The organism is Bradyrhizobium sp. in8p8, from assembly GCF_000426845.1.
GTDB lineage: Bacteria > Pseudomonadota > Alphaproteobacteria > Rhizobiales > Xanthobacteraceae > Bradyrhizobium > Bradyrhizobium japonicum_C.
Genome location: NZ_AUGD01000005.1, coordinates 168864 through 222247, shown reverse-complemented (window position 1 = coordinate 222247; position 53384 = coordinate 168864). Strand labels below are relative to the sequence as shown.

Below are 53384 nucleotides of genomic sequence, written 5' to 3'. Positions count from 1 at the left end.
CGAACAGCCGCTTCGGCGCGATGCGGTCCGAGGCGGGATGCGCTATCACGGCAGATGAAGCGGTGGCGGCGTCGGCCATCGTCCGATCTCGCAGGCTCGGGTCGGCTACTGCGGATGAACCGTGGGATCGTCGAGATCGACCTCACTGTCGGCGTCGGCGGCGCCCTTGTTGGTGTCGACGATCGCATACACCGACATGCCGGCGCGGAGCAGGTTCTGCTTCGCCACCGATTTCGGCACACGGATGCGGACCGGCACGCGCTGCACTATCTTGGTGAAGTTGCCGGTGGCGTTATCGGGCGGCAGCAGCGTGAACACCGAGCCCGCGCCCGCGGCGATGCTGTCGACGACGCCGGAGAACTTGCGCATGCCGTAGGCATCGACCTTGATCGTCACCGGTTGACCGGGCCGGATGCGCTTGAGCTGCGTCTCCTTGAAGTTGGCGTCGATGTAAACGTCGTCGAGCGGCACGATGTTGCCGAGGCGCTGGCCGACCGCGACGAAATCGCCCGTGTTGACGAGGCGATTGGAGAACGTGCCGTTGACCGGCGCGCGCACCGCGGTGAAGCCGAGGTCGCGCTCGGCCTTGGCGAGCGTGGTCTTGAGCTCGGCGAGCTGAGCCTGGGCTTCGGCCTGCTGCGCCTTGGCGACATCGACATTGCTGACGGCGACGTCGTAGGCAGCCTGCGCGGCCTTGACAGCGGCGGCGCCCTGATCGCGTCCGGCTTCCGAGCTCTCGAAGGTGGCGCGCGAGGCGAAGCCCTTGCTGCTCAGCGCTTGCTGGCGCTCGTAGTCGAGGTCGGCGCGCTTGAGGCCTGCCTGCGCCGAGACGAGCTGGGCCTTCGCCTGCGCAACCTGGCTGTCGAGCGCGGCGACCTGGCGGCCGATGCGATCGATGGTGGCTTGCTGAGTGGCGATCTTGCTCGCGGCGGCTTCGACCGCGATCTTGTAGTCGCCGTCGTCGATGCGGAAGACGATGTCGCCGGCGCGGACCGACGTGTTGTCGCCGGGGAGGATCGAGGCAATGTGGCCGGAAACGCGCGCGCCAAGCATGGTGTTGTTGGCGCGGACATAGGCATCGTCGGTGGAGATATAGAAACGTCCGACCAGCGTGTAATAGCCGGCATAGCCCGCAACAGCGAGCGCAAGGAGGAGGCCGACGCCCATCAGGACGAATTTGCGCTTGCCGGATCTCGGAGCGCCGGCGGCGGGCGCATCTGGCGCGGATGCAGCCGGCTTGTCGGTCACGGGCTTTTCCGGCGTCTCCGGAGGCGGCCGTCTCGCGTCCTCGGCGACATGAGTGCGCAACTGCTCGGCAGGGGGTGCGGATGCCTCCGACGCGACATCACCGCTCGACTGCTCCTCCGCCACTTCCTGGCGAAGGACGCGCGCCGTCTGGTCTCTCGATACGGCCATAACGGCCTCCCCCAAAATATACGCAACCGAGGTCGACCGTGCTTGCGGCCGGTTCCTCGCTCATTCCAAATATCATTGACCGAACGGTTCGGTCAATATACATATCAAACTCGGACTGGACCCTAGTGGGTCGACCTTTCGTTGGCGCTTCACAGTTCAACATCCCGGCCAGAAATCTTCCGAGACCCTAAACCAATGGTTGTAGCCAGCGACGAACATCTGCACGTCGTCCAAGATGAGGACAATTCCAAGCGCCGCCAGATCCTGGACGGTGCCCGCAAGGTGTTCATGGACCTGGGTTTCGACGGCGCCAGCATGGGCGAGATCGCCCGTGCCGCGCAGGTCTCCAAGGGCACGCTTTACGTCTACTTCGCCGACAAATCCGCGCTGTTCGAAGCCATCCTCGAACAGGAGGCACTCCGGCACGGCCAGGTCGTGTTCAATTTCGATCCTGCGCGAGATGCCGAGACGACGCTGAAGGAGTTCGGCCTCGCCTACCTTCAGCTGGTCTGCCGGCCCGGCGGCGGATCGGCGATCCGCACCGTGATGGCGATCGCCGAGCGCATGCCCGATGTCGGCCGCCGCTATTATGCGCGCGTGCTGGACAAGTCCATCAACCGCCTCTCCGGTTATCTCAAGGCCCGCGTCGCCGCCGGCGAGCTTGAGATCGGCGAATGCGATCTCGCCGCCTCGCAGTTCATGGAGCTGTCCAAGGCTTCGCTCTTCCTGCCCTTCGTGTTCCAGGCCGCACCCGCGCCGTCGGAACAGCGCATGACCGAGGTGGTCGAGAGCGCGACGCGGATGTTCCTGGCCGCATACCGGGCCAGATAGCACCGACGAGCCACGCGTTGCACGGGCCGGCCGCGCGACACTATATTGCGGTCATGTCTCGTGATCTTCGCCCGCCGGTCGATATCCTCCACTACGAGATCGTCCAGGAACAGGCCTCCGCGCTTGGACGGATGGGCCGCACACTCGAACAGGCGCTGACGCGTTTGCGTGAGTTCGACGCCGTGCACGCAGCCACCGAGTTGCCGCCCTCAATGCAATCGGCCAGGCGCAAGCTGGTGGTGGAAGCTGGCCAGGCCCTGTGGATGTTCGTGGTGCAACGCGAGGCGTCCGGCCTGCGCGACAGCCGCCATATCATGCGCACCTACAACGTCCCAAGCGAAGTGCAGCGGTGCATGGGGCTGGCGCCCACGCCATCGAAGCCGGCCTCGACGTGACGCCGGCTGCGGCCCTCAGTCGGTGATCTGCTTCCTCAACGCCGCGAGATCGTTGACCACCATCTTGGTCGGACCGGTCGAGATGATTCCGTCGTCCTGCAGACGGTTGAGAATCAGGCTGATCGACTGCCGCGTTGCCCCGATCATGCGCGCGAGATTGGCCTGCGTGATGCGGCCGAGCGAAATGGGGCCACTCTCGTCCTGCGCGGCATTCTCGCACATCTTCACCAGCAGGAGCACCAGTCGTTCCGCGGCTTTCTGCCCCGCCAGCGTCTGGGCCAGCATGGAATAGGTCTCGCCCTTGAAGCCGAGACACTCGATCAACGCCACGGCGAACGATGGCGACTGCGCGATCAGCCGACGGATCGCATCCTGGTCGAGATGCAACGCTTCGACCCGGCCGAGCGCGCGCGCCGACCAGCTATGGCGGTGATCGCCAAGGATGTAGGGTGCGCCCACGAAATCGCCGGCCTCCCAGGTCGACAGCATCAATTCGCGGCCCTGCGTCCCGGAATGGGTGCTTTCGACGATGCCGCTCAGGATGATGTGGATGCCGCTCGCGGGCTCCCCCTCTCGCAGCAGGTATTGGCGGTTCTGGTAGCTGGCCAACCTGCCGGTCCGCATCACCAGATCCAGATCGGGCTTATCCAGCGTATTCAGCACATATCGTCCGGTCCCGGCCCTTCGCTGTTCGGCACACGGCTCACCTGGATCGGCCACCTCATGGGCATGACTGCGCCCCACGCTCGGTCTCCCTTCGAGTGACGGCTCGAAGGCTAGGAGGTCTCCGGTCGGATTGCAACGCGGCGCAAATGCTCAAGCCTGGGCTGCCGCTCCCATGAACGCGCAGGCGAGGTCGGTGAGCAGACGCTCCCTCCCCGCCGGCGCCAGAAACGTCACGCCGTAGGGCACGCCGGCCCCGGTCACCGCGTGCGGGACCGCGACTGCCGCGAGCCCGAGCGGATTGGCGTAGTTGGTGTAGTAGCCATTGTTGAAGTTGGCCGTCAGCGGATCACGCGCGACATCATCGATGCTGAGCACGGTTCCGACCGTTGGCACGATCAGCGCATCGTGGTCTTGCCAGAAGTCCCTCAACGCGTGTTGGACCTCCTTGACCTTGTAGAGAGCGCGGTAGGCATCGGCTGCGGACAACGTCCGGCTGCCGAGGACGAGATCGCGCACGATCTTGACGCCCACACCGGGATTTGCGTCGAGGAACGCGCCGACCGAGACATCCCGCTCGGCCAGGAACGGCCCGAAGAACATCAGATCGTTGATCGAGGTGAACGGCGAGAAATCAACCGGTGCGGCCGGCATGTCGATCTGCCGCAACCGGCGAAGTCCATCGCCGAACAGACTTTCGGTCTCGGGATTGCCAAAGAATCTGAGCTGATCGAGGCGCGGCATCGCGATGCGAAACCGCCGCGCGGGCGGCCGCTGCTCCGCCCAGCCTGGAAAGTCGAGCGGCGAGAAGCAGTCGTCGGCATCGCGCCGCGCCAGAACGCGATAGATCTCGTAGCCGTCGCGCGGCTCGCGCGTGTAAAGCGAGATCGTGTCGAAGCTTCGGCAAGCATAGACCATCCCGCGCTGGCTGAAGGCTCCGGGCGCCGGCTTGAAGCCCGTAACGCCGCAATAAGACGCCGGCACCCTGCCCGATCCGCCGGTGTCGGTGCCGAAGGCAAAGGACGATGTGCCGGTTGCGACCGACACCGCCGCCCCCGAGCTGGAGCCGCCCGGAATGTAATCCGGATTGTGCGGGTTGCGGGCGATACCGTAGGGCGAGCGCACGCCGACGAGGCCGGTCGCGAACTGGTCCATGTTGGTCTTTCCGACATAGATCGCCCCGGCGGCAATCGCGTCAGCGACGACAGGACTCGTATCCTTCGCGAGGTAGGCAAACTCCGGACACGCCGAAGTCGTCTGCTCGCCTGCGACATCGATGCAGTCCTTCACCGAGAAGATGAGTCCGTAGAGAGGCAGCCTGTCGATCTCGTCGATACGCGCATCGAGCGCGCGCGCCGCGGTCATGACATTGTCGGGATGGGCGGTCGATATCCATACCCCGCTCTGATCGGCGCCGCTCAGGCGCGACAGCACATGCGCCGCGACATCGGAAGGCTTGAGCGCGCCGCTTCGATAGGCGGCGCGGAGTGAGCCTGGCGAGACATCCATGTCAGCGGCCGATCACCTTCTCGAGATAGGCCGGCTGGATGAAGGCCTCGAAGCCGGCGCGCGGCAACAGCTTGGGCAGGCGCTCCTGCTTGACCAGGAAATCCGCGGTCGCGACCAGGGTATCGACGAACTCGCCTTTCTTCGCGGATGTACCGAGATACTGCTCCGTAAGCTGCTTGTCGCAGGGCACCATTCCGGTGCCCTTCATCATGCGGGTTGCGTCCTCGAGCGGCAGCGAGAGCTCCTCCGCAATGATCTCGGCCGTTTTCTCCGGATTCTTCAGCCAGAAATCGATGCCTTCGCATTCAGCCTTGACGAACTTCTCGACGTAGGACGGATACTTCTCCGCGAACGCGTTCATGACGACCCCGATGTCCCAGGTCGGGTAGCCGCGCCTCGCCATGTCGCCCGAGGTGACGAGGATCTTGCCGCCGTTCTTCACGGCCTTGTCCAGGTTCGGCTCCCAGAACCATGCGGCGTCGATGTCGCCGCGAAGCCAGGCGGCGGCAATGTCGGACGGGGCAAGGTCGATGATCTTCATCGAGGCAGGGTCGACGCCTTCGTTCTTCAGCGCCTGGAGCAGCAGGTAATGTGTGGTCGAACCGAAGGGGGCAGCCACGGTCTTGCCCTTCAGGTCCTTGAGCGAAGTGATGTTCTTGTCTGCGCGAACCACCATCGACTCGACATAGTCGAGCATGTTGATCACCAGGATGCCCTTGATCGGGAGCCCGCGGGTCGCGCCGATAGCGGTCGGCGGATTGCCGAGACCACCGAAGTCGACGTCGTTGCCCGCGATTGCGCGCAGCATGTCGCCGCCGCCGCCGACCTTGACGTATTTGATGTCGACGCCGGGCATCTCCTTGGCGAGCAGGCCGAGATGCTTGGTGACAAGCTGCGCATTCACCAAATTCAGGTAGCCGACCGTCACCTTGGGCGGCTTGTCCTCGGCGCGAGCCGTGGCCGTGAAAGTCAACGTAGCAAGTGCAAGCGCGGCAACAAGTCTCTTCATGTCGATCTCTCCTAGATCAGGATCAGGTTCGGGCCCACGGCATCAGTAATTTGGCGATCGCGCGCATCATCAGGTCGAGCACGACACCGGTCAGGCCAAGCACGATCAGGCCCATGATCACGACGTCGGACAGCAGGAATTTTGCGGCATCCCAGATCATCCAGCCGATACCGGCCGAGGCCGCGACGATCTCGGCGGCGACGAGGACGGTGTAGGTGAAGCCGAGTGAGATGCGCATGCCGGCCAGGATCAGTGGCCCCGCTGCCGGTAGATAGACGTGGAAGAGCAGATGGCGGCGTGTGGCGCCGAGCGATTGCGCGGCACGCACGTAGACCGGATCGACGCTGGTGACGGCCTGGATCGTCGAGATCACGATGCCCGGCAAACCGGCAAGGAACAGCAGCGACAGCTTGGAGCTTTCGCCGATGCCGAGCCACATCACAAGGAGCGTGTAGAGCCCTAGTGGCGGCAACGGGCGATAGAACTCGATCAACGGACTGAGCAGCCCACGTGCATTCCTCGAGACCCCCATGAGAACGCCGAGCGGAATGCCGACCAGACAGGCCAATGCGAAGGCCACGAGGATGCGATAGAGGCTGGCGCCGAGATGCTGGAGCAGCGTGGTCCCCTGATAGCCCTTCGTCATGGTCTTGACGAACGCGGCCCATACCGCCTGCGGCTTCGGCAGGAAAAGCTCGTTGGCCCAGCCGATCTCTGTGACGATGATCCATGTGGTCAGCAGCACGGCGACGGTGAGCGTCGAGAGCAGCACCGACCGCGAGACGTTCGGCATCCTCAGGCTGCCTCGCCGCGTGCGATCGGCCGAGATCGGCATGGCCATGGGAGCTGCCTCGACGCTCATGCGCGCACTCCCAGGATCTGCATGATGGTCAGCGCGTAGATCCGGGTCGCCATCACCGACTTGGTAACCGAGATGTTCTCGTTGTCGACGGCCCAACCATCCTCGCCGGGACCAAAGGTCACCGCGTTGATCCCGGCTTCGCGGAAGCGGATGGTGTCGTTGAAGGCGTTCTTGCGATTGACACCGGGCTCACGCCCCATCAGGCGCCGGTAGACCGCGCGAAGAGAGCGGCAAGGCTCCTCTTCGACGGGCACCGGTTCGGTCGCGTTGACGAACAGCGAGCCGGGCACTTGGCGGACCTCGACCTCGACGTCGTTGACACCAGCAAACGTCTGTTGCCCCAGGCGCTCGATGTCGGAAATGACGCTGCCGAGGGTCATGCCCGGCACAATGCCGACCACCGCGAGCGTGATCGTGCAGGCATCGGGGGAGAATTGCATCTCTCCGGGAAGACCACCACGGATGCGCACCACGGAGCAACATGGCGGCGTGTGCCCCATGAACTTGCTCGGCACATGCGTGAAGGCCATCTCCTTCAGCCTCGGCAGCAGCTTCCCCGCTTCCATGATGGCGTTGACGCTGATGTCGGGCCGCCAGATATGCGACTTGATCCCTCGGACCGTCACCTCGACCAGGCAATGGCCGGAGTTGGCCACCGAGAGGTTCATGCCCCAGTCCTTGCCGACATCACCCCAAGCCGTCGGCTCTGCGGTGATCTCGTAGTCGGCGGTGAGGCCGACCTTCTCCAGCATATAAATCGAGCCCTCGGTGCCGTTGCGTTCCTCGTCGACGGTGTAGCAGCACATCAGCGTGCCATCGAACTTCACGCCTTCTTCGATCAGGGCCTGCACCGCGAGCAGTGATGCCGCAAGATTGCCGCGGGTATCGGAGGTGCCGCGCGCATAGAGCCGGTCGCCATGCCGCGTCGCCTTGAACGGATCGAAATCCGTCATGTGCCATTTCTCCGGCTCGACGACGGGATAAGTATCGAGATGATCGTTCAAGATCAGCGAGGGCGCGCCCTCCCGCCCCTTCAGCACGCCGAGCACGTTCGGCCGGTGCGGCTGCGCGCTGTGCTTGGTGACGACCATGCCGAGGGCTTCGAGCTTGCCCGCAACCAGCATTGAGACCGCCTCTTCCTCGGCGGGCGGCAGATCGGGATCGAGCGGATTTCCCGAGCGCGGCTGCCCGGTGCGGATCAACTCCGATGCGAGTTCGAGCCAGCGCTCCTCCGTGATGCGCGACAGCACACGCTGCTCGAGATCGGAGTAAGGCGGTGTGACAGGCATCTGCATGACGGGTTCCGTTGGCTCACGGCGCCGGCCGCGCCGCTTCGTTGCAGCACCCTCATTGCAGCGAATGTGCCAACCGTCAGAAACCCCATTCGGGCAACGAATAGCAGTTTTAGTTCAATGCCTTGGATGAAAATTGCGACTGTGCAAATTTTTGCGCGGCAGCCGCGCTTTGCCAAAGACACAGCGCCGGCTGAGCAGACCAGCCGCATCCGGGCGGTTGGTCTCCGCTGACGCCGCGCGTCGCCTATTCGTCGATGTAGTCGTCGTCCTCGCGCTTTCGCGCGGTGCTCTTACGCGCACCCAGCGAGCCAGTGACTGACGGTTCGCGCGCATTGGCATAAGGGCTGCGCGATTGCGCCCGCGCGGCAACCTGTTCGCCGGAGACGGCGGCGGGCTGGCAGATCAGGCGACGGCTGGGGCGGCGCATCAGATCGACGTGGATGTGATCGTAGTGGAAGACGTTGGAACCCGGCGCGAGCACGGTGGTGAAATGCGCGCAGGCGCCTGCCTGCACGTCGCGCAAGAAGCCCTGCTCTTCCGGCACGCCGCGCCAGCCGTCCTTCACGGTCACGCGGCGTCCGTCGGCGAGCACGAAGGCCGAGATGTCGAGCGCATTGCCGAAGGCGTGCTCGGAGATGTGGGCGCGCGAGTTGCCGTTCATGCCGCGGCAGGAATAGGCCGAGATCTGCTTGATCTCGGCGACGCGCACGCCGAACCAGCGCATGGCCGAGGGCTGCACGGTGTCGGCGAGCCAGCGGTCGAGCTCGGACACGATCGGACAGGCCAGCGTCGCCGTCGGCTTGATCGCCACGGGACCAACGGCGGTGACGGGATTGCCCTGCGCCGGACCAAGACGCGGCAGCGGCTGCTGCGCGGGGGCCTGCGAATAAGGCGCCGGCCGCGCCGGATAGCTCGGCGCATTCATGTAGCGCGAGGCACCCGCGGCATCGATGCCCTCGGGCGGCAGATCGATCTCGTCTTCCTGCGGCGCCACGCCGGGCGCGTTCAGCGAGATCGGTCCGGTCGAGCCGCCATAGCCGGAGGGCTGGCGCACCTCGCTGTCGGGATAGTTCGGGCGCGGCGGATAGGAGGAGGCTGGATAGTTCTGGCTCTGCGGATAGTTCGATCGCGGCTGCGCCACGGGCCAGCGCGGCTGGCTGCCGATGTTCCCCGGCGGACGCAGTTGCTCGTCGGCGAAGCCGTAGGTGCCGGAGGTTTCTCCGATGGCTGCGACCTTGAGTGGAAATTCGGCGCCGCACTGGCCGGGGCCGGAGATCGGCTCGATGCGGACGATGTCCGCACTCTCCTTGACCGCCCCCGATTTCAGGCATGCGGCCTCCGCCTCGGCCCGCCATGGTTCACGTTCGGCCTGAAAGAAGCCGCGTCCGCAACCCGCTAGCGAAACAAGGACGATGGAGCCGACGAGATACAAACGAACTCCGCGCGTCATGCACGCACGTTCGGTGAATTTACTTAAAGACTCTTCAACGTGTTGATTTCACCTTCCTTAACCATGGCGCCCACGTGGCCCGGCACGCTGCGCCCCCCTTGAGCGACAGCAAGGCTGACTTTTCCGTTGAGAGACTCTCTGTTAACCATGACGGCCGCGGCAAAGCGCGCGACCAGCGGGAGCGACCTCATGACGTTCACCGGCAAACTGAGCGTTATCACCGCCTACTTCGCCATAGCCTTCGTCGGCGCCATCGTGCTCGGGATGATCTAGAAGGCAGCCGTCGACCATGCAGGCAGCTTGCTTGCCCTCCCCCGGACGGTGACAAGAACGCTTGTCATCACGACCGTGCACTCCATTGCCGCGACGTCGTGATCATTTGCTCGCGCGGCGCATCGACGCGCGTCCAGTCGTTGCCGGAGCACCAGAAGCGGCCGAGCGCGCAGGCTTCGACGTGGAGCTTGCCCGAGCCCTTCAGCGTCATCGTCGCACGATAGGTGTTGCCGCTGGCCCGGCTGTAGATGCTGCCGGTCCAGACGTCGTGCTTCTTCGGCTTCATGTTGACGAGCACGCTCTCGCCCCTGCGCGAGGACTCCGTCAGGGCGTAGCCGCACAGTGCAGGCCCACAGCGCTCGATGCGGACCGTCCCCTTGGCACCCGCGCTCTCCCACTCGCCAAGCGGCGTGTAAGCCCGGTCTTCAATCGGCGGTGCAACCGTTGCGGTGTGCATGATCTCGGAGTTTGGAGCGGTGACCGGCGGCTCGCTGCGCTCCAGTTCAATCCGCGGCGGGTTGGAGCTCAGCGCCTCCGATCTTGGCGTCGTCTCCAGTTTTGGCGTCTCCAATCTTGAAGCCGCCGGCGGCACAACGGACTGCGACGCCGTCGCGGCAAGGGCGGGAGGCGCCGGCGGCGATGGCACGACCTCGCTTGCTTGTGGCGGTCCGACCGGCACCGTCGGACAAGCAGGCTGCGGCGCTTGGACGACCGGCGCGGGCGCCTGCGGCAAGGCCCGTGCTGGGCCGGCATCTTCGGTCGGCCGCAAGCTGCGATTCGACACTGTGACATAGGACGCGGACCGGCAACGGCGCGGCGCCTCGACATGGAATCGGTGGCCGCCAATCGAGAAGGTGTAGGAGCCGGCCTCGGCTGCGGGCGCGACCGCCAACAGTGCGATCGATGTGCCAAGCGAAATCGCAAGCCGCTGCATCGGCGTCTCCCTCAATGTCGCGACCACTTTACGCAGAGCAAGTGCGGCTGAATGTGCGCCGCCTCACCCAGGCGGCATGCGGCCGTTGTGATGCCCATCACAGAACGCCCGGTCACCCCGGCGTAGGGTCAAACCACGCTTCATTCACCAGCGACATCAATCCATGTCGGGACCACGCATTCGGGAGGTTGTCATGAACAGGCTTACCATCGCTGCCGCCGCCCTCTTCCTCGCCTCGACTGCTGCCGCGCATGCGGGCAATTCGATCTCGTTCCAGATCGAGGGGCAGCGCATCCGCATCGAGACGCCGCGCAATTGCGCCTCGCTCGATTGCGTGACTATCGTGGCGCCGGGCCTTTCGGACAAGCCGATCAAGCTGAACAACATCAACCTCAAGGGCCTCGGCGGCTCCAAGGACGATGACGTCGACACCACGCCCGCGCCGGCGCCCACCACGGCGCAGCCCGCCCCGGCTCCGGTGCAGCAGCAGCCGGTGCAGTCGACCGCGCCCGCCGCACCGGCCGTAACCACGCCCGCTGCCCCGGCCGGAGCCGTCGCCGCCGCTCCCCCAGCCGCCGTCGTCAACACGCAGCCTGCGCCCGTTGCTGCGCCTGCCCCCGTCGCCGCGCCCGCTCCCGTGGCCGCGGCTCCCGCTCCGGCCCCGGTGGCCGCCGCGCCCGTGGCAGCAGCGAACTCCCCGGTCGGCCTGTGGGCGACCGAAGAGAACAAGGGCAACGTCCGCGTCGAACAGTGCGGCCCCAATCTCTGCGGTTACGCCGAGAAGACCAATGAGCGCATCCTGATCAACATGAGGCCTGCGGGCTCGAAGTGGAGCGGCCGCATTCGCGATCCCAATTCCGGCCGCAACTACGACTCGACGATCTCGATGAAGGGCCCGAACGCGATGCGCGTGCAGGGCTGCGCCTTCGGCGGCATGTTCTGCGGCGGCCAGACCTGGAAGCGCGTGAGCTGACGCGCGGAGCGCGTCGAGCCGGGCGACACAATGGTTCGCTCACGCCTCGCCGCGCAACCACGCCTTCACCTTTTGAAGCAGACCGTGTCGTAGCTGATCGACCGACGCGACTTCAGCCGGCGTCAGCGTCTGCAAGGCCGTACCAATGTCGTCGGCCGCTTGCGCCGCGTCGGGGAGCGGCGATGCCAGCCCCGCCGCCGCGAGCGCGATCGGGCCAACCTGGTAGAGGAACGCGCGTTCGTATTCCCGCGACAGCCGCGCGATCGCATCGTCCAATCCCAGCCAGTCGACCGCCTTGATGTCGTTCATCAGCTTGCGGACCGGCCCATCGCCAGCCTCCATCCGCCAGAAATGCACGACCTTGGAGCGCCCGCCGGATTGATAGGCGAGCGTGCCCAGAAATTCGTGCACGGCAACGTCGTGGCCCGTTTCCTCCAGCACCTCGCGGTGCGCGGCTTCCTTCGGCGTCTCGCCGTCGTCGAGCTTGCCCTTGGGCAGGACCCATTCGTTGCGCTTGCGCTGGCGCACGATCGCGATCAGCGGCTGAGGGCCCCGCCGCAACACAATACCGCCCGCCGCCATGACCGGCGCCCGTGCCATCGCTCATATCCAGTATGGTCGTCCCCGCGGGATGATATAGGCCGCGGGGACGACGGATTGAAGGCTACTTTCTTCTGAGCAGCGCCTGGCCTGCGCGGATGCGCGTTCCTTCTGCGATCCCGTCGCAGAAGGCGAAATCGCCGGGCGCCAGGATGATGATGGTCGAGCCGTGCTCGAACCAGCCGAGCTCCTCGCCTTTGGTCACGTTCACGTCGCAGGGAAAATTGACCGGGCCGCGCGTCTGCGCGTTCAGCACCACGTCGAGAAAATGCAGGCGGATGCTCGCGACCAGGATCGCCGCGACCGGCACCAGCGTCACGGCTTCGCCGGTCGACAGACGCGTGCGGATCACCGCGCGCTCGTTCTTGCAGAACAGCCGCTCGACGCGCTTGAGCGCGATCGGATTGACGTTCCAGACGTCGCCATGAATCAGCGTGACGCGTTCGATGTGCGCGTCATAGGGCGCATGGAAACGATGATACATGCTGGAGGTCAGCCGCAGCGTGACGAACGAGCCGTTGCGGTGCTGGTCGACCAGAGCGGAATCGCCGAGCAGATCCAGCAGCGAATACGGCGCGCCCTTGACCTGGAACAGCTCGGCATCCGCGATCCTCCCGTGAGCGCCGACGATGCCGTCCGAGGGGCTGGCAACAACGGCAGGATCCGGATCGAACGGGCGCAGGCCCGGCTTGAGCTCCCGGGTGAAGCAGTCGTGCAGACTCCTGAAATGCGTCTTGCGCGCCTCCGACAGATCGAGGTCGGAGAACAGCTTCCACAGCGCGATCGAGAAATCCCTCACCAGGGGATTCTCGATCTTGGAGAACCAGCCCATGAAGCGGGTCAGGGCCGCGCGCGGGATGCGGTTGGTCAACAGGAAGTTGAGGTCTTCCTGCTGGGTGAAAGAGGCGATGAGGGCTTTGACTGTCATGAATCTGTCAGCTCACAGGGTTAGCGCTTGTTGTCATGGAAACGACACTCCCGATTCTCTCGATGTCCGTGGCCGCAGCAGCGTCCGCTGCCGCCGTCCTCCCGAAGCTCAAGGCGCGGGTCGAATTGTCCCGCGCCAAGCACCGCTCGCTTGCCGGGCATTCCAAGATGTCGCGCCGGGTGGCGCGGCTGCTTCCATTCTACGAGTTCGCGGATGCCGACTATTTCTCCTGCGACGGCGCGCCGGCGAACATCGCCGCGCAGCGCAAGGACGGCTTCTTCCGTCTCGCCGCCCTCTACGCCGAGCGCTACCCGAAGGGCCGCGCGATGACGAGGGAGGCCGCGGAAAAAATCTCCGATCTGAACTTCACCGAGAGCTACCGCGTGCCGTTCCAGTTCTCGCGCCTCGTCCGCGAGCATCTGGGCACCTCGACCTTCGTGGAATCGTCGAGCGGCGTCACCGTCACCGATGTCGACGGCAACAGCTTCTACGACCTCACCGGCTCCTACGGCGTCAACATCTTCGGAAACGACTTCTACAAGGAGTGCATCGAGGGTGCCGAGAAGCGCGCGCACGCGCTCGGTCCTGTGCTCGGCCCCTACCACCCCGTCATCCTCGACAACGTGTCCCGGCTCTGCCGGATCTCGGGCCTCGACGAAGTCTCGTTCCACATGTCCGGCACCGAGGCCGTGATGCAGGCGGTACGGCTCGCGCGCTACCACACCAGACGGACGCATCTGGTACGCTTTGCCGGCGCCTATCACGGCTGGTGGGGCGACGTGCAGCCCGGCGTCGGAAATCCGATTCCCGCACACGAGACCTACACCCTCGCCGAGATGTCGGAGAAGACGCTGCACGTCCTGTGCACACGCAAGGATATCGCCTGCGTGCTGGTCAATCCGCTGCAGGGGCTGCATCCGAACGCCAACGCACCCGGCGATTCCTCGCTGGTCGATTCCTCCCGCGGCGGCCACTTCGATCGTGCCGCCTACACCGAGTGGCTCAAGAAGCTGCGCGAGGTCTGCACCGAACGCGGCATCGTGCTGATCTTCGACGAGGTCTTCGTCGGCTTCCGCCTCGCCGCCGGCGGCGCCCAGGACTATTTCGGCGTGCGCGCCGACATGGTGACCTACGGCAAGAGCCTTGCCGGCGGCCTGCCGGTCGGCGTGGTCTGCGGCAAGCGCGAGCTGATGCGCCGCTTCCGCGACGATCGGCCCGCCGACATCTGCTTCGCCCGCGGCACCTTCAACTCGCACCCCTATGTCATGACGGCGATGGACGAGTTCCTGAGCCGTCTCGCCAGCCCGAACTTCCGCGCCGTCTACGACGGGCTTGACGAAACCTGGAACGGCCGAGTCCAGAAGCTGAACCGGATGATGGAGAGCGCCGGCCTGCCGGTGCGCTTCGCCAACCTCTCGTCGATCTGGACGGTGAAGTACACCACGCCGTCCCGCTACAACTGGATGCTGCAGTACTATCTGCGCGCCGAGGGCTTGGCGCTGAGCTGGGTCGGCACCGGACGGCTGATCTTCAGCCTCAACTACACCGACGCGGACTTCAACGAGGTGGCCGAACGGTTCGTGCGCGCCGCCGAGAAGATGAAGGCCGACGGCTTCTGGTGGCACGACGGTGTGCTCACCAACAAGAACATCAAGCGGCAGATTCTGAAAGAGATGCTGGCCAAACGCTTCGGGCGCTGAGGCCAATTGCTCCAGGGGCGTCGTGGCCGGGCTTGCCCCGGCCATCCGCGCGTCTCCGCGCGCTAGCTCCAAGACGTGGATGCCCGGGACGAGCCCGGGCATGACGTAACCATGAGACATCGAATTGCTTGGTGAGGCCGGCGCGCTCAGGCGTGCTGCTCTTCGAGCACCGGCTCGCCAGCGAGGCCCAGCGTGTGCTCGGGGTTGAGGTGCAGTCCGGGGTCCATCAGCTCGCCCCGCAACAGCGCGAGCGGGGCCTTGTGATAGAGCATCAGGTCGTGGAACGGGTCGGTCAGGATCTTGGTCATCCAGACGAGACCGGTCTCGACGTCGCGAATGAAGAACAGGTGCACCGTGCGGAACAACAGGCCGCCGCCGCCGACCACCAGCCAGATCTTGGCCACCTGGCGCATGAAGTCGGTCGCACTCGCCCACGGGGTGAACAGGCCGAACAGCGTCGGATCAACCACCAGCACCAGGGGCGAGAGCGCCCAGATCGCCATCAGCACCACCTTGCGCTGCAAGTTGTAGCCGACCTTGATCTCTTCCTTGTACTCGTGTGTCGCCTGGTTGACGTGGTCGTAGGTGTGCGGCTCGAAGAAGAAGTGACCGGCCTGGCGTGAGGTCATCGAGACCAGCCAGCCGACCAGCGCCGACACCACGGGATCGATGAACAGCCAGACATAGGCGAAGAGAAAGCTCAAGGCGCTGATGAAGTGCAGGCTCTGATTGATGCGGCTGTGGTGATAGTAGCGATGGTCGTCCCAGCGCTGGATTCGCAGCTGCTCGAGATAATTCTTGATCATGCTCTCCCCCAAAATGCTTTCGGGTCCGGAATTACAGGGATTCGATGTAGGCCGTGTGACATCATCATCTTATCATGTGACGATGCGCAGCGGCGCGGTGACGCACGCGACGCGTAAGCTCACGCCGCCTTGGCGACGTCGATCTTGCGGAAGCGCACCAGCGAGAAATGACCGAGCGGCGGAATCAGGCGGCGCTCGGCGAGCTCGATGCCCTTCGCACCGGCGAGCCATTTGGCATAGCGCGACCAGGCGAATTCGGCGGTGCGGAAGCCGAGCGGACGCACCACCGGCTGCAGCTTCTGCTCGATGAAGCGGCGCATGCCGGTGTCCGCGCTGACGCGCGTGAGGATGATCAGCTCGCCGCCAGGGCGCAGCACGCGGGCGAATTCGTCCAGCGCCTTCTCCGGGTTCGGCACGGCGGTGACGACATATTGCGCCATCACGACGTCGAAGGAATTGTCCGGGAATTCGAGCTTCTCGGCGTCCATCACCGCGAGACCCTCGACGTTCTTCAGCTTCTGCTCCTTCACGCGGCGGCGCGCCTTGTCCAGCATCGCTTCCGAAATGTCGGTGCCGAAGATGCGCAGGTTCTGCGCGTAGAGCGGCAGCGAGATGCCGGTGCCGACGCCGACCTCGAGCACGCGGCCGCCGATCTTGTTGGTGGCCGCGATTGCCGCCTGCCGGCCCTTGGCGAACACGCCGCCGAACACGAGATCATAGACGGGCGCCCAGCGGTCGTAGGCCTGCTCGACCGTGCCGCGGGTGAGGTCGAGCTGCTGCGTGCCGTCAAGGTTCATGATCTTAGCCATCGATGGGTTCTCGCTGTGGTTCAAATGGACGATCAACCGCGCACCGGCCGCCTCGCCATGCGGGGCAAGGCGCGCAAGGCGCGGCTGGGCTGAAGTGAGGTGAGATTGCCGACGAACTGGCGCGCGCTGTTCTCCCACGAGCGCTCCAGCGCGAAATTGCGGCAGGTCTCGCGGGACATGGTGAGCGCGCGCAGGCACGCGGCGCGCAGATCATGGTCGATCGCCCCGATCGGATAAGCGGCGATGACGTCCTTCGGACCTGTGACCGGAAACGCCGCAACCGGCGTGCCGCAGGCCAGCGCCTCCAGCTGCACAACGCCGAACGTGTCGGTCAGGCTGGGGAACACGAACACGTCGGCCGCGGCGAGATGGGCGGTGAGATCCGCTCCTTTCTTCTCGCCGAGGAAGACGGCATCAGGGTGCTTCTTTTCCAGCGCAGCTTTCTGCGGGCCATCGCCGACGACCACCTTGGTGCCGGGCAGGTCGAGCGATAGGAACGCTTCCAGATTCTTCTCCACCGCCACGCGCCCCATCGTCATGAAGATCGGACGCGGAAGGTCGAGCGGAGCCGGAGCGTCGGGATGAAACAGCTCGGTGTCGACGCCGCGCGTCCAGAAGCCGAGCCGCTTGAAGCCGCGATCGGACAGCTCCTGCCGCAGCGAAGGCGTCGCCACCATCGTCATGGCGGCGGCGTCGTGGAAGTGACGCAGCACGGCATAGCCGACCGCGGCCGGGATGCCGGTCCGCACCGCGACGTATTCCGGAAAGCGCGTCGTATAGGAGGTGGTGAAGGCGAGCCGGTTGCGCCGGCAATAGGCCCGCGCCGCCCAGCCGATCGGGCCCTCGGTCGCGATGTGCAGCGCGTCCGGCGCGGCCTTCTCGATCCGCCGCGCGATCTCCTTTCCGCCCGGCAGCGCGAAGCGCAGGCCGGGATAGGTCGGCAGCGGCCAGGACGGAAAGCCGTCCGGGGTGAGGAAGTCGATCTCGACGTCGAGGCCCTTGGCCGCATTCGCCAGCGAGGTCAGCGTCCGCACCACGCCGTTGACCTGCGGATGCCAGGCGTCGGTCGCGATTAATACCCGCATCGGAAAATCCCGAGAGGTTGATGATTCTCAGGCATCGACCATCAACGAAGGATATTTCACGCGTGTGACGTCATCGAAATGTCGGCGGGCTGTTTTGTTCGTTAACGGGCCGTCAAGGCCACGAAACTGTCATGAAACAATCCTTGCGGCCACGAAACCAATTTCGGTTTTCCGCGCAAATGTCCCGAAACGCTTTTCCGTTAGTGATTTAGGCAACGGAGCACCGAAACGGTGCCGCGGTGAGCAACGACACCGAGCAAACAGGGGCGATCAAATGTTCAATCTGGACACCTTCAAGACCTATTCGCGCGCCGTCGCGCTCGGTGCAGCCACGATCTCCGCAATCGCGTTCGCAGGCGCGGCCAACGCCGCGCCAATGCAAATCTTCCCGTTCTTCCAGCCGCTGCCGCAGCTGGCCGCGCCGCAGCCGTTCGAACCCTATCAGCCTCACCAGGCAACGCCTTACCAGGCCGCGCCGTCCGAGGATCAGGACGCAGTCGAACTGCCGGCCCGTTTCCGCCGCCAAACCGTTGCCTACGCAACGCGCGAAGCGCCGGGCACCATCATCATCGATACGCCCAACACCTATCTCTATTATGTGCTCGGCAACGGGCAGGCGCTGCGCTACGGCATTGGCGTCGGGCGCGAAGGCTTCACCTGGTCCGGCATCCAGTCGGTCAGCCGCAAGGCCGAATGGCCGGCCTGGACCCCGCCGCCGGAAATGATTGCTCGCCAGCCGTATCTGCCGCGTCACATGGCAGGCGGCCCCGGCAATCCGCTCGGCGCACGCGCCATGTATCTCGGCGGCACCATCTACCGTATCCACGGCACGAACGCCCCCGAGACCATCGGCAAGCGTGTCTCCTCCGGCTGCATCCGCATGACCAACGAAGACGTCACCGACCTCTATTCCCGCGTCAACGTCGGCACCAAGGTGATCGTGCTTCCGATGACGGAGCGCCGCGCAGACCTCGGCACCGCAACGCGGTAAAGCGACAGGACATCGTGACGCAAACGGCCCCGGAACCCGCCGGGGCCGTATTCGTTTGCCCTCGGCATCCCCGACGCGCGCTTGCTGCGGCGCAGGTCCCGATGGAGGCGCAAATGCAATCACGCCTGCAATCCTCGCCGAACCCGTGGCTGCACGTCCTCGTCGGTGCTGGAGCCCTGATGCTGCTGCTGTCCGCGCCGTCCTCGCTCGCGCAGCAATCCGCCAATGACGACGCAGGCAAGCAGGCCTTCAACAATTCCTGCCGCACCTGCCATTCCATAAGGGAGGGCGACAATCGCCTCGGTCCCAATCTCAACAAGATCGTCGGACGCAAGGCCGGCTCGCTGCCGGACTACAATTACTCCTCGTCCATGAAAGAAGCCGGCTTCGTCTGGGACCAGGACAGGCTCACCCGCTTCATGGTCAAGCCGGACGAGGTCGTGTCCGGCCACAAGATGCAGCCCTATGGCGGTATCTCGGCCGATGAGGCGGCGAAGGTGGTGGCGTATTTGCAGGAGGCGGGCTCGCAATAATAGCCCGCCCGACGTCGGCGATTCGGAAGTCGCTGCGCATCCTTCGAAATGCCCGCCTTTGGCGGGCCCCCAGGATGAGGGCTGAGCAAGTGGCCGCCAGTCCTTCCACGATGCTCGCGCCAAGGCACGGCCAACAGTTAGCCTCATCCTGAGGAGACCGCCAAGCGGTCGTCTCGAAACGACGAGGCGTTCACGACGGCCGAAGCCTCCGCTCCGCAATCAGCTTCAGCCACGCCCCTGAATGAAACGCGCTCATCAAGAGATACATCGGCACCATCCCGCCGAGCACGGAGCCCTGCCCGGCGCACAGCATGTCCGCCGCTCCGTCGCCAAGCACAGCCGTCGACGCGGCCATGATCGCGAAGGTCGGGGTGGCCGCCAGCCCGAGCCACCTGGCGAGGTGGCGCGCGGCCCGCATGCCGTCGGGGCCGGTGCCGGCGGCCGCGCTGACCGAACCGGTCATTTCCTTTCCCCCGCGGCCTCCTCGCGAAAGGCCTTCTCGCCGGCGTCCGAGATCTCCACCCATCTCTTGTCGGGCGCCGCGCCCTCCGTGTAGCTGTCGTGCCAGTTCCACCATTTATAGGTCGGCGTCTGCGGATAGCCCTTCGGCGAATCCTCCCACACCTCCTGGCGGCCGAGCGGCGTGATGTCGAGATAGTTCCAGGTGCCGCCCATCTGCTCGTCGCCCCGGCTCTTGACGAAATAGGTGCGGAAGATGCGCGTCCCGTCACGGTAGAACACGTTGGTGCCGTGCCATTCGCCGACGCCGAAATCGGCATCGAAATTGTCGGTGATCGTGACCCACGGCATGGTCCAGCCCATCCGCTGCTTCAGCCTGGTGATCGCGGCCTGCGGCGCGCGCGAGGCGAACACCAGCGTGGTGTCGCGGGCGTTCAGATGCGCGACATGCGCGACCTGATCCGCCACCATGGAGCAGCCGCGGCAGGCATGATCGGGCCAGCCGAACACACCGGGCTCGAAGAAGGCGCGGTAGACGATCAGCTGCCGCCGCCCCTGGAACAGGTCGAGCAGACTGAGCTTGCCGCCGGGCCCCTCGAACGCATAGGTTTTGTCCACTGCCATCCACGGCATGCGCCGGCGCTCGGCCGCCAGGGCATCGCGGGCACGAGTATGCGCCTTTTCCTTCACGAGCAGCTGCAGACGAGCCGCCTCCCAGTCCTGCGGCGACACCACAGGCGGGGTCTGCATGGTGGTCCCTCCGTTGGTCCCTGCGTTTTCAACTGATGTCATGATCACTCTCCAAATCTCTTGCCTCGGCCATCGTTGCACACCCCGCCGTGCCGGAAGCGGAACCTGCCGCCCCTTCTTGGCCGTCTGCGATTTCTGCCACCGGACAGCTGCGTGGTGGGAGTAACAAGTGTGGCGGGATTGACATGGAGTCGCTGATCACCGCCGCGGCGCGCGCGCTGGAGGCCGGCGATCCGCTCGGCGCGCTCAACCGCGTTGCATTGCGCAACGATGCGCCGTCGCTTGCGCTGCGCGGCATCGCGATGGCGCAACTCGGCGATCTCGCCAGGGCCAAGGCGCTGCTGCGAAGCGCAGCGCGGGCCTTCGGTCCGCGCGAGGCGGTCGCGCGCGCAAGATGCGTCGTGGCCGAAGCCGAGATCGCGCTGGTCTCGCGCAATCTGAGCTGGCCCGTGAAGGCCCTCCGGGCAGCACGCGCGACGCTCGAAATGCACGGCGATCTCGCCAATGCCGCCCATGCGGGTCACGTCGAAGCGCGCCGCTTGCTTCTGGTTGGGCACCTTGATGAGGCCGAGCGCACGCTGGCCGAAATCCGACCCACGCCGCTCCCGCCGGCATCACAAGTCACCCGCGAGCTTGTGGTCGCAGGCATTGCAATCAGGCGCCTCAGGACGAAAGAGGCGCGCACGGCACTCAGCCGCGCAGCTCACGCAGCACGGCTGGCGAGAATCCCGGCGCTCGCGGCCGAGGTCGACGGCGCGAAGCTCGTCCTCGATGCGCCCGCAGCTCGCCTGATCTGTCGCGGCAGCGAACATCCGCTGTTGCTCGGCGAGGTCGAACGACTGACGACCTCGGCCGCGCTCCTCGTGGACACCTTTCATCACGTCGTGCGCAGGCAAGGCGTCGTCGTGTCGCTCGGAACGCGCCCGGTGCTGTTCGCGCTCGCTCGTCTGCTGGCGCAGGCATGGCCCGCGGATGTCTCGCGCGAGATGCTGATATCGGGCGCTTTTCGAGCCAGGCACGCCGACGAGTCGCACCGCGCGCGATTGCGCGTCGAAATCGGACGGCTTCGCACCAAGCTCAAACCTCTGGCCGACATCAGCGCGACCAGGAAGGGCTTCGTGCTTGCGCCGCGGAAGACGCGCGACGTCCTCGTGTTGGCGCGGCCCGTCGAGGAGAAGCACGCCGCCGTTCTTGCCTTTCTTGCCGATGGCGAACCATGGTCGAGCTCGGCGCTCGCGCTTGCGCTCGGGATCAGTCCGCGCACCGTGCAGCGCGCCCTCGAGGAGCTGGCGCGATCCGGCAAGGTGCAGTCATTCGGACACGGCCGGGCGCGCCGCTGGATGACGCCGCCCATTCCAGGTTTCCCGACAGGCTTGTTACTCCCCGGACCGTTTCTGAAAACGTAGGATGAGATCAGGTCACATCCAACAGGGATCGCGCACATGAAACGTTCAGCCGCCGAGATCGTCACGGAGTATGGGCCTTTTCCAGGCGTCGAGACCGTGCATGGCGTCACCTATGACGGCAGGCATGTCTGGTTCGCATCCGGCGACAAGTTGAACGCGGTCGATCCGGCCGACGGCAGCATCGCGCGGTCCATCGACGTCGCCGCGCATGCGGGAACGGCGTTCGACGGCCGGCACCTGTTCCAGATCGCCGAGGATCGCATCCAGAAAATCGATGCAGCCTCAGGCAGGGTGCTCGGTACCATCCCGGCGCCCGGCGGCGGCGGCGATTCCGGTCTTGCCTGGGCCGAGGGCTCGCTCTGGGTCGGACAATATCGCGAGCGCAAGATCCATCAGGTCGATCCCGAAACTGGAGAGGTCCTCCGCACCATCGAGAGCAAGCGCTTCGTGACCGGCGTGACCTGGGTCGACGGCGAGCTCTGGCATGGCACCTGGGAGAACGAGCAGAGCGACTTGCGGCGCATCGACCCCGAAACCGGCAAGGTGATGGAGCAGCTAGATCTGCCCGCCGGAACGGTCGTGTCGGGGCTGGAGTCTGATGGCGGCGATCGCTTCTTCTGCGGCGGCGGCGATCGCGGCAACGTGAGAGCCATCCGCCGTCCGAAGCGCAGCTAGCTACCAGTGGCGGCCTGAATACGTATCGAGGGGCGCGTTCGCAGCCGTTAACCTGTTCGCCCCAATTCTACCCCACCGGTGCGCTCTAGCGCCCTCCTCGCCTGCCCTGTAGAATCCCCGATGGGGCGGCTTGGGGGATTGATGCGACCGACATTGAATCTGAAGACTATCCTGGTCGGCGTCGCTGTGCTCGCGGCGTCGTTCTTCATCAGCCTGAAGGCAATGGATTTGCTGTCGCCGCGGGCGACGAATTCGGCACCCCCGGTCGCGCAACTGCCGCCGCTTCCGCCCGCCTCGAAGAGCTCTATCGTGATCGCGCCGGTGGCTATCGCGCTGTCTGCGATCCGCGAGCAGGCCGAGAAGGCCGCGCCGCGCAATTTTGCCGGCAAGGCCGACAACCCGATCTCGCAGATCCTGGAGAACGCCGATATCGGCTGGTCCGCCGTGCGCGGGCCAATGGCGACCAGCGGCGACAAGGACGTGCTGACGATCTCGACGCCGCTCACCGGCAGGCTGAACGTCACGGGCTCGCTATCGTCGAAAGCCACCGGCGCACTCGGCGACGCGCTCGGCAGCGTGCTTGGCGGTGACGCAGCAAAACGGATCGGCGCGGTCAACATCAAGAACCTGAACGCCAACGCCGAGATCAAGGGCAACGTGGTCGTCACCTCGCGTCCCAAGCTCGCGGCCGCCTGGCATCTGGAGCCCAATCTCGGCGCCCAGGTCAATCTCGGCGACACCAACCTCAACGTCGCCGGCGCCAGGGTCAACGTGCCGGCGCAGGTGAAGCCGCTGATCGACAAGACCGTCGGCGAGCAGATCAACGCGGTCTCCGAGCGCATCCGCAACGATCCCTCGCTGCGCGACAATGCAAGGGCACAATGGGTCAAGGCGTGCCGCTCGATTCCGCTGCAAGGCTCGGGCTCGTCAGCCGCACTGCCGCCGCTCTGGCTCGAGATGAAGCCGGTCCGCGCCATCGCAGCGCAGCCGCGCGTCGACGCGCAGGCCGTGACGCTGCTGCTCGGCCTCGAAGCCGAGACACGCGTGACCTCGACACCGACCAAACCCGACTGCCCCTTCCCCGACAAGATCTCGATCGTGCCGCCGACCGGCACGGGCGTGAACATCGGCGTGCCGATCGACGTGCCCTTCACCGAGATCAACAAGCTGATCGCAGCCCAGATGGTGGGCCGGACCTATCCCGAGGACGGCTCCGGCCCGGTCGACGTCACCGTCAGGAGCGCCAACGTGACACCCTCGGGTGACCGGCTGCTGATCTCGCTTTTGGTGCAAGCGAAGGAGAAGAAGAGCTGGCTCGGCCTCGGCGCCGAGGCGACGGTGCACATCTGGGGCCGGCCCGTGCTCGACCAGGCGCGGCAAACGCTGCGCCTGACGGACATCGAGCTCGCGGTGGAATCCGAGGCGGCGTTCGGTCTGCTCGGCGCCGCCGCGCGCGCGGTGGTGCCGCAGATGCAGCAGGCGCTGCTGCAGAGAGCAACGCTCGATCTGAAGCCGATCGCCGCCAATGCGCGCGAGAAGATCGCCGCCGTGATCGCGGACTATCAGAAGATCGAGGATGGCCTTAGGGTCGAGGCCAAGATCGACAGCCTGACTCTCGCCGACATCGCCTTCGATTCGAAGACGCTTCGCGTGGTCGCGGAAGCCGGCGGCACGCTGAACGTTTTCGTGACGAAGCTGTCGGGGATGTAGGCCACCAGATGGCGCTCCACAAAGAAGCGATAACGCGCCCGGTGAAAACCGGGCGCGCTTCGTTGGAGCGTCGGAGCTACATTATTCCGAGAACTTGAACTCCGGCATGTTCTTCAGCTCGTCCTTGCTCGCATTGAAAACGGCGTGGTCCGGATACCATTTCGACGTGGACGACGTCGTCGCGGTCGCCGCGGGCCTGTCGGTGCCGGTCGCAGCGCCGGTCGTAGTACCGGCGGTCCCGGCGGGCTTGGTGCCCATGTTCGCCGTGGTCGAGGCAACGGGCTCGTTGACGAACTTCAGCTTCTCATAGGGCACGGCCACGAGATGCTCGCCCAGGCCGAGGAAGCCGCCGACGCCGATCACCGCGATCTTGATGTCACCGTTCTTGTCCATCAAGAGATCATTGATCGTGCCGATGTTCTCGTTGGCCTCGTTGTAGACCTTCAGGCCGTCCATCTTGGACGTGCGCCACTGGCCGGACGCCGTGGTCGACGCCGTCGTGGATGTGGAGGTCGTCGGGGCCGTGGCCGAAGGCGCAGCCTTGTCGCCGGTGGCGGTCGGCGATTGCGCAAACGCGACGGTGGTGAGCAGTGCAGTACCGGCGAGGCCGGCAACGATCGACTTCATCATGTTGTCCTCTCCTTCACAGAAAACTCGTGCGGAGAAAACAGCTCTGATCTCGCCCGGTTCCGTGCGCGCCACAATTTCGTCGCGCGATGCGAGCAGGCGAGGCTTGTTCCTGCGTCACTCAGGAACATTCTGCGATGCACGGTTCCCGCCGACGATCATACGTCCTGGGCGACGCATGACCGCGGCGAGGACCGCGCCGACCTCGCTTGGCTCGGGTCAGCTCGTGAAGTCGATCAGCAGCGCGGAGAAATTCGAGCTGCTCGATGAATTGCCGTTGGCGCCGTAGGACGATGCCGACGATTGCGACTGTTGCAGCGCCTGCAGGAACTGCTGGAGGATCTCGGCCGTGGTCTGCTCGGTCGAGCTGCTGCTCGTCGAATCCGTCGTCGCCGAATCCGAAGAGCTGTCGTCCGGCGGCGGTCCGGGCGGCGGGCCACCTGCGCCACCGGGTCCACCCGCGCTGGCGGGACCGCTCGCGAAGGCGGATTGAAACACGCTTTTCAGCTCCTCCGCCTGATCGGAGGTCAGCGTCCCGTTCGACACTTCGTTCGAGATGAGATCGTCGATCTTCGACTGCATCGCCTCCTTCGACGGACGCGTACCGCTCGACTGGCCGCTCGATCGGCTCTGCTGCAGCGCCGTGTCGATATCCGTCAGGGCCGTCGAGAGCGCGGACTGGTCCGTCGACGAGATCGTGCCGGCGGAGACTTGCGATTGCAGTTCCTGCTGAAGCCGCTGGAGCGGCGATTGATAGCTGCCGGCGGAAGCCGCCGAGATCGAGGTCATGATGGCTCCGTGGATCTTGCGGGGTTTCGTTGCTTGACGACTCCACGCTATGGTTAGCGGCCTTAACGAGATCTTGCCGCTCCACACCACCTCGATTGCCGCCCGTTGCGGACAGGCGGACAGAAACAATCTGAAACAAAAATCTTCGCCATTTGGCCCGAATTTTGGACAAACAGAACGCATGGCCATTTCCAATCCCAACATCCTGGTCGTCGAGGACGACCGCGAAACGCGGACGCTGATCGCGAAGTACCTGCGCAACAACGCGTGCAACGTCACCGCCGTGAGCGACGGCCGCGAGATGTCCCGCGCCATGACCGATCACCGCGTCGACCTCATCATTCTCGATGTCATGCTGCCCGGCGAGGACGGCCTCAGCCTTTGCCGCAAGGTCCGCGCCGAATCGCAGACGCCGATCATCATGCTGACCGCACGCGGCGAGGACGTCGATCGCATCGTCGGCCTCGAGATGGGCGCGGACGACTATCTGCCGAAGCCGTTCAACCCGCGCGAGCTGCTCGCCCGCATCAACGCGGTGCTGCGCCGCCAGGCTGCCGCGCAGGCGGCGAGCGCGATCGAGGGCGCCTCGACGCTCGCCTTCGACGGCTGGCGCATCGATCTTCGCCTGCGCGAGTTGCGCAATCCGGAAGGCGCACGCGTGGCGGTGACCAGCGCCGAGTTCGATCTCCTGCGCACCTTTTGCGAACGGCCGGGCCGCGTGCTGTCGCGCGACAGCCTGCTCGACCTCACGCAGGGCCGCAACACCGGCGCGTTCGAGCGCTCCATCGACGTGCTGGTCAGCCGCATCCGCCGCAAGATCGAGCCGAACCCGGCCGATCCCACCATGATCAAGACGGTACGCTCAGGCGGCTATCTGTTCACGCCGAGGACTGAAGCGGTCACGGTTTCCCTGAGCAGCTGAGCGGGGATGCCGACGATGAAGCCGTTCGGATTCTTCCACCTCAAGGGGATCGGCGGGCAGATCGCCGCACTGGTGCTGGCCTCGACCGTCGCGCTCCATCTCGTCGTCACGACCGCATTCTTGATCAACCGGTCGGACCGCCACGACGCGCCGCCGGACGGGGCGCATCAACTCGCCGATGCAGCGCTGCTGCTCGGCGCGGCCGAGCCCGGCGAGCGGCCGCGCCTGCTTGCGGATCTGGCGCGCGCCTTTCCGAGGCTCGGCATCGAGATGCTGGCACCCGGCACCGCGACCGTCGAGACCAGCGACAGTCCGCACCTGCACGGGATGCGCCGCCATCTCGGCCCGGGCTTCAAGGCAATGCAGCTTGCCCCGAACGGGACTCCGGAGCGCGTGGGCGTCGAACTGCCCGACGGCACCATGATCGTAGCTCGTGTCGATGGCGGCCCCCGGCCGTGGTTCTGGGGGGCGCCCTGGCTGATGGCGCTGATGACCGCCTTCATCTGCGTCACCGTGCTCGGCCTTTGGGCGGCGCGCGCGCTGACTAGGCCGCTGTCCTCCTTTGCCGAGGCCGCCGAGAATTTCAGTCTCGACGGCACCGCCGAGCCGCTGCCCGAGCGCGGCCCCGAGGAGATCCGCTCGGTGGCGCGCGCGCTCAACCGCATGCACGAGCGCATTGCGCGGCTGATGTCGGATCGCACGCGGATGCTGGCCGCGATCAGCCACGATCTGCGCACGCCGATCACGCGGCTGCGCCTGCGCGCCGAGTTCATCGAGGACGAGGGCAACCGCAAGCGCATGCTGGTCGATCTCGATCAGATGCGCGCGATGCTGGAATCGGTGCTGTCGCTGCTGCGAAACGACCGCAAGATCGAGGCCGTGACGCTGGTCGACATCGCCAGCACGCTGCAGCTCATCGCCGACCAGTTCGGCGACATGGGCCACGTGGTGCGTTACGAAGGCCCGGCGTCGGCGACCGCCGCCGCGCGGCCCGACGACCTGCATCGCGGCATCACCAATCTCGTCGAGAACGCGGCGCGCTTCGGCGCCGAGGTGACGATCCGGCTCGCCGTCTCGGACACGGCGCTCGTCGTCGACGTCGAGGACGACGGCCCCGGCATTTCGGATGCGCGCAAGCAGGAGATGCTGGAGCCGTTCGTGCGCGGCGACGACGCGCGCACCATGGACGATTCCACCGGCTTCGGGCTCGGCCTCTCGATCGCGCGCGCGATCGCACTCGCCCATGGCGGCGAGCTGTCGCTGCATGACCGCAAGCCGCACGGGCTCATCGTGCGGATGCAATTGCCGCGATCGCAGGCGACCCGGCTGGCGGCTTGATGTCAGGCCGCCAGCGGCGGATGCTCGGCGGCAACCTCCCCGAAGATCGCCACCGCCTCGAAACGATAATTGCAGGCGTGGCAGGTCCAGAGGTAGGAGACGCGCCCCTCGCCCGGCTCGATCCAATCGGGTGCGGGGATCGGCGTGCCGCATTGGGCGCAGGGATTGTGTCTGGGGATGACGGCGGCGTGTGCAGTGACGAGACCGGCTTTTGTCATGGCACCTCTCCCGATTTGCAGCGCTTGCATACTCGCTTTCACACGCCGGCGCGAATAGACAGGCGTGCTGCCGCGAGCGCGGGTTCCATCCCGATCAGGCTACGCCAGCTTTGGGTCGTAACGGCGGCACGGCACCGCAAAAACGCCATCGGCGGCGTTTGGTCACATCATCGCCGCGTTCTCGTCGCTTAACCGCAGCGGGCGCAGGCTGCTCAAGGAATAACTGATGAAAATTTTACGCGTTGTCGCGCTGCTCGCGGCCGGATTGACGTTGCCCCAGGCCGCCTTCGCCGGCGAAGCCGAATATGCCGAGATGGTCGCAGCCCATGCCCGCGCCAATGGCGTGCCGGAAGCGCTGGTGCACCGCGTGATCATGCGCGAGAGCCGCTACCAGCCCCACCTCGTCGGCCGTGGCGGCACCATCGGGCTGATGCAGATCAAGCTCGCGACCGCCCGCGGCGTCGGCTACACCGGCGATGCCGCCGGCCTGCGCGATCCCAACACCAACCTCACCTATGCGGTGAAGTACCTCGCCGGCGCCTATCGCGCCGCCAATGGCGACCACGCCCGAGCCGTGCGTTATTTCGCGGGCGGCTATTACTACGCTGCAAAGCGCCAGCGTCAGCAGTCCGTGCAGCTCGCCGGCATGGGCGAAGGCAATTTTGGCCAGCCCTGGCTCGAGCCGAACGGCAATCCGCAGCCGATGTTCGGCACGGCGCCGCCTCGCAAGCTGGCTCAGCGCGTCCGCAACGCGCGGGCGCAGGTTCCGCACTAACCACCGTCATTCCGGGGCGATGCGAAGCATCGAACCCCGGTGCGCAATTGCGCACCCGAGAATCTCGAGACTCCGGGCCCGGTCCTGCGGTCCGCCCCGGAATGACTCGTCCGCGGCAACACGCGTTGACACCGCCCGCCACTGGCATACATTAGACCCGTTCCGAGGGGTGCTCCGAGGAGGAGCTGAGATACCGCTAAATGGGCAATCCGCCAACACCGGCTGCCCAAGACCGCGGTGACCCTTTGAACCTGATCCGGGTCATGCCGGCGAAGGGACAGGGATGTTGCAGACCACCAAGCGACCGGATTCCCCGGTATCCATCATCGGCGCAGGCATTGCAGGCGCATGGCAGGCGCTGCTGTTCGCGCAGGCCGGCCACGCCGTCACCTTGCACGAGCGCGGCGACGAGGCGATGACGGAGGCCACCAGCCATTGGGCCGGCGGCATGCTCGCGCCCTATTGCGAAGCCGAGGTCGCAGAACCCATCATCAGCCGCCTGGGCTTGCGCTCGCTCGATCTATGGCGGCGCGAGCTGCCCGACACGCCCTTCAACGGCTCGCTCGTCGTCGCTCATCCGCGCGAGCGCAACGACTTCGAGCGCTTCGCGCACATGACCGAGGACCACCGCCGGCTCGATGCCGCGGGCCTCGCCGAGCTCGAGCCCTCGCTGGAGGGCCGCTTCCGCGACGCGCTGTTCTTCCCGGCCGAGGGCCATGTCGAGCCGCGCCGCGTGCTGCCGAAGCTGCACGCGCGCATCCGCGCCGCCGGCGGCACCATCAAGTTCTGCAGCGACGTCACCGCAAGCGATCTCGCCAACTCGGATCCCGACGGCATCGTGATCGACTGCCGCGGTCTCGGTGCCCGCGACGAGCACAGCGAGCTTCGCGGCGTCAAGGGCGAGATGATCCTGATCGAGACCGACGAGGTGCAGCTAGCGCGCCCGGTGCGGCTGATCCATCCGCGCTGGCCGCTCTACGTGATCCCGCGCGAGGCCGGCCTGTTCATGCTGGGCGCGACCTCGATCGAAGCGGAAGACACTGGCGTGAGCGTCCGCTCGGCGCTGGAGCTCTTGGGCGCGGCCTACACCGTGCATCCGGCCTTCGGCGAGGCCCGCATCGTCGAATTCGGCTCGGGCCTGCGCCCCGCTTACCCCGACAATTTGCCGCGCATCGGCATCCGCGGCGGCAGGATCAGCGTCAACGGTCTCTACCGCCACGGCTTCCTGATCGCGCCCGCGCTCGCCGAGCTGACCCTCGCCTATGTCGAGCGCGGCCAGATCGACAACGAGGTGATGCAATGCGCGTGATCGTCAACGGCGAGCAGCGCGAGGTGAACGCGGCCAGCGTCGACGCGCTGCTCACCGAGCTCGACTACGAGGGCACCCATTTCGCCATCGCGCTGAACTACGACGTCGTGCCGAAAAGCCGCTGGGCCGAAACGCGGCTGAAGGCCGGCGACGAGATCGAGATCATCACGCCGCGGCAGGGAGGGTGAGCGGGATGGCGCACTCTCTTCGCGGCGACGGCTCTTTTTGGCCCGTCATTCCGGGGCACGCGAAGCGTGAACCCGGAATCTCGCGCCACAACTTCGAGATTCCGGATCGGCCCGCGTACCGCGGCCCGTCCGGAATGACGGGGACTTCAACATGGTGACCTTCTACGGCAAGACCTTCGCCTCGCGCCTCCTGATCGGCAGCGCGCTCTATCCCTCGCCCGCGATCATGCAGGACGCGATCCGCGCGTCCGGCGCCAACATCGTCACGGTGTCGCTGCGGCGCGAATCCGCCGGCGGCAAGACCGGCGACGCCTTCTGGAAGCTGATCCGCGAGCTCGACGTGTCAGTGCTGCCGAACACCGCCGGCTGCCGCACCGTGCGCGAGGCGGTGACCACGGCAAAGCTCGCGCGCGAATTGTTCGGCACGGCCTGGATCAAGCTGGAGGTCATCGCCGACAACGACACGCTGCAGCCCGACGTCGTCGGCCTGGTCGAGGCCGCGACCATCCTGACCAAGGACGGCTTCGAGGTGTTCCCCTATTGCACCGAGGATCTCTCGGTCGCGAACCGCCTGGTCGATGCCGGCTGCAGGGTGGTGATGCCATGGGCCGCGCCGATCGGCAGCGCCAAGGGCATCACCAACCGCGATGCGCTGATGCTGTTGCGCGAGCGGCTGCCCGACATCACGCTGGTGGTCGACGCCGGTCTCGGCGCGCCCTCCCACGCCGCGCAGGCGCTGGAGCTCGGCTACGATGCCGTGCTGCTCAACACCGCGATCGCCAAGGCCGCCGATCCCGTCGCGATGGCGACCGCCTTCCGCCTCGGCTGCGAGGCCGGGCGCACCGCCTACGAGGCCGGGCTGATGAACGCCCGCGACTTCGCCTCTCCTTCAACCCCTGTCGTTGGGACCCCGTTCTGGCATGCCGTATCCTGATCGCTTCTATCCCGTCGTCGACAGCCTCCAATGGGTCGAACGCCTGACCAGGCTCGGCGTCGGCACCATCCAGCTGCGCGCGAAGGAGCTGAACGACGCCGCCGCTCTGCAGATCGTCACCGACGCGCTGGCGATCACCAAGGGCACGGAGACGAAGCTCGTCGTCAACGACTATTGGCGCGCGGCGATCGTCGCCGGCGCGCAATATCTGCATCTCGGCCAGGAGGACCTCGCCGAGGCCGACCTCGGGGCCATCCGCGAGGCCGGCCTCAAGCTCGGCATCTCCACCCATGACGACGCCGAGCTCGCGACCGCGCTCGAAGCCAGGCCCGATTACGTCGCGCTCGGTCCGATCTTCTTCACCACGCTCAAATCGATGCGCTTCGAGCCGCAGGGCATTCCCAAAATCACGGAATGGAAGAAGCGCATCGGCGATATCCCGCTGGTCGCCATCGGCGGCATCAAGTTCGAGCACGCCGCGGAGATCTTTGCCGCGGGCGCGGATTCGATCGCCGTCGTCTCGGACGTCACCCAGAACCCCGATCCGGATGCCCGCGTGCGGCAGTGGCTCGGCGTGACCAAGGAGACGGCATGACCGAAACTCTCTCCGCTCGTCATTGCGAGCGCAGCGAAGCAATCCAGAATCCTCCGCGGAGACAGTCTGGATTGCTTCGTCGCACCAGCGCAAAATTGCTATGCAATTTTGTCGCGGGCTCCTCGCAATGACGGAGCGAGAATTCAACGCCGTCGCTCCAACGCACGCACACCAGAATTAACCCGGAGGATTCCCCATGAACATCCGCTCCAACCCTGACAAGACCGTGCCGGCCGTCACCACCGGTCCCCTGCCCTCCTCCCGAAAAATCTTCGCCACGCCGGACGCCGCGCCGGACCTGCGCGTGCCGCTGCGGGAGATCATCCTGTCCGAAGGCGCGGGCGAACCAAACCTGCCGGTCTACGACACCTCCGGTCCCTACACCGACCCGAGCGTGACAATCGACGTCAACGCCGGCCTGCCGCGCAATCGCAAGGCCTGGGTGCTGGAGCGCGGCGGCGTCGAGGAATATGAGGGCCGCCAGATCAAGCCGGAGGACAATGGCAGCGTCTCCACGGACAACGCCGCGCGTGCCTTCTCGGCCTATCACAAGCCGCTGCGCGGCCTCGACGGCCACAAGATCACCCAGCTCGAATTCGCCCGCGCCGGCATCATCACCAAGGAGATGATCTACGTCGCCGAGCGCGAGAACCTCGGTCGCAAGAAGCAGCTCGAACGTGCGGAGGCTGCGCTTGCCGACGGCGAGAGCTTCGGCGCCTCGGTGCCCGCCTTCATCACCCCGGAGTTCGTGCGTTCGGAGATCGCGCGCGGCCGCGCCATCATCCCCTGCAACATCAACCACAGCGAACTCGAGCCGATGATCATCGGCCGCAACTTCCTGACCAAGATCAACGCCAATATCGGCAACTCCGCCGTGACCTCGTCGGTCGAGGAAGAGGTCGAGAAAATGGTGTGGGCGATCCGCTGGGGCGCCGACACCGTGATGGACCTCTCCACGGGCCGCAACATCCACACCACCCGCGAATGGATTTTGCGCAATTCGCCCGTGCCGATCGGCACGGTGCCGATCTACCAGGCGCTGGAGAAGTGCAACGGCGATCCGGTCAAGCTGACCTGGGAGCTCTACAAGGACACCTTGATCGAGCAGTGCGAGCAGGGCGTCGACTATTTCACCATCCACGCCGGCGTGCGCCTGCAATACATACACCTCACCGCCAGCCGCGTCACCGGCATCGTCTCGCGCGGCGGCTCGATCATGGCGAAGTGGTGCCTGGCGCATCACAAGGAGAGCTTCCTCTATACGCATTTCGACGAGATCTGCGACCTCATGCGCAAGTATGACGTCTCGTTCTCGCTCGGCGACGGCCTGCGCCCCGGCTCGATCGCCGACGCCAACGATCGCGCCCAGTTTGCCGAGCTGGAGACGCTCGGCGAACTGACCAAGATCGCGTGGGACAAGGGCTGCCAGGTCATGATCGAAGGCCCCGGCCACGTGCCGATGCACAAGATCAAGATCAACATGGACAAGCAGCTCAAGGAATGCGGCGAGGCGCCGTTCTATACGCTCGGGCCGCTGACCACCGACATCGCGCCGGGCTATGACCACATCACGTCGGGCATCGGCGCCGCCATGATCGGCTGGTTCGGCTGCGCCATGCTCTGCTACGTCACGCCGAAGGAGCATCTCGGCCTGCCCGACCGCAACGACGTCAAGACCGGCGTCATCACCTACAAGATCGCCGCCCACGCCGCCGACCTCGCCAAGGGCCACCCCGCCGCGCAACTGCGCGACGACGCCCTCTCCCGCGCGCGGTTCGAATTCCGCTGGACCGACCAGTTCAACCTCGGCCTCGATCCCGACACCGCCAAGAGCTTCCACGACGAGACCCTGCCGAAGGAAGCCCACAAGGTCGCCCATTTCTGCTCGATGTGCGGCCCCAAATTCTGCTCGATGAAGATCACGCAGGACGTCCGCGACTACGCGGCGACGCTGAACGATCCGAACAGCGTGGGGATGTCGATCAGCGGCACCGCCGAGGATGGCATGGCGAAGATGAGCGCGAAGTTCAAGGAGATGGGCAGCAGCGTTTATCTGGATGCGGAGAAGGTGAAGGAGAGCAATCGGGTGTTGTGAGCACCAAGCAAGATAGCTAACCTTGGAGAACCAAGCATGTTTATTGAACTCGCAACGACCGCTCTGCTTGAGCAAGCGTGGAAAGAGCGATCTATTGTTGCTCAATTCAGCAAAGATTTGCTCGAAGCGGCCAAGGGCGGAAAGTTCAAACTCTTCATTTTCGGAGAGGGCGGCGTCGGAAAGTCCATCCTCGGCAAATTGTTGGCCGGCGAGCTGTCTCTGGAAACGGTCCCGCCCGACTACGATCTTTCCCTTGAGAAGGAGGTAGGAGCAATCGAGGGTAGATTTTTTGTAGCCTCTTACGTACCTCCAGGCCAAAAAAACAAGCGAGGCTATGCGTGGGACGAGCTATATAAGGAAATACAAACCGCCGAACGCTACGCGATCATAAATGTCTGCGCTTGGGGATACCACTCATTAGCCAAGCTCGAATTCAAACATCACAAACTTTATAGAGCCGGCATTAGTAGCGACGAATTTCTGAAACTATACCTTGAAGAGCAGAGGTTTGCAGAATTGAGGGCACTCGAAGAGTTAGTTCCTCACCTGAAGACTTCGCCGGGAAAGCTTAGAATGCTAACGCTGGTGACCAAGCAAGATCTCTGGTGGACCGATCGCTCGCAAGTAAAGAATCACTATGAAATTGGTCGCTACAGCGAACTCGTTCGATCCATAGAAGACCACAAGGGAAAGGCCAATTTTTCTCATGATTACATCTCAGCTTCACTAAATCTTTTGAATTTCAAAACTGAAGACAATGTAGTTCTTACCCAAACCGTCGGCGGCTACGACAACGGCCTTCGGATTGTGAACTTTAACAACGCCATTCGTGCGATACGCGGTTTGATTCAATAGCCATGCCGGAGCTGGATAGCACCACCAAAGGGTTTTCGGGGCAGAGCTTCGTAAGCGCGCTTGAAGAATACACAAAGCGCATCGAGACTTCAGCAACCGAAATTGAGCAAGAGTCTGAGAAAACCCTCCTCAGACTTTTTGGATATTTTATTTTCGTTGCAATGCTTGGCGTCACCGTCGGCCCACTCATTGGGAGGGTGGCGGATGAAATTGGAGGCAATTTTCGTAGTCTGGTTCAGGCTACGATGCTTGGGGGACTTTTTGCGTTATTTGCGCTGGGCGCCTTTACCATTTACGCGCGCTTGATGCGGACGCGTCGACTGCGTCGAAACCTAGAAACACTCTTATGGCCGTACGAGAAGCTTCTACAAAAGCTCAGTCAGATTCTAGAGCATGGAGATTTGGACGAAGGAGCATCGACCCTAATCCAATTGAAGATTCTCGAATCTGAAGTTGCTTACGGTCGGGCCCGGCGCGCAATCGAAACCGCACAAGCCCCTTTTAATTTCTTCGGTACCAGCAGAAGAAGTGCAAGCTTCGACTCGTGGGATGTCGAAAGACTTTCAAACGAGTTCGAGATCCCGTTGGTTGAAGCGAGATACTTACTTGACAAGTTCTGGCCCGATCGCGACAAAGCGCGCGCAGCCGCTGCTAAGCAGAGAGCCGATCGCAACCGGTGAGACCAATGCTTCGCAGTATTGGAGACCAGATATGGGCAATGGACACTAGAGCAAGCAATCTTGTCGCGTCGCTCCGCTGAATCAGCCCTGGTCTCTAGGGCCGCGTGGACTAGAAGATAAGGGTTCATTTGGCTAACGCCACCCCGCACCGCCTCCCCGACCTCCTCCGCCCCAATCTCCGCCTCGTCTTCGTCGGCACCGCCGCCTCGACGCGCTCGGCCGCGCTCGGGCACTACTACGCCCATCCCGGCAACCGCTTCTGGCGCGCGCTGCATGAGTCCGGGATCACGCCGCGGCGCTATCAGCCGGGCGAGTTCGCGTCGCTGCTCGATCTCGGGATCGGCTTCACCGATCTCTGCAAGACGGGCGCGGGGATGGATCACCAGATCGCGGCGGAGACGATGGACGTGCCGGGGTTCAGGGCGAAGATGGACAAGTGCCGGCCGCGGACGATCGCGTTCACGAGCAAGAAGGCGGCGAGCCTGTTTTACGGCCGGCCGTCGGCTGCGATTGCGCTGGGGCGGCAGACGCGTAATGAGAGCTTGCCGGAAATATTTGTGCTGCCGTCGCCGTCAGGCGCCGCGTCCGGACATTGGACGCTGGAGCCTTGGCGGCAGCTAGCGGCGTGGATCGCCGCGCTGGACGTGCCTCCCCCATGGACCTCATCCTGAGGAGCCTGCGCAGCAGGCGTCTCGAAGGATGGCTGCGGACGAGGTGGGGCCTGCATGGTTCGAGACGGCGCTACGCGCCTCCTCACCATGAGGGTCTGGCTTCGTCACGCGTCCGAAAAACGAGACAGCTTGTCGGATTCTCCCCTGGCCGATCGTCCTGTGAACACATGGCGTGATTGCCCAGGAGCGTCCGATGCCCACCATCACCGCCTTCGCAAGCTCCCCCGACCGCGGCCGCGGGCAGGCGCGCGACATGCGCGTCCGCTGGGCGCTGGAGGAGGTCGGCCAGCCCTACGACGTTCGCCTCGTCTCGTTCGAGGACTTGAAGCAGCCGCCGCATCGTGCGCTGCATCCGTTCGGGCAGATTCCGACCTATGAGGACGGCGATCTCGCGCTATTCGAGTCCGGCGCGATCGTGCTGCACATCGCCGAGCGCCATGCCGGGCTGCTGCCGCTTGATGCGAACGGCAGGAGCCGCGCGATCGCCTGGATGTTCGCGGCGCTGAACACGGTGGAGCCGCCGATCATCGAGCTCGGCATGGCCATGCTGCTCGAGCGCGACAGGAGCTGGTACGCCGAGCGCCTGCCCATGCTGCAGGACCGCGTCCGTGTCAGGCTCGGCGAACTGTCCCGCCACCTCGGCAATGCCGAATGGCTCGATGGCGCGTTCAGCGCCGGCGACCTCATGATGGTGACGATGCTGCGGCGGTTGAACCCGTCGGGGCTGCTGGAAGAGTATCCTGACCTCGCCGCCTATGTCGCCCGCGGCGAAGCGCGGCCGGCCTTTCAGCAGGCCTTCGCTGCGCAGCTTGCGGTGTTCAACGCCGCGCGTTCGTAGCAACCCGCCGGGCGCCTGCATCGTCTCTCGGCTAAACGTCGAACGCGCGATGCCGCGCGTGCTTCGATGCAACGATGGCCGCAGGCCCGCGTATTGCAACCGCGACATTCCGGCGATACCACTCCGGGTGAATGAGCCGGTTATCAACCGCCTGCACACCTGAGGAAACCTGAGCAATGAGCGACGATCTGACCGGCGTGTGGGACGGCAGCTACATCCAGCCGGGCGTCGGCATGATCACGTTCACGGCGACGCTGGTGGAGACCGGCGGCGCGCTCGGCGGGAGCGTGACCGAGCCCTGCATGATGCCGGGTTGCCCGGTGAGCACGCACAATTCCTCGATCTCGGGTCATCGCTCCGGCAGCGCGGTCTCGTTCGTCAAACGCTACGAGCCCCCCGGCTTCGGCTACGACCGTGTCACCTATGAGGGCACGGTGAACGCCGAGGCGACCGAGATCGACGGGCGCTGGCGCCTGCCGGGCGATTCCGGATCGTTCCTGATGATCCGCGCCGGCAAGCCTGCGCAGGCGGTCACGACCGAAAGGCGTGCCAAGGAGCCGGCACGCTGATCCATTTTGCGATCCCCTACCGCATCGTGATCGCAAGCCCGCTGAGATCGGCATTCGCCATCAGCCCGACCTGGTGACCGGTCAGCTCCAGCACCGCGCCCTTCTGGTTGGTCAGCACGATGGCGCGGGCGCCGCGGCCGACCGCAAGGCCGGCACCGGCCGCGCCGTAGACTCCGGCGACATCGGAGGGACGGTTGATGTTGGAGACGCGCCCGCGCAGCACGGTCTTGGATCCGCCGAACACGAGGCCGTAGTCGAGCCCGCCGGTCGAGAGCGCATAGGTGCGGCCGCGGAAGTTCAGCACGCCCGAGCCGCCCGAGCCGCCGATGATCCAGCCCGCCTTGTAGATCGTCAGCGTCACGAAGCCGCTGTCGGCCCGCGCGGCGCTCGAGAGGCCGGCCAAAGCGGCGATGACGAGCAGCGCGGCGCGAAAGGTGGATGCGATCTTCATGGGTGTCTCCGGGGGCTGTTTCCAGGGCAGGATTGGCGAATCAGACGCGAGGAATTTACCCGATCGATCGCGGCGGCAACATGATGGGGCGGAGGACGCGGGTTGTAGCAACGCCCCAAGTGTCATCGCCAGGTTTAACCGGGCGATCCGGTATTCCAGAGGTCCGCGTTTGGAAGTCACTCTCGCCATGTCAGACGCGGCGCACTGGATGCCCCGGCCAGGCCGGGGCATGACGGCGGAGTCTTGGGCCGCGCACCGACCGTCGCCAGCATGCCATTCTGCCCCTGTTTTGCCCGACGGCGCAAGCGAACGCTTCGACTTTCACGAATTCTGGAAAACATCAATGATTTCCGTGCGGCGCCTACTGTGCATGGGGTTGTTTTCGCATTTTCGTTTTGAGAGGCCGCCGTCTGCCGCTACGCTCACGCGTCAGCGACCGCAATCGAGGTGATCCCATGCCGATCCAGCATTTCGCGCCCCCGCCGCACGTCCAGGCGCCGCCGCTGTCCTTTGCGACGCGCGTCGGCGATCTCCTGTTCGTCTCCGGCATTCCCGGCTTCGATGCATCGGGCGCGCTGCCCGACGGCTTCGAGGCGCAGTTCGCCAATGTCGTCGTCAACATCCGCCGCGTGCTGGGCGAGGCGGGCGCAACGTTCCGCGACCTCGTCAAGGTCAACGTGCTGCTGACCCGCGCCGGCGATGTGGCCGCCATGAACGCGCTCTATGCCGGCGCCTTCGGCCCGCCGCCCTATCCGGCGCGCACCACCTGCGTGGTGCAGGCGTTGCCCAGGCCGGAGATGCTGATCGAGATCGAAGCGGTGGCGTCGCTGGCGGGGTGAGCGTGTGGCCTGCCGGGCACGCGGCCGAACCAAATGCCTCGTGCGCACCTGACATGTCCGTGAGCGGCGGCTCCCCGGCTTGCCAAGGCTTGGCTTTTACCGCACGAGTTTTTGGATCACATTCCCCACCAGGAGATATTTCATGCGTCGCGTTCTCGCCCTCTGTGCCGTTGCCGGCATCGCCAGTTCCGTGTTCGCCGTGCCGGCCTCGGCGAAGGTCGGCTATTACGTGATCCGCTGGGACAACACCGGCATCTGCCAGGTCTGGAACGAGGACCTGCAGTACAAGCCGCTCCAGATCGGCGTCTCCACCTACAAGGTCGTCAGCAAGTCGTTCCCCACCTTCCAGCAGGCCTCCGACCTCCAGATCAAGATGCGCGCCGAGCGCAAGTGCACGCTCTGAGCCGGACGCGGCAGATCGCATTCGAAGGGCGGGTCGCGGGCGCGATCCGCCCTTTCTCGTTGCGGACGCGGCCCCGCATTTTCCAGCCATGATCCCGCGTTTCGCGCGCCCGCTTTGAACCTGTCCCGGCCGCGGAACTACTCACATCTTGTCCGGGGCGCCTGCCCAGAAGCGTCCCGCGCCAGCCCTCCCCGCATTGCCGGGAGGCGCATCACATCATTCATTTCGAGGAGCTGATCATGCGTCGTATTTCCGTGCTGTGCGCTGCCGCCGGCCTGGCCGTCACTGCGTTCGTCGCCGCGAGCCCGGCCGAAGCCGGCTATCACCTGATCCGCTGGCAGGACAGCGGCTTCTGCCAGATATGGGACGAGAGCATCCCGACCACGCCGTGGCCGGCCGGCTATCACCGCGCCAGCGCCAGCGTGCCGACCTTCATCGACGCTCTCGTGCTGAAGGATGCCGCGCTGAAGAGCGGCAGCTGCACCTGGTAACCATTCGATCGGCGGACGAAGAGCCGGGCAAGGACGGGCATCCGTCCTTGCCCGGTTTTGTTTGTGTTGCGTGATCGCGGGCTGATGCGCGCTCACGCGTCCTTGTGCGCGCCGGGATGGATCAGGATATCGCGCGCGGCGGCGAGGTCGATGAAGGCTTGCGCGCTGCCGCCGTGATCGGGATGCATGCCCTTGGCGGCGCGGCGATAGGCCTGGTTGATGTCCTCGCATGTGAGCTGCACGGCGAGCGGCAGGCCGAGCATCTTGCGGGCGCGATCCTCGCTCGACAGCTTCTTCGGCATCGCATTGCGGCGACCAAAGCGCGGCGCGGTCAGATCGTGGACGACCTCGATCACCACGCCGAGGCGGCGCTGCGCCGCCAGCGCCACGCTATGATCTTCGTTGTCCACCGCCTGGCGCAGCACCGGGAGGGCCTGCTCGGCGGCCTGGCGCAGCGTGACATCGCTGCTCATCCGCGCGATCTCGGCCACCAGCCGGCCGGCCTCGGCCCAGTCGGGCGAGTGCGCCGACCGCAATCGTTCGAGGGCGAGTTTCCAGGGGTCGAGCCGTTCCATCATGCGCGCAACGTTTAGCAATCAGAATCAGTATGCCAAGGCCACCGTTTCCGACCCCTTAATTTCGAGTTAGCTTTTCGTGGCACTTCGAAAAGAAACCGGGAGGAATATGTCATGGCGCAGCTCGCAAACCACATCGCCGTCGTCACGGGTGCCGGCTCCGGCATCGGCCGGGCGATCGCTGCCGGCTACGCGCGGGAAGGCGCGCAGGTCGTGCTGCTCGACGTCAACGCCGACACCGTCGCAGAGGCCGCGCAGGAGATCCGCAAAGCCGGCGGCAAGGCCGAGAGCTTCGCGCTCGACGTGACCCGGCGCGAGGATTGCTTCGCGCTGGCCAAGCAGGTCGAGGGCAAGGTCGGGCAGGTCTCGATCCTCGTCAACAACGCCGGCATCACCCGCCGCAATGCCTTCACCGCAGAGACCGAGACGGTGGCAAAGGACTGGAACGACATCATCTCGCTCAACCTCAACGGCGTCTTCAACATGACGCAGGCGTTCCTCGCGCCCTTGCGCGCCAGCAAGGGGCGCATCGTCAACATCGGCTCGATCCAGTCCTTCGTGCATCTGCGCACGCCGAGCTCGGCGGCCTACACCACATCGAAACACGGCGTGCTCGGCTTCACCAAGGCGCTCGCGGCCGAACTCGGCAAGGAAGGCGTGCGCGTCAACGCAATCGGCCCCGGCTTCATCGAGACCAACATCAACGCCAATGTGCGCGCGACCAATCCGGCGCTGGTGCAGGCCTTCCTCGATCACACCCCGCTGGCGCGCACCGGCAAGCCCGAGGACATCGTGGGACCCGCGATCTTCCTGGCCTCGGACATGTCCGCCTATGTCACGGGCACGATCGTGATGGTGGACGGCGGATATCGGACGGTGTGAGGGAAGACATCTCCCGCCCGCGGGAATCGCGGCCGCATCTTGGCATTCTCAAGGTCAATTTGCTGCGGCGCCCTGCGATTAACCTTTCATTAACCAAACGCGACCACCGTAGATCTACGGCTTGGGGGTCGTTTGTTCTCGATCCGCTTCCGACGATGGGAGCGGGCGTTGATCGGGGAGTGTGTTGATGACCACTGTTCATGTCGCTGCGTCCGAATCGGCCGCACAGTTTCTTGCCCCCAACCAGGTCGTTCCGCTGCTGATCGGCGCGACCGTCGACGAGGTCGAGCGCGAGCTCGTGCTGCAGACATTGGCGCGCTGCGACGGCAACCGCACCCGCGCTTCGCGCGTGCTCGGCCTGTCGGTACGCACGCTGCGCAACAAGATCCGGCTCTATGCCGCTTCCGGCATCGACGTGCCCGCCTGCCAGGACTAGAGCGAGGGTCGCGTGCTTCGACGTGGACGGCGTCCCGCGATGCACGGGAAGAATTGCTGCTGTCGTCAAACGCCGCTAAGTAGCTTGCTTCGGTGAAGGGAGCAGCGGCGTGGCAGACGATCAGGGACGACGGCCGGGACCTCAGGGCCCTCGCGGGCGACAAGGAGAACCGGGACGGCCGGGGCCGCAAGGTCATCCCGGCCGGCGCGGGCCCGACGGCGCGCGCGGCAAGCCGGGACCGCAGGGCAAGCCGGGTCCGGTCGGGAAGGCGGGCCCGCCCGGCAAGCCCGGCCCCCAAGGCAAGCAGGGCGAAGCCGGCCCGCGCGGGCCGGCCGGGCCGCAGGGACCCGCCGGACCTCAGGGCCCGGCAGGCCCGCAAGGACCGCGCGGCGAACCAGGTCCCCCCGGTCAGCTGCCGTCGATCGAGCAGGTGCTGCCGTGGCTCGAGCAGCTCTTCGATGCCTGGGACGAACGTCGCCGCCAGCGCGAGCGCGAAGCCGCCGAGCGCGACGCGCTCGAGGCCGCCGTGCGGGAAGTTGATGAGCCGGTCGCCGATCACGAGAGCGATGACGGCGAAAGCGGTGAGCACAAGAAAAGGAAGAGAAAGAAGAAACACGGCAAGGATTAGCCGGGCGCCAGAACGCGCGCAGCAGTCAAGACGCCCCGGACGGATCATCCTTGCGCGGCAGCATGCCCATGCGCTCGAACTGCCAGCGCATGGCGCGATACCAGAGATAGCCGACCATCGTGCCGAGCAGCGTCAGGATGACGAGGTTGACGCTGCTGTATGAGCCGCTCCACCACATCATCCAGGCGGTCCACAGCACCGTGAAGGCGACGGCGCCTGCTTTCAGAGGAAGAAGAGGGCGGCTCATGTTCGTGCTCCGGGTTGCCAAAAGCCCGGCGAGCATCCTCGCGCGATCAGGCGACCTCTTCCGTGAGCCAGATCACGCAATAGCCTCCAGGGGAGAGCTAACCGAACCGCAGCCGCGAGCGCTCCTTCGCCTTCTCCGCCTCGACCTCCCGGTCGCGCGCCGGCGCGTGCGTATGCAGCGACGTCAGGAGTCTTCGCGCGGCGTCCGAGACTTCCGCCACGGCGCGTTCGAACACCTCCTCATTGGCCTGTGACGGCTTGTTGAAGCCCGACAGCTTTCGCACGAACTGCAGCGCGCTGGCGTGGATCTCGTCCTCGGTAGCCGGTGGCTCGAAGTTAAACAGCGTCTTGATGTTGCGGCACATGCAATCTCTCCGGATCTTTCCTCAACGACGAACGGCGGCGACGAAATCCTACATCCTCGCCCGCACGCCTGTTAAGTTCGGTGGCGCCCCTGAGCTTCACGCGGGCACGGCTTGATTTCGCATCGCATCATGCGCGCCTTGCCGCCGCATATTATTTGAGCATGCATTGTGATGGCAGCTCGGGCTTAATCGCATCAACGACACGAATCGAGACGCGATGAGGAGGATCGCATGCACAGGCTGGCTCTGTGCGTCTGGTTGGCTGCGACGATGCTGACGAACACCGCGTTCGCGCGCGACAACGGCCAGTACGACCACGTCCCGCCCGACATCCGCGCCTGGTTCAAGAGTGTGATCGCGCCGAACGGGGTTCCCTGCTGCGACATCTCCGATGGCCATCGCACCGAATACGACGTGCGCAACGGCGCTTATTGGGTGCCGATCGAGGGACAATGGACGGAGGTCCCGGAACGCGCCATCATCCGCAATCGCGGCAATCCGGTCGGCCAAGCCGTGGTGTGGTACGTCCATCACCGCGGCGCCGTCATCATCAGCTGCTTCGTGCCGGCTGATGCAGTTTAGCACGATGGATTTCGTTGGCTGGCGCGGCTTGATCGGGTAGCCTGATGCCAAGCTATAGCGGAGCCATGCCGTTGACCGATCTTAGCGCCAAAGACCTCGCCGCCATCTATGCCAAGCCGACTCCGCGCGTGATCGCGAAGGCGCGTCCCGCCATCGATGCGCATGCGAGGAAGTTCATCGAGATGTCGCCATTCTGCGTGCTCGCGACATCAGGCGCGGACGGCAGCGTGGATGCCTCTCCGCGCGGCGGCAGCATCGGCTTCGTCCGCGTCGCCGGCCCCAACCGGCTGTTGATGCCCGACCGCTCCGGCAACAACCGGATCGACAGTTTTCGGAACGTCGTCGAAGGCTCGGGCTTCGTGCATCTGCTGTTCTTCGTTCCCGGCATCGACGAGACGCTGCGCGTCGGCGGACGCGGCACGCTGTCGGCCGATCCGGATCTGCTCGCCACGATGGTGGAGTTCGGGAAGCCGCCGCGCGCCGTGCTGAACGTCGCCGTCAGCGAAGTCTATTTCCATTGCGGCAAGGCGCTGATGCGCTCGAAGCTTTGGTCGCCCGAGAAGGTGCAACGCTCGGTGATGCCGAGCATTGTCGAGGTCATTCACGACCAGACGGGCCTGGGCGAGCCGCAGAGTCAGCAGGCCGTGGAAGAGCTTTACAAGACGCAGTTGTAGCCGGGCAGCTTTCCAGACACGCCGTCTTGAGGCAGCAATGGCCAGGTCAGGCCTGGCCATGACGATGAAGCGAGAGGAGCTTAGTGCCCCTCCCCCTCGAGGCCGCCGACATGCTTCTGGGTGTAGAGCTCCAGACCGATGCGGCCGATCAGATCGAGCTGGGTCTCGAGGAAATCGATGTGGTGCTCCTCGTCGCTCATCAGCTTCTCGAACAGGTCACGCGTGACGTAGTCCTTGGCGCCGTGACAGTAGGTCGCCGCCTCCTGGTAGAGCGCACGCGCGCTCATCTCGGCAGCGAGGTCGCACTCGATGATCTCCTTGACGTTCTGGCCGATGCGCAGGGGATCAAGCACCTGCATGTTCGGAAAGCCGTCGAGGAACAGGATGCGCGCGGTGAGCTTGTCGGCATGCTCCATCTCCTCGATGGACTCCTTGCGCCAGACCTTCGCCATGTCCAGCAGGCCCCAATTGTCGAGAAAGCGGTAGTGCAGCCAGTACTGATTGATCGCAGTCAGTTCGTGACGCAGCGCCTTGTTGAGATAGTCGATGACTTTTGCGTCGCCCTGCATGGTTCACTCCAGTCTTGCAGTCCAAATCGGCCGTAACCGTATTTAGAACGCTTCTAAATGAGTTCGTAGACCGGGGCAACCGGCTACGGAGACGCAGCCGGGGAAAACGCTGGGGAGGATGCTGAAGCTTTCAGCAGGCCGCGAGGGCAAACTCGGCGGGCTCGGCCGTCTCGTCATTGGCGGCCACGGCGTGGCTATGGGGGCAGCCGGCGCAGCATGAATCGGCGCAGGGTCCAAGCGCTTCATCGATGATGGTCTTGATAGTCCGGGCACACCGGCCGCATTCAGCGCTACAGCCGAGACATCCGTAGACCTGCTTGGCATGGCGCACGGCATCGTCGGACTCGGCGACGGCAGCGCGGATGTCGTCATCGCTCAGCACGTTACAGGAACAAACGATCATGGAAGCGGCACGCCCTTCGGTGATGCGTCATCATCGATATTTAACGGGCCGGCCGGATGCAAAAGGAAAAACCGGTATTTGAAGCTATTCCAAACTAGCCCGGACGCAGCCTAGATCGGCTCCAAAGCAGAGCGTTGCGCTGCATCAAGATTAGAGCGGATCTAGTCACCGCCGCCACCGCCGCCGCCGTCTCCGCCACCTCCACAATCGCCTCCGCTGCTGCCGCCCTCGCCACTGGAGCAGCTGCCAGTGTCAGCCGAGTTCCCCGACCCGGTGCCGGAAAACAAGTCTCTCAGGGAGGAGCCGTCGCTTATTCCGGCATAGGTGCTGCCGCCACTCCCGCCATCGCTCCCCGCTGTCACACGGGACCGCCGGGCGCGATTTTGGAGGTGTGTGATCCAACCGTAGCCGATCGCGAAAACGACCCCGGCGCCAATCAGTGCATTGATCATCGCCTTGCTCATTCTCGCCTCGTTGTCGGAGCTTCGGCCCGTGCCGGTTGGTCGTCCCCGGCAGGGGTGCCGTTCATTGATCATTCAATCGAAATGTGGAACTCTGTTCCCAAAGAGTTCCCGCGTAATTTGTGCGAAAGGTCAAGCTCATGAAGAAGCCACTCCTGGCGGTGGTTGCCGTCGCCACCCTGGCCCTCACGGCCGGCACACCGGCCCAGGCGCAGCGCGGCGTCGCTGCGGGCGTGGCGGCCGGGATCATCGGCGGCGCCATCGTCGGCGGCGCGCTGGCATCTCCGTATTATTACGGACCTGGACCGGGCTATTACGAGCCGGGCTACTACCCGCCCCGCTATTACGCGCCCGCCCCCGCCTACGTCGTCGACGACTATTACGGCGGTCGCTGCATTTGGCAGAAGCAGCGCTTCTGGGACGGCTATGCTTGGCGCGCCCGCCGCGTCAGAGTCTGCCGTTGAGGCGCTGGAGCCCACCTCGGCATGGATGCACCGTTCATCTGGAAGCCTGAAAAAGACCGCTTTTTCTCGTCACAGCTCCGTGCGCGTTTACCGTGGATTGACCAATTGCGCGCTTCCTAGCTGCACGGCCAATTCCATCCGCGTCTGCGTGAACCTTTGAAACCCGAGCGCCCCTAACAAGGGGAGCCCATCTCCCAGGAGAGCCTTGAGCATGAAGAAGACACTAGTTGCCGTCCTGACGGTTGCGACGGTCGCCGGTTCGCTGGTGACCGCCACTCCGTCCGCGAAGGCCCATGACGGCATCGGCGCCGGCATCGCGGCCGGCCTGATCGGCGGCGCCATCGTCGGCGGCGCGATCGCGTCGAGCCGTCCCGCCTATGGCGGTCCCGTTTACGTGGCCGAGCCTGGCCCGCCGCCCCCGCCCTGCTATTGGCAGCGCCAGCGCTATTGGGACGGTTATGGCTGGGTCGTTCGCCCGGTCCGCGTCTGCTACTGATCTGATCGGCGCGCGCATTCGCGCCGCGATTGAAGCCCGGCCGAGCACCTCGGCCGGGTTTTTCGTTTGATCCTCTGCTATCGCGCCGCCTGGACCGCGCGCAGCACCTCTTCGCTCGGCCAGCAATCGACCTTGAGACCCGCCGACTTCTGGTAGGCGCCGAGTGCGGCGCGGGTCTGCATGCCGGCCTTGCCGTCGATCTTGTCCTTGTAGAGCCCGACCCGCGTGAGCTCGCGCTGCATGATCTCGACGTCCTTGGTGCGCAACTGCCTGGAAGCCGACCAACGTGTCGCGACAGGCAACGGGCTCGTCATGCGATCGCTGAGGTGGCCGACGAACAGCACGTAGAGATCGGAGAAATTGTATTCCTTGATGACGAAGTAATTCTTCGTGGTCAGGAACGACGGGCCGTAGATGCCTTCGGGCTGGAGCAACGAGGCCGGCTGCGCTTGCTCGGCCGCGCTGAGTTTTTGGCCACGCACCGGAACAAAGCCTTCGCGCAGCCATTGGCCGATCGGCTTCGTCACCTCGGGCACGCCCATCGTGCAATCAACCTTCGCAGGAGCCTGCACCTCATAGGCCCAGCGAACGCCGCTCTGCCAGCCCTTGTTGACGAGCTGCTGCGCGGCGGAGGCCAGCGCATCCGGCACGGAGCGCCAGATATCGATGCGGCCATCGCCATCGGAATCGACGCCGTGCTTGTAATACTCCGAGGGCAGGAACTGCGTGAGCCCGGTGGCTCCGGCCCACGATGAGCGCATGTCCTTGCGCGTCACCACGCCTTCGCCGAGAAGCTTGAGCGAGAGGATGAATTCGTTGCGATACTGATCCTTGCGCCGGCCGACGTAGGCCTGCGTCGCCAGCACCCGGACGAGATCGTAAGGCAGCCTGTAGCGGCCGTAATCGGTCTCGCGGCCCCAGATCGCCAGCATCACGGTCGCCGGCACGCCTGAGTTCTTCTCGATCTCGGTCAGCACAGGGCGATATTTCTGCAGCAGCCGCTGCCCCTCGCCTGCGAGCCGCGCGATCGAGGCTTCCTTGACGTAGTCCGCCGGCACCTGGACGAACTCGGCCTGCGACGGGGCGCCGGTCGCGGGCCGCCCGGGTAGAAGCAGGTCCGGCAGCTTGTAGTCGGGCTCGAGCCCGCGCGTCTCTCGCTCGAACGTCATGCGAGAGACGCCTGCGGCCTGCGCTTCCGGCCAAAGCGAGGCGATGAACTGCGTGAAGCCAGCGTCTGCGGCGCGGCCGGACGTCGAGCCGCAGGTGAGCAAGATCAAAGCAGCGATGAACGTCCGCCGCATCATGCCGAGATCACCGCGTCAGTTTCTTGTACTTCACTCGGTGCGGAATGATGCTGTCCTGGCCGAGCCGGCGCATCTTGTCCTTCTCGTAGTCCTGGAAGTTGCCCTCGAACCATTCGACATGGCTGTCGCCCTCGAAGGCCAGGATGTGGGTCGCGATGCGGTCGAGGAACCAGCGATCGTGGCTGATGATGACGGCGCAGCCGGCGAAATCCTCCAGCGCCTCTTCGAGCGCGCGCAGCGTGTCGACGTCGAGATCGTTGGTCGGCTCGTCGAGCAGCAGCACGTTCGCGCCGGACTTCAGCATCTTGGCGAGATGCACGCGGTTGCGTTCGCCGCCGGAGAGCGCGCCGACCTTCTTCTGTTGGTCCGCGCCCTTGAAGTTGAAGGCCGAGCAATAGCCGCGCGAGTTCACTTCCTTCTTGCCGAGCAGGATCAGCTCGTTGCCGCCGGAAATCTCCTCCCACACGGTCTTCTTGCCGTCGAGCGCATCGCGCGACTGGTCGACGTAGCCGAGATGCACGGTCTCGCCGACCGTGATGGTCCCGGCGTCCGGCTTCTCCTGGCCGGTGATCATCCTGAACAACGTGGTCTTGCCGGCGCCGTTGGGGCCGATCACGCCAACGATGCCGCCGGGCGGCAGCTTGAAGGTGAGATTGTCGATCAGCAGGCGATCGCCGAAGCCTTTGCTGAGGCCGTCGAAATCGACCACGTTGGCGCCGAGCCGTTCGGCGACCGGAATGATGATCTGTGCGGTCTGGGTCTGCTTCTCGCTCGCCTTCTTGAGCAGCTCCTCATAGCGCTGGTAGCGCGCTTTTGACTTGGCCTGGCGCGCCTTCGGCGATGACGCGACCCATTCCTGCTCGCGGGCGAGCGTCTTCTGGTGCGCCGCGTCCTCGCGGCCTTCCTGCTCGAGGCGCTTCTGCTTCTGCACCAGCCAGGACGAATAGTTGCCCTCGTAGGGAATGCCGCGGCCGCGGTCGAGCTCGAGGATCCAGCCGGTGACGTTGTCGAGGAAGTAGCGGTCGTGGGTGACGATCAGGATCGCGCCGGGATAGTTGCGCAGATGGCCTTCCAGCCACGACACGGATTCAGCGTCGAGATGGTTGGTGGGCTCGTCCAGCAGCAGCAGTTCAGGCTGGTCGAGCAGCAGCTTGCAAAGCGCGACGCGGCGGCGCTCGCCGCCGGAAAGCTTGGCCACGTCGGCATCGTCGGGCGGACAGCGCAGCGCGTCCATGGCCTGGTCGACCTTGCTGTCGAGATCCCAGAGGCCCTGCGCCTCGATCTCGTCCTGCAGCTTGGTCATCTCGTCGGCAGTTTCCTCGGAATAGTTGACCGCCAGTTCGTTGTAGCGGTCGAGGATCGCCTTCTGCTTGGCGACGCCCTGCATGACGTTCTCGCGTACCGACAGCTTGGGATCGAGCTGCGGCTCCTGTTCGAGGTAACCGACGCGGGCGCCTTCGGCGACCCAGGCTTCGCCGGTGTATTCCTTGTCGAGGCCGGCCATGATCCTGAGCAGCGTCGACTTGCCCGAGCCGTTGACGCCGAGCACGCCGATCTTGGCATCCGGGTAGAAGCTCAGGTGAATGTTATCGAGCACCTTCCGGGTCGGGTAGCTCTTGGTCAGGCCCTGCATGAAATAGATGAACTGGCGCGCCATCGGTCCCGTGAAACCTTCGATTTGAGGAAATTTGCTTGCCGCCGATGTAACGATCCCGCCCCCAAAGGGCAACGTTTTCCGTCCGTTCACCACGGATGAATACGGTCCGGATACCATCTCGCCGCTGATCCGGACAATTGAAACCATCTTTTAATAAATCAGGCTGAAAGCTCGGTTTCGCGCGGAAACAGCGCCACCCGATCAGAACGAACGGGAGCACAGCGAGGCCGCATCATGTCTCTGACCGAGACCAGCTCTCTTCATGCTCCGGCAGAAGCCGGCCACGTCTCCGGGTTCCTCTCGGAGATCCAGGGCTTCTGGAAGCGCTTCTTCGCCGCCGCCTTCAACCCGTACCGGCCCGAGCTGCACTACATGCGCGGACCGGGCCCGGCCTGGCGCGCCAAGCACGGCATGGATGCGCCGCTCCGCCTGAAACCACGCAACTTCTGAGCCGCTCTCCGCTATCGGATTTTTGAAGGCGCGAGCAGCTTGCGTGCGGGTTGGATTGCGCGCAACCATGGCCAGGTTCCGAAGACGGCGCCCGCCAGCGCCCCCACCTCTCGCCATGGATGAACGCTGATGAGCCGGCTGCGCTGTGCAATTCTCGACGACTATTTCAATCTCGCCCTCGACGTTGCCGACTGGTCGAAGCTGTCCGACCGGGTCGACGTCACGGTGTTCAGGCACCCGTTCGCCTCCGAGCAGGCGGCGGCCAGCGCGTTGGCTGATTTCGACATCATCTGCGCGATGCGCGAGCGCACCGGATTTCCCAAGAGCCTCATCGAGGGCCTGCCGAAGCTGAAGCTGCTGCTGACCTCGGGGATGCGTAACGCTGCGATCGACATGCAGGCGGCCAAGGCGCGCGGCATTGCCGTTGGCGGCACGCAATATTCCCGCGATCCGACGGCGCCGCTCGCCATGGGCCTGATTCTGGAACTGACGCGCGGCATCGGCCGCGAGAACGCGCGCATGCACGCCGGAGAGCCCTGGCAGAGCTTTGCCGGCATCGAGATCGAGGGGATGACGCTCGGCATCGTCGGGCTCGGCAAGCTCGGCAGCAAGATGGCCGGGATCGCGAAGGCTTTCGCCATGAACGTGATCGCCTGGAGCCCGAACCTCACGCCTGAGAAGTGCGGGGAGGTTGGCGTTGGCTATGCCAGCAAGGACGAGCTTTTCGCCAAGGCCGACATCGTCACCATCCATGTCGTGCTGAGCGAGCGCTCGCGCGGTCTCGTCAGCCGCGCCGATCTCGCGCGGATGAAGCCGACCGCCTTCCTCGTCAACACCTCGCGCGGGCCGATCGTGGACGAGCAGGCGCTGCTGGAAGCCTTGCAGCAGCGGCAGATCGCGGGCGCGGGGTTGGATGTGTTCGCGGTCGAGCCGCTGCCGATCGACCATCCTTTCCGCAAGCTCGACAACCTCGTGCTGACGCCGCATCTCGGCTACGCCACCTCGGACGGATTGCGCGCTCATTACGGTCAGATGGTGGAGGCGATCGATGCCTTCACAAGGAGCGGCGAACTGCCGCGCAAGCTGGCCTGAAACGACAATGGGCGTGCCAAGGCACGCCCATTGCAGTCGAGCTCTTCTTGCAGGGATCAGCGCACAGTGACCGGCGCAGGCAGCGGCGGCACGACGGTCGGCTGGGTGCCCGGGACGGGACCAGCCTGGGCCGACATTGGCGCCGGACCAGCAGTACCGGGTGCGGCAGCGCCGGGTGTCGGCGCCGCAGAGGCGGTCGCCGTTCCCGGCGGCGGGCCGCCCGGCAGCACCACGACGCGGGTGCCGACCTTGACGCGCTCGAACAGGTCGGAGACGTCCTCGTTGAGCATGCCGATGCAGCCGGAAGAGACGAACTTGCCGATGGTCGAGGGCTGGTTGGTGCCGTGAATGCGGTACACGGTCGAGCCGAGATACATCGCACGGGCGCCAAGCGGATTGCCGGGGCCGCCGGCCATGAAGCGCGGCAAGTAAGGCTGTCGTTCGATCATCTCGGTCGGCGGATGCCAATCCGGCCACTCGGCCTTGCGGGTGATCTTCTGCACGCCGGTCCAGGTGAAGCCGTCGCGACCCACGCGGACGCCGTAGCGGATCGCACGCCCATTGCCGAGCACGTAATAGAGGTAGGTGTTGGAGGTATCGACCACGAGCGTGCCGACCGGCTCCTTGGTCTGGAACGCGACCTCTTGGCGGCGCAGGTTCGGCGGCAGCTGCACCGGCGCGGCGTCGGGCTGCTCCTCGGGCGGCAGCGCGGCCAGCGTGATCGGCCGGCCATCGGCACCGACGGGCGGCTGCGCGGCCTGGACCGTCCCGGTCGCGGCGGGACCGCCAACAGCCTCCGGCGGACGCAGTCCGTCATTGCCGGGCGCCTGCTGACCCGGGCGATTGGCATAGATCACCGGCGGCGGATCGGCCGGCCGGCCATAACGGGGATCGTCGGGTGACATCACGGGGCCCTGCGGCGGCGCCGCCGAGTAGACCGGCGTGGCGCCAGCCGGACGACCATAACGCGGATCATCCGGCGACATAACCGGCCCTTGCGGGGGAGCGGCCGAATAGACTGGCGGACCTCCCATCGGGCGGCCATAGCGCGGATCATCAGCCGGACCGGGCGGCGGCAGCGATGCCTGCGGCATGGCTTCGTCGTCTTCGTCCAGCGCGTCGAAATTCGGCACGCGATCGCCGGGGCGGTATTCCGCCGGAGCTCCATAGCCCGGCACCTGCTGAACCGGATAGCTCTGAGCCTGAGCGAGCGAGGTTCCCGCCGCAGCGACTGTTGCGGCAGCGCATATCGTCAGAAAATGTTTGATCATCATCGCTCTTGTATAGTCCCCAAGCCCGATCGGACCGTTAACGGCCAGATGACGGAAGATAGCGGCACATTCAAGACATATCAGGCTTATTTGCGCCGGATTTGCCGATTTGTGATCCGCCATACTACCGTTGCCCCGTTGCATCACGGGGCTGAAATCGTGTCGTGCCGTCCATTGAAGCGATGGTCGGCGGCGTTTTTCACGGAACGATGCGCAAACGTTGCGATATGGTCGAATCCGCCTGATTCGCCACCTTTTTTAGCTCCGATTCCATGCGGCGAACGCGGCAAGCAGTACCGTCACCGCGTTCAGATGGCTCTTGGGTCCCGGCCACGTCGCCGCCGGGGCGGAAATTCGCAATCGCTCGATGCTTCCCGGCTTTCGCTTCCTGTTTGCCGCGATCCTGCTGTCAACCTCCATCCTGGTGTTCGGCCTAGGGGCCGCCGCGCTGCTGCGGGCGACCCATCAGCAGTATGTCAGCAACCCCTCCTGGCGAAACGGTCCGCAGGAACAGGTGTTTGCGCAGGCGCCCGAGCCGGCCCAGCCCGTGCTCGCGGTGTTGCGAGCGGAGCCGGACGAGCCCGTAGCCGCCGCGCCGGAGCCATCGCTGCGCGACCAGATACCGACGATCGGACTGCCGGCCCAGGAGGCCGAGCAGGTCGCCGCGCTGACGCCCGAACCGGACCCGCAGCCCGAAATGACTGCAACGCCGACCGAAGTCGCTGCGATCCGGCCCGTCGAGCCCGAAGCGGCCGCGGAGGTCGCAGAGGCGACACCGCGCGATACGCTCACACCAGACGACACCACGGCCTCGATCCCCCAGGCCGCGCCAGCCTCAGCCACATCCGAGTCGGCGCCTGCCCAGGTGGGCGCCGCCCTCCCCTCCTCGGCGCTCGAGGACACTTCAACGAAGCTATCGGCGCTGAACGATCCGACGGCGACGTCCGTGAAGGACACAGCAGCGAAAGCCAAGGTTGATGCCAAGCCTGACAGCAAAGCGATCAAATCCAAGGCCAAGGTGAAGAAGCGGCCTCGCGTGGTACGACGTCCGCCGCCTCAGCAATTGCAGCAACAGCTCGATCCGTTCGGTCAGCCGCAGCCGGCCTTCGCGACGACAACAACGGCGCGCTCGCGTTAACGCGCTTCTTCGCCTTAGGGCGAGGGCGTACCGCCATCGACC

General features: G+C 65.1%; 64 protein-coding genes and 1 riboswitch (1 of these 65 only partly in view). Of the genes, 36 read left to right on the top strand and 28 right to left on the bottom strand.

Annotated features, from left to right (window positions below):
• On the bottom strand, positions 1-79 hold the start of the coding sequence (locus tag K408_RS0115830) for a DHA2 family efflux MFS transporter permease subunit (RefSeq protein ID WP_024339526.1). Its footprint begins 1508 nt before the window's first position; the window shows 79 of its 1587 coding nt (coding positions 1-79); the start codon lies at positions 77-79; the stop codon falls past the left edge of the window.
• A 26-nt stretch (positions 80-105) separates the two neighbouring features.
• A complete protein-coding gene (locus tag K408_RS0115825; protein WP_024339525.1) occupies positions 106-1416 on the bottom strand; it encodes an HlyD family secretion protein in 1311 nt (436 codons plus the stop codon).
• 195 nt (positions 1417-1611) lie between these two features.
• Between K408_RS0115825 and K408_RS0115820 the strand changes: the two genes are divergently transcribed.
• A complete protein-coding gene (locus K408_RS0115820; RefSeq protein WP_024339524.1) occupies positions 1612-2247 on the top strand; it encodes a TetR/AcrR family transcriptional regulator in 636 nt (211 codons plus the stop codon).
• A gap of 53 nt (positions 2248-2300) precedes the next feature.
• Positions 2301-2642 (top strand): DUF6665 family protein, encoded by a 342-nt coding sequence (locus K408_RS0115815; protein WP_024339523.1) that lies wholly within the window; start codon positions 2301-2303, stop codon positions 2640-2642.
• A gap of 15 nt (positions 2643-2657) precedes the next feature.
• Here the strand turns inward: K408_RS0115815 and K408_RS0115810 are convergent, their stop codons facing one another.
• The 6 genes from K408_RS0115810 to K408_RS0115785 form a co-directional block, all read right to left on the bottom strand.
• On the bottom strand, positions 2658-3305 hold the full coding sequence (locus tag K408_RS0115810; RefSeq protein WP_245265902.1) for a Crp/Fnr family transcriptional regulator: 648 nt from the start codon (positions 3303-3305) through the stop codon (positions 2658-2660).
• Between the two features lie 153 nt (positions 3306-3458).
• On the bottom strand, positions 3459-4814 hold the full coding sequence (locus K408_RS0115805) for an amidase family protein (protein ID WP_024339521.1): 1356 nt from the start codon (positions 4812-4814) through the stop codon (positions 3459-3461).
• 1 nt (position 4815) lies between these two features.
• Complete coding sequence (locus tag K408_RS0115800; RefSeq protein ID WP_024339520.1) at positions 4816-5823, bottom strand: taurine ABC transporter substrate-binding protein; 1008 nt, start codon at positions 5821-5823, stop codon at positions 4816-4818.
• A gap of 22 nt (positions 5824-5845) precedes the next feature.
• The gene (locus tag K408_RS0115795) at positions 5846-6685 is read right to left on the bottom strand and encodes an ABC transporter permease (RefSeq protein ID WP_024339519.1); all 840 of its coding nucleotides are present in this window, start codon (positions 6683-6685) and stop codon (positions 5846-5848) included.
• A complete protein-coding gene (locus K408_RS0115790) occupies positions 6682-7980 on the bottom strand; it encodes a M20 family metallopeptidase (protein WP_024339518.1) in 1299 nt (432 codons plus the stop codon). The genes K408_RS0115795 and K408_RS0115790 overlap by 4 nt, the downstream gene beginning before the upstream one ends.
• A gap of 244 nt (positions 7981-8224) precedes the next feature.
• Entirely contained in the window at positions 8225-9430 is a 1206-nt protein-coding gene (locus K408_RS0115785; RefSeq protein WP_024339517.1) for an extensin family protein, read from the bottom strand.
• 147 nt (positions 9431-9577) lie between these two features.
• Here K408_RS0115785 and K408_RS43900 point away from each other — a divergent pair, with 147 nt between their 5' ends.
• On the top strand, positions 9578-9703 hold the full coding sequence (locus tag K408_RS43900; RefSeq protein WP_283805273.1) for a hypothetical protein: 126 nt from the start codon (positions 9578-9580) through the stop codon (positions 9701-9703).
• A gap of 67 nt (positions 9704-9770) precedes the next feature.
• Here K408_RS43900 and K408_RS0115775 read toward each other — a convergent pair whose 3' ends face one another.
• A complete protein-coding gene (locus tag K408_RS0115775) occupies positions 9771-10637 on the bottom strand; it encodes a DUF2147 domain-containing protein (RefSeq protein ID WP_024339516.1) in 867 nt (288 codons plus the stop codon).
• Between the two features lie 193 nt (positions 10638-10830).
• Here K408_RS0115775 and K408_RS0115770 point away from each other — a divergent pair, with 193 nt between their 5' ends.
• Entirely contained in the window at positions 10831-11610 is a 780-nt protein-coding gene (locus K408_RS0115770; RefSeq protein ID WP_024339515.1) for a DUF2147 domain-containing protein, read from the top strand.
• Between the two features lie 39 nt (positions 11611-11649).
• Here the strand turns inward: K408_RS0115770 and K408_RS0115765 are convergent, their stop codons facing one another.
• The gene (locus K408_RS0115765; protein WP_024339514.1) at positions 11650-12210 is read right to left on the bottom strand and encodes an NUDIX hydrolase; all 561 of its coding nucleotides are present in this window, start codon (positions 12208-12210) and stop codon (positions 11650-11652) included.
• A 64-nt stretch (positions 12211-12274) separates the two neighbouring features.
• Entirely contained in the window at positions 12275-13138 is an 864-nt protein-coding gene (gene asd / locus K408_RS0115760; RefSeq protein WP_024339513.1) for an archaetidylserine decarboxylase, read from the bottom strand.
• 35 nt (positions 13139-13173) lie between these two features.
• On the opposite strand from asd, the gene K408_RS0115755 reads away from it, so the two are divergent.
• On the top strand, positions 13174-14838 hold the full coding sequence (locus K408_RS0115755; protein WP_024339512.1) for an aminotransferase class III-fold pyridoxal phosphate-dependent enzyme: 1665 nt from the start codon (positions 13174-13176) through the stop codon (positions 14836-14838).
• Positions 14839-14984: 146 nt separating this feature from the next.
• Here the strand turns inward: K408_RS0115755 and K408_RS0115750 are convergent, their stop codons facing one another.
• The 3 genes from K408_RS0115750 to K408_RS0115740 form a co-directional block, all read right to left on the bottom strand.
• Positions 14985-15644: a membrane protein gene (locus K408_RS0115750; RefSeq protein ID WP_024339511.1), complete on the bottom strand. Its 660-nt coding sequence runs from the start codon at positions 15642-15644 to the stop codon at positions 14985-14987.
• Between the two features lie 119 nt (positions 15645-15763).
• Entirely contained in the window at positions 15764-16453 is a 690-nt protein-coding gene (locus K408_RS0115745) for a class I SAM-dependent methyltransferase (protein ID WP_024339510.1), read from the bottom strand.
• A 32-nt stretch (positions 16454-16485) separates the two neighbouring features.
• Positions 16486-17538: a glycosyltransferase family 4 protein gene (locus K408_RS0115740; protein ID WP_024339509.1), complete on the bottom strand. Its 1053-nt coding sequence runs from the start codon at positions 17536-17538 to the stop codon at positions 16486-16488.
• Positions 17539-17812: 274 nt separating this feature from the next.
• On the opposite strand from K408_RS0115740, the gene K408_RS0115735 reads away from it, so the two are divergent.
• Positions 17813-18529 carry a L,D-transpeptidase gene (locus K408_RS0115735; protein WP_024339508.1) on the top strand — a complete coding sequence of 239 codons (717 nt, stop codon included), beginning with the start codon at positions 17813-17815 and terminating at the stop codon, positions 18527-18529.
• A gap of 113 nt (positions 18530-18642) precedes the next feature.
• A complete protein-coding gene (locus K408_RS0115730) occupies positions 18643-19062 on the top strand; it encodes a c-type cytochrome (RefSeq protein WP_024339507.1) in 420 nt (139 codons plus the stop codon).
• Between the two features lie 190 nt (positions 19063-19252).
• Here the strand turns inward: K408_RS0115730 and K408_RS0115725 are convergent, their stop codons facing one another.
• Together K408_RS0115725 and K408_RS0115720 are read right to left on the bottom strand one after the other, a co-directional pair.
• On the bottom strand, positions 19253-19525 hold the full coding sequence (locus K408_RS0115725; protein ID WP_024339506.1) for a hypothetical protein: 273 nt from the start codon (positions 19523-19525) through the stop codon (positions 19253-19255).
• A complete protein-coding gene (locus tag K408_RS0115720) occupies positions 19522-20316 on the bottom strand; it encodes a DUF899 domain-containing protein (RefSeq protein WP_024339505.1) in 795 nt (264 codons plus the stop codon). Before K408_RS0115720 ends, K408_RS0115725 begins: the two co-directional genes overlap by 4 nt.
• Before the next feature lie 140 nt (positions 20317-20456).
• Here K408_RS0115720 and K408_RS38090 point away from each other — a divergent pair, with 140 nt between their 5' ends.
• The 3 genes from K408_RS38090 to K408_RS0115695 all read left to right on the top strand — a co-directional run bounded on the left by K408_RS38090 (position 20457) and on the right by K408_RS0115695 (position 24062).
• On the top strand, positions 20457-21677 hold the full coding sequence (locus K408_RS38090) for an HTH domain-containing protein (protein ID WP_029674079.1): 1221 nt from the start codon (positions 20457-20459) through the stop codon (positions 21675-21677).
• Between the two features lie 36 nt (positions 21678-21713).
• The gene (locus K408_RS0115700) at positions 21714-22352 is read left to right on the top strand and encodes a Vgb family protein (protein WP_024339502.1); all 639 of its coding nucleotides are present in this window, start codon (positions 21714-21716) and stop codon (positions 22350-22352) included.
• 141 nt (positions 22353-22493) lie between these two features.
• Positions 22494-24062: a DUF4403 family protein gene (locus tag K408_RS0115695; RefSeq protein WP_024339501.1), complete on the top strand. Its 1569-nt coding sequence runs from the start codon at positions 22494-22496 to the stop codon at positions 24060-24062.
• A gap of 81 nt (positions 24063-24143) precedes the next feature.
• On the opposite strand, the gene K408_RS0115690 is transcribed toward K408_RS0115695, so the two are convergent.
• A complete protein-coding gene (locus K408_RS0115690; RefSeq protein ID WP_024339500.1) occupies positions 24144-24692 on the bottom strand; it encodes a PRC-barrel domain-containing protein in 549 nt (182 codons plus the stop codon).
• 216 nt (positions 24693-24908) lie between these two features.
• A complete protein-coding gene (locus K408_RS0115685; RefSeq protein WP_024339499.1) occupies positions 24909-25478 on the bottom strand; it encodes a hypothetical protein in 570 nt (189 codons plus the stop codon).
• Positions 25479-25659: 181 nt separating this feature from the next.
• On the opposite strand from K408_RS0115685, the gene K408_RS0115680 reads away from it, so the two are divergent.
• On the top strand, positions 25660-26400 hold the full coding sequence (locus K408_RS0115680) for a response regulator (protein WP_024339498.1): 741 nt from the start codon (positions 25660-25662) through the stop codon (positions 26398-26400).
• 15 nt (positions 26401-26415) lie between these two features.
• The gene (locus K408_RS0115675) at positions 26416-27738 is read left to right on the top strand and encodes an ATP-binding protein (protein WP_024339497.1); all 1323 of its coding nucleotides are present in this window, start codon (positions 26416-26418) and stop codon (positions 27736-27738) included.
• A gap of 2 nt (positions 27739-27740) precedes the next feature.
• Here K408_RS0115675 and K408_RS0115670 read toward each other — a convergent pair whose 3' ends face one another.
• Complete coding sequence (locus K408_RS0115670; RefSeq protein ID WP_024339496.1) at positions 27741-27956, bottom strand: hypothetical protein; 216 nt, start codon at positions 27954-27956, stop codon at positions 27741-27743.
• Positions 27957-28182: 226 nt separating this feature from the next.
• On the opposite strand from K408_RS0115670, the gene K408_RS0115665 reads away from it, so the two are divergent.
• The 11 genes from K408_RS0115665 to K408_RS0115615 all read left to right on the top strand — a co-directional run bounded on the left by K408_RS0115665 (position 28183) and on the right by K408_RS0115615 (position 37465).
• Positions 28183-28731: a lytic transglycosylase domain-containing protein gene (locus tag K408_RS0115665; protein WP_024339495.1), complete on the top strand. Its 549-nt coding sequence runs from the start codon at positions 28183-28185 to the stop codon at positions 28729-28731.
• Between the two features lie 155 nt (positions 28732-28886).
• Positions 28887-29027, top strand: a riboswitch (TPP riboswitch).
• A complete protein-coding gene (locus K408_RS0115660) occupies positions 29015-30040 on the top strand; it encodes an FAD-dependent oxidoreductase (RefSeq protein ID WP_024339494.1) in 1026 nt (341 codons plus the stop codon). It overlaps the preceding riboswitch by 13 nt.
• A complete protein-coding gene (gene thiS / locus K408_RS0115655) occupies positions 30031-30228 on the top strand; it encodes a sulfur carrier protein ThiS (protein WP_024339493.1) in 198 nt (65 codons plus the stop codon). The genes K408_RS0115660 and thiS overlap by 10 nt, the downstream gene beginning before the upstream one ends.
• 151 nt (positions 30229-30379) lie before the next feature.
• A complete protein-coding gene (locus tag K408_RS0115650) occupies positions 30380-31162 on the top strand; it encodes a thiazole synthase (protein WP_024339492.1) in 783 nt (260 codons plus the stop codon).
• Entirely contained in the window at positions 31149-31757 is a 609-nt protein-coding gene (locus K408_RS0115645) for a thiamine phosphate synthase (RefSeq protein WP_024339491.1), read from the top strand. Before K408_RS0115650 ends, K408_RS0115645 begins: the two co-directional genes overlap by 14 nt.
• A gap of 196 nt (positions 31758-31953) precedes the next feature.
• Positions 31954-33852: a phosphomethylpyrimidine synthase ThiC gene (gene thiC / locus K408_RS0115640; protein WP_024339490.1), complete on the top strand. Its 1899-nt coding sequence runs from the start codon at positions 31954-31956 to the stop codon at positions 33850-33852.
• A 36-nt stretch (positions 33853-33888) separates the two neighbouring features.
• The gene (locus K408_RS0115635; protein ID WP_024339489.1) at positions 33889-34707 is read left to right on the top strand and encodes a hypothetical protein; all 819 of its coding nucleotides are present in this window, start codon (positions 33889-33891) and stop codon (positions 34705-34707) included.
• Between the two features lie 2 nt (positions 34708-34709).
• The gene (locus tag K408_RS0115630; RefSeq protein WP_024339488.1) at positions 34710-35387 is read left to right on the top strand and encodes a hypothetical protein; all 678 of its coding nucleotides are present in this window, start codon (positions 34710-34712) and stop codon (positions 35385-35387) included.
• Between the two features lie 128 nt (positions 35388-35515).
• A complete protein-coding gene (locus tag K408_RS0115625) occupies positions 35516-36058 on the top strand; it encodes a mismatch-specific DNA-glycosylase (RefSeq protein WP_024339487.1) in 543 nt (180 codons plus the stop codon).
• Positions 36059-36251: 193 nt separating this feature from the next.
• Positions 36252-36896, top strand: a complete 645-nt coding sequence (locus tag K408_RS0115620; protein ID WP_024339486.1) for a glutathione S-transferase family protein — start codon at positions 36252-36254, stop codon at positions 36894-36896.
• 176 nt (positions 36897-37072) lie between these two features.
• Entirely contained in the window at positions 37073-37465 is a 393-nt protein-coding gene (locus tag K408_RS0115615; RefSeq protein WP_024339485.1) for a hypothetical protein, read from the top strand.
• Positions 37466-37481: 16 nt separating this feature from the next.
• Here K408_RS0115615 and K408_RS0115610 read toward each other — a convergent pair whose 3' ends face one another.
• A complete protein-coding gene (locus K408_RS0115610; protein ID WP_024339484.1) occupies positions 37482-37916 on the bottom strand; it encodes a hypothetical protein in 435 nt (144 codons plus the stop codon).
• A 455-nt stretch (positions 37917-38371) separates the two neighbouring features.
• On the opposite strand from K408_RS0115610, the gene K408_RS0115605 reads away from it, so the two are divergent.
• From K408_RS0115605 to K408_RS0115595, 3 genes are all read left to right on the top strand, one after another.
• Positions 38372-38755: a RidA family protein gene (locus K408_RS0115605; RefSeq protein ID WP_024339483.1), complete on the top strand. Its 384-nt coding sequence runs from the start codon at positions 38372-38374 to the stop codon at positions 38753-38755.
• 142 nt (positions 38756-38897) lie between these two features.
• The gene (locus tag K408_RS42745) at positions 38898-39158 is read left to right on the top strand and encodes a hypothetical protein (protein ID WP_024339482.1); all 261 of its coding nucleotides are present in this window, start codon (positions 38898-38900) and stop codon (positions 39156-39158) included.
• A 239-nt stretch (positions 39159-39397) separates the two neighbouring features.
• Positions 39398-39649 carry a hypothetical protein gene (locus tag K408_RS0115595; RefSeq protein WP_024339481.1) on the top strand — a complete coding sequence of 84 codons (252 nt, stop codon included), beginning with the start codon at positions 39398-39400 and terminating at the stop codon, positions 39647-39649.
• Positions 39650-39741: 92 nt separating this feature from the next.
• Here K408_RS0115595 and K408_RS0115590 read toward each other — a convergent pair whose 3' ends face one another.
• Complete coding sequence (locus K408_RS0115590) at positions 39742-40227, bottom strand: molecular chaperone DnaJ (protein ID WP_024339480.1); 486 nt, start codon at positions 40225-40227, stop codon at positions 39742-39744.
• A 111-nt stretch (positions 40228-40338) separates the two neighbouring features.
• Between K408_RS0115590 and K408_RS0115585 the strand changes: the two genes are divergently transcribed.
• The 3 genes from K408_RS0115585 to K408_RS0115575 all read left to right on the top strand — a co-directional run bounded on the left by K408_RS0115585 (position 40339) and on the right by K408_RS0115575 (position 42170).
• Entirely contained in the window at positions 40339-41106 is a 768-nt protein-coding gene (locus K408_RS0115585; RefSeq protein WP_024339479.1) for an SDR family NAD(P)-dependent oxidoreductase, read from the top strand.
• Between the two features lie 187 nt (positions 41107-41293).
• The gene (locus K408_RS0115580; RefSeq protein ID WP_024339478.1) at positions 41294-41542 is read left to right on the top strand and encodes a helix-turn-helix domain-containing protein; all 249 of its coding nucleotides are present in this window, start codon (positions 41294-41296) and stop codon (positions 41540-41542) included.
• 109 nt (positions 41543-41651) lie between these two features.
• Positions 41652-42170 (top strand): collagen-like domain-containing protein, encoded by a 519-nt coding sequence (locus K408_RS0115575; RefSeq protein WP_024339477.1) that lies wholly within the window; start codon positions 41652-41654, stop codon positions 42168-42170.
• A gap of 25 nt (positions 42171-42195) precedes the next feature.
• On the opposite strand, the gene K408_RS0115570 is transcribed toward K408_RS0115575, so the two are convergent.
• Positions 42196-42417, bottom strand: coding sequence for a hypothetical protein (locus K408_RS0115570; RefSeq protein ID WP_024339476.1), 222 nt, complete (start codon positions 42415-42417; stop codon positions 42196-42198).
• 97 nt (positions 42418-42514) lie between these two features.
• Positions 42515-42781 carry a DUF2277 domain-containing protein gene (locus tag K408_RS0115565; protein ID WP_024339475.1) on the bottom strand — a complete coding sequence of 89 codons (267 nt, stop codon included), beginning with the start codon at positions 42779-42781 and terminating at the stop codon, positions 42515-42517.
• A gap of 231 nt (positions 42782-43012) precedes the next feature.
• Between K408_RS0115565 and K408_RS0115560 the strand changes: the two genes are divergently transcribed.
• Positions 43013-43363: a hypothetical protein gene (locus K408_RS0115560; protein ID WP_024339474.1), complete on the top strand. Its 351-nt coding sequence runs from the start codon at positions 43013-43015 to the stop codon at positions 43361-43363.
• 71 nt (positions 43364-43434) lie between these two features.
• Positions 43435-44037 (top strand): MSMEG_1061 family FMN-dependent PPOX-type flavoprotein, encoded by a 603-nt coding sequence (locus tag K408_RS0115555; RefSeq protein WP_024339473.1) that lies wholly within the window; start codon positions 43435-43437, stop codon positions 44035-44037.
• Between the two features lie 80 nt (positions 44038-44117).
• Here K408_RS0115555 and bfr read toward each other — a convergent pair whose 3' ends face one another.
• Both bfr and K408_RS0115545 read right to left on the bottom strand, forming a co-directional pair.
• A complete protein-coding gene (gene bfr / locus K408_RS0115550) occupies positions 44118-44606 on the bottom strand; it encodes a bacterioferritin (protein WP_024339472.1) in 489 nt (162 codons plus the stop codon).
• Positions 44607-44736: 130 nt separating this feature from the next.
• A complete protein-coding gene (locus K408_RS0115545; RefSeq protein ID WP_024339471.1) occupies positions 44737-45009 on the bottom strand; it encodes a (2Fe-2S)-binding protein in 273 nt (90 codons plus the stop codon).
• Positions 45010-45610: 601 nt separating this feature from the next.
• Between K408_RS0115545 and K408_RS0115540 the strand changes: the two genes are divergently transcribed.
• Together K408_RS0115540 and K408_RS0115530 are read left to right on the top strand one after the other, a co-directional pair.
• Complete coding sequence (locus tag K408_RS0115540; protein WP_024339470.1) at positions 45611-45934, top strand: hypothetical protein; 324 nt, start codon at positions 45611-45613, stop codon at positions 45932-45934.
• A gap of 211 nt (positions 45935-46145) precedes the next feature.
• The gene (locus K408_RS0115530) at positions 46146-46430 is read left to right on the top strand and encodes a hypothetical protein (RefSeq protein ID WP_024339469.1); all 285 of its coding nucleotides are present in this window, start codon (positions 46146-46148) and stop codon (positions 46428-46430) included.
• A gap of 77 nt (positions 46431-46507) precedes the next feature.
• Here K408_RS0115530 and K408_RS0115525 read toward each other — a convergent pair whose 3' ends face one another.
• Positions 46508-47734 carry a lytic murein transglycosylase gene (locus K408_RS0115525; protein ID WP_024339468.1) on the bottom strand — a complete coding sequence of 409 codons (1227 nt, stop codon included), beginning with the start codon at positions 47732-47734 and terminating at the stop codon, positions 46508-46510.
• A gap of 7 nt (positions 47735-47741) precedes the next feature.
• Positions 47742-49391, bottom strand: a complete 1650-nt coding sequence (ettA, locus tag K408_RS0115520) for an energy-dependent translational throttle protein EttA (RefSeq protein WP_024339467.1) — start codon at positions 49389-49391, stop codon at positions 47742-47744.
• A gap of 234 nt (positions 49392-49625) precedes the next feature.
• Between ettA and K408_RS0115515 the strand changes: the two genes are divergently transcribed.
• Both K408_RS0115515 and K408_RS0115510 read left to right on the top strand, forming a co-directional pair.
• Positions 49626-49841: a hypothetical protein gene (locus K408_RS0115515; protein WP_024339466.1), complete on the top strand. Its 216-nt coding sequence runs from the start codon at positions 49626-49628 to the stop codon at positions 49839-49841.
• Between the two features lie 129 nt (positions 49842-49970).
• A complete protein-coding gene (locus tag K408_RS0115510) occupies positions 49971-50933 on the top strand; it encodes a D-2-hydroxyacid dehydrogenase family protein (protein ID WP_024339465.1) in 963 nt (320 codons plus the stop codon).
• A gap of 56 nt (positions 50934-50989) precedes the next feature.
• On the opposite strand, the gene K408_RS0115505 is transcribed toward K408_RS0115510, so the two are convergent.
• Positions 50990-52204 carry a L,D-transpeptidase gene (locus K408_RS0115505; protein WP_035698168.1) on the bottom strand — a complete coding sequence of 405 codons (1215 nt, stop codon included), beginning with the start codon at positions 52202-52204 and terminating at the stop codon, positions 50990-50992.
• A 367-nt stretch (positions 52205-52571) separates the two neighbouring features.
• On the opposite strand from K408_RS0115505, the gene K408_RS0115500 reads away from it, so the two are divergent.
• The gene (locus tag K408_RS0115500) at positions 52572-53342 is read left to right on the top strand and encodes a hypothetical protein (protein WP_024339463.1); all 771 of its coding nucleotides are present in this window, start codon (positions 52572-52574) and stop codon (positions 53340-53342) included.
• Positions 53343-53384: the final 42 nt, after the last annotated feature.

What these genes read in the sequence shown, in the direction of transcription:
- K408_RS0115685 (WP_024339499.1), bottom strand. Translation starts at nt 25,478, where the DNA reads ATGACCTCGATCTCGGCGGCTTCCGCCGGCAGCTATCAATCGCCGCTC.
- K408_RS0115820 (WP_024339524.1), top strand. Translation starts at nt 1,612, where the DNA reads ATGGTTGTAGCCAGCGACGAACATCTGCACGTCGTCCAAGATGAGGAC.
- K408_RS0115735 (WP_024339508.1), top strand. Translation starts at nt 17,813, where the DNA reads ATGTTCAATCTGGACACCTTCAAGACCTATTCGCGCGCCGTCGCGCTC.
- K408_RS0115540 (WP_024339470.1), top strand. Translation starts at nt 45,611, where the DNA reads ATGAAGAAGCCACTCCTGGCGGTGGTTGCCGTCGCCACCCTGGCCCTC.
- K408_RS43900 (WP_283805273.1), top strand. Translation starts at nt 9,578, where the DNA reads ATGACGGCCGCGGCAAAGCGCGCGACCAGCGGGAGCGACCTCATGACG.
- K408_RS0115650 (WP_024339492.1), top strand. Translation starts at nt 30,380, where the DNA reads ATGGTGACCTTCTACGGCAAGACCTTCGCCTCGCGCCTCCTGATCGGC.
- thiC (WP_024339490.1), top strand. Translation starts at nt 31,954, where the DNA reads ATGAACATCCGCTCCAACCCTGACAAGACCGTGCCGGCCGTCACCACC.
- K408_RS0115675 (WP_024339497.1), top strand. Translation starts at nt 26,416, where the DNA reads ATGAAGCCGTTCGGATTCTTCCACCTCAAGGGGATCGGCGGGCAGATC.
- K408_RS0115590 (WP_024339480.1), bottom strand. Translation starts at nt 40,227, where the DNA reads ATGATGGAACGGCTCGACCCCTGGAAACTCGCCCTCGAACGATTGCGG.
- K408_RS42745 (WP_024339482.1), top strand. Translation starts at nt 38,898, where the DNA reads ATGCGTCGCGTTCTCGCCCTCTGTGCCGTTGCCGGCATCGCCAGTTCC.
- K408_RS0115620 (WP_024339486.1), top strand. Translation starts at nt 36,252, where the DNA reads ATGCCCACCATCACCGCCTTCGCAAGCTCCCCCGACCGCGGCCGCGGG.
- K408_RS0115770 (WP_024339515.1), top strand. Translation starts at nt 10,831, where the DNA reads ATGAACAGGCTTACCATCGCTGCCGCCGCCCTCTTCCTCGCCTCGACT.
- K408_RS0115580 (WP_024339478.1), top strand. Translation starts at nt 41,294, where the DNA reads ATGACCACTGTTCATGTCGCTGCGTCCGAATCGGCCGCACAGTTTCTT.
- K408_RS0115730 (WP_024339507.1), top strand. Translation starts at nt 18,643, where the DNA reads ATGCAATCACGCCTGCAATCCTCGCCGAACCCGTGGCTGCACGTCCTC.
- K408_RS0115785 (WP_024339517.1), bottom strand. Translation starts at nt 9,430, where the DNA reads ATGACGCGCGGAGTTCGTTTGTATCTCGTCGGCTCCATCGTCCTTGTT.
- K408_RS0115755 (WP_024339512.1), top strand. Translation starts at nt 13,174, where the DNA reads ATGGAAACGACACTCCCGATTCTCTCGATGTCCGTGGCCGCAGCAGCG.
- thiS (WP_024339493.1), top strand. Translation starts at nt 30,031, where the DNA reads ATGCGCGTGATCGTCAACGGCGAGCAGCGCGAGGTGAACGCGGCCAGC.
- K408_RS0115605 (WP_024339483.1), top strand. Translation starts at nt 38,372, where the DNA reads ATGCCGATCCAGCATTTCGCGCCCCCGCCGCACGTCCAGGCGCCGCCG.
- K408_RS0115530 (WP_024339469.1), top strand. Translation starts at nt 46,146, where the DNA reads ATGAAGAAGACACTAGTTGCCGTCCTGACGGTTGCGACGGTCGCCGGT.
- asd (WP_024339513.1), bottom strand. Translation starts at nt 13,138, where the DNA reads ATGACAGTCAAAGCCCTCATCGCCTCTTTCACCCAGCAGGAAGACCTC.
- K408_RS0115630 (WP_024339488.1), top strand. Translation starts at nt 34,710, where the DNA reads ATGCCGGAGCTGGATAGCACCACCAAAGGGTTTTCGGGGCAGAGCTTC.
- K408_RS0115725 (WP_024339506.1), bottom strand. Translation starts at nt 19,525, where the DNA reads ATGACCGGTTCGGTCAGCGCGGCCGCCGGCACCGGCCCCGACGGCATG.
- K408_RS0115510 (WP_024339465.1), top strand. Translation starts at nt 49,971, where the DNA reads ATGAGCCGGCTGCGCTGTGCAATTCTCGACGACTATTTCAATCTCGCC.
- K408_RS0115775 (WP_024339516.1), bottom strand. Translation starts at nt 10,637, where the DNA reads ATGCAGCGGCTTGCGATTTCGCTTGGCACATCGATCGCACTGTTGGCG.
- ettA (WP_024339467.1), bottom strand. Translation starts at nt 49,391, where the DNA reads ATGGCGCGCCAGTTCATCTATTTCATGCAGGGCCTGACCAAGAGCTAC.
- K408_RS0115680 (WP_024339498.1), top strand. Translation starts at nt 25,660, where the DNA reads ATGGCCATTTCCAATCCCAACATCCTGGTCGTCGAGGACGACCGCGAA.
- K408_RS0115660 (WP_024339494.1), top strand. Translation starts at nt 29,015, where the DNA reads ATGTTGCAGACCACCAAGCGACCGGATTCCCCGGTATCCATCATCGGC.
- K408_RS0115790 (WP_024339518.1), bottom strand. Translation starts at nt 7,980, where the DNA reads ATGCAGATGCCTGTCACACCGCCTTACTCCGATCTCGAGCAGCGTGTG.
- K408_RS0115825 (WP_024339525.1), bottom strand. Translation starts at nt 1,416, where the DNA reads ATGGCCGTATCGAGAGACCAGACGGCGCGCGTCCTTCGCCAGGAAGTG.
- K408_RS0115500 (WP_024339463.1), top strand. Translation starts at nt 52,572, where the DNA reads ATGCTTCCCGGCTTTCGCTTCCTGTTTGCCGCGATCCTGCTGTCAACC.
- K408_RS0115570 (WP_024339476.1), bottom strand. Translation starts at nt 42,417, where the DNA reads ATGAGCCGCCCTCTTCTTCCTCTGAAAGCAGGCGCCGTCGCCTTCACG.
- K408_RS38090 (WP_029674079.1), top strand. Translation starts at nt 20,457, where the DNA reads ATGGAGTCGCTGATCACCGCCGCGGCGCGCGCGCTGGAGGCCGGCGAT.
- K408_RS0115585 (WP_024339479.1), top strand. Translation starts at nt 40,339, where the DNA reads ATGGCGCAGCTCGCAAACCACATCGCCGTCGTCACGGGTGCCGGCTCC.
- K408_RS0115545 (WP_024339471.1), bottom strand. Translation starts at nt 45,009, where the DNA reads ATGATCGTTTGTTCCTGTAACGTGCTGAGCGATGACGACATCCGCGCT.
- K408_RS0115565 (WP_024339475.1), bottom strand. Translation starts at nt 42,781, where the DNA reads ATGTGCCGCAACATCAAGACGCTGTTTAACTTCGAGCCACCGGCTACC.
- K408_RS0115695 (WP_024339501.1), top strand. Translation starts at nt 22,494, where the DNA reads ATGCGACCGACATTGAATCTGAAGACTATCCTGGTCGGCGTCGCTGTG.
- K408_RS0115665 (WP_024339495.1), top strand. Translation starts at nt 28,183, where the DNA reads ATGAAAATTTTACGCGTTGTCGCGCTGCTCGCGGCCGGATTGACGTTG.
- K408_RS0115595 (WP_024339481.1), top strand. Translation starts at nt 39,398, where the DNA reads ATGCGTCGTATTTCCGTGCTGTGCGCTGCCGCCGGCCTGGCCGTCACT.
- K408_RS0115740 (WP_024339509.1), bottom strand. Translation starts at nt 17,538, where the DNA reads ATGCGGGTATTAATCGCGACCGACGCCTGGCATCCGCAGGTCAACGGC.
- K408_RS0115505 (WP_035698168.1), bottom strand. Translation starts at nt 52,204, where the DNA reads ATGATCAAACATTTTCTGACGATATGCGCTGCCGCAACAGTCGCTGCG.
- bfr (WP_024339472.1), bottom strand. Translation starts at nt 44,606, where the DNA reads ATGCAGGGCGACGCAAAAGTCATCGACTATCTCAACAAGGCGCTGCGT.
- K408_RS0115805 (WP_024339521.1), bottom strand. Translation starts at nt 4,814, where the DNA reads ATGGATGTCTCGCCAGGCTCACTCCGCGCCGCCTATCGAAGCGGCGCG.
- K408_RS0115745 (WP_024339510.1), bottom strand. Translation starts at nt 16,453, where the DNA reads ATGGCTAAGATCATGAACCTTGACGGCACGCAGCAGCTCGACCTCACC.
- K408_RS0115690 (WP_024339500.1), bottom strand. Translation starts at nt 24,692, where the DNA reads ATGATGAAGTCGATCGTTGCCGGCCTCGCCGGTACTGCACTGCTCACC.
- K408_RS0115560 (WP_024339474.1), top strand. Translation starts at nt 43,013, where the DNA reads ATGCACAGGCTGGCTCTGTGCGTCTGGTTGGCTGCGACGATGCTGACG.
- K408_RS0115635 (WP_024339489.1), top strand. Translation starts at nt 33,889, where the DNA reads ATGTTTATTGAACTCGCAACGACCGCTCTGCTTGAGCAAGCGTGGAAA.
- K408_RS0115700 (WP_024339502.1), top strand. Translation starts at nt 21,714, where the DNA reads ATGAAACGTTCAGCCGCCGAGATCGTCACGGAGTATGGGCCTTTTCCA.
- K408_RS0115750 (WP_024339511.1), bottom strand. Translation starts at nt 15,644, where the DNA reads ATGATCAAGAATTATCTCGAGCAGCTGCGAATCCAGCGCTGGGACGAC.
- K408_RS0115645 (WP_024339491.1), top strand. Translation starts at nt 31,149, where the DNA reads ATGCCGTATCCTGATCGCTTCTATCCCGTCGTCGACAGCCTCCAATGG.
- K408_RS0115515 (WP_024339466.1), top strand. Translation starts at nt 49,626, where the DNA reads ATGTCTCTGACCGAGACCAGCTCTCTTCATGCTCCGGCAGAAGCCGGC.
- K408_RS0115525 (WP_024339468.1), bottom strand. Translation starts at nt 47,734, where the DNA reads ATGATGCGGCGGACGTTCATCGCTGCTTTGATCTTGCTCACCTGCGGC.
- K408_RS0115670 (WP_024339496.1), bottom strand. Translation starts at nt 27,956, where the DNA reads ATGACAAAAGCCGGTCTCGTCACTGCACACGCCGCCGTCATCCCCAGA.
- K408_RS0115765 (WP_024339514.1), bottom strand. Translation starts at nt 12,210, where the DNA reads ATGGCACGGGCGCCGGTCATGGCGGCGGGCGGTATTGTGTTGCGGCGG.
- K408_RS0115800 (WP_024339520.1), bottom strand. Translation starts at nt 5,823, where the DNA reads ATGAAGAGACTTGTTGCCGCGCTTGCACTTGCTACGTTGACTTTCACG.
- K408_RS0115615 (WP_024339485.1), top strand. Translation starts at nt 37,073, where the DNA reads ATGAGCGACGATCTGACCGGCGTGTGGGACGGCAGCTACATCCAGCCG.
- K408_RS0115610 (WP_024339484.1), bottom strand. Translation starts at nt 37,916, where the DNA reads ATGAAGATCGCATCCACCTTTCGCGCCGCGCTGCTCGTCATCGCCGCT.
- K408_RS0115815 (WP_024339523.1), top strand. Translation starts at nt 2,301, where the DNA reads ATGTCTCGTGATCTTCGCCCGCCGGTCGATATCCTCCACTACGAGATC.
- K408_RS0115795 (WP_024339519.1), bottom strand. Translation starts at nt 6,685, where the DNA reads ATGAGCGTCGAGGCAGCTCCCATGGCCATGCCGATCTCGGCCGATCGC.